The organism is Kribbella sp. NPDC051620 (genome assembly GCF_044453825.1).
GTDB lineage: Bacteria > Actinomycetota > Actinomycetes > Propionibacteriales > Kribbellaceae > Kribbella.
The window spans coordinates 1-56959 of the sequence record NZ_JBITDB010000009.1 but is presented as its reverse complement, the minus strand read 5'-3'; the positions used below and the strand labels follow the sequence as shown (position 1 = coordinate 56959).

Below are 56959 nucleotides of genomic sequence, written 5' to 3'. Positions count from 1 at the left end.
TCTCGGGCCGTGTTGAGGCCGGTACCCCTCAATGTGGGCGGTATCCGTTGGTCACCGTGATTCGCGGCTGCCATCTCCGCGGCGAACGGCCCTATCGAGGCGCGTCGGAGCCGGCCAGCAACGGCGAGTGACGTCCAAGTGATTTCACGTCACCAACGCCAAGCAGAACAGCCACCTCCAATACATCGAGCCGTCGGGCTGCGGCATGAAGCCGGAGTCGACTACCAGCCGGTGATGCGGCCGGATGTGCTCGCCGGTCGGCACGTGCGGATTGCCGGTGGCCGAGACCACGATGTCGGCGTCCCGGGTCCGCCGCAGGTCGTCGCCCGCGTCGAGGCTCTCCACCCGGAGCCCCTCCTGCTGCAGCAGCCGGACCACACCGCTGCCGACGAGTCCCTGGCCGCCAACCACGGCGATCCGCGGGTTGTCCTGCGTGAACGGCCGGACCACCCGGGTGATGCCGTCCGCGGTCGCACAGGCCTGCTGAAGCGACCGATCGCCGAGCAGGCCGTCGATGTCCTTGTCCGGCGCGAGCCGCTGCACCAGCGGAGCCAGATGCTGGGGCGGTGGGTACTGCACGATGACGGCCGACGTACTCGGGTCCGCGCTGTGCCGGTCAATCAGGGCAGCGAAGTCGGCCGCGCTGGTCCGCCCGGACAGGACCTGATGATCGACCCGGTAACCCAGCTGCGAGAACGCCTTCTCCTTCTGCACGGCCGAGACTCGGGACGCCTCCATCCGGCGCTGCCATTGCCCCGGTCCGTGGGTTCCGCGGCGAATCTGATCACCGCGACCTGCTTGTTCAGCGGCGCGATCTGGTCCCGGTACGGCGCCAGCTCGGCCCGGATTGAAGTCAGCAGCTTCCCGCCGGACAGCTGCTGGGTGGGTCGAACGCTCACCGGGCCGGAAGATCGAGCGTGGCCAGCACCGCCCGGACGGATTCCAGCTCCAGCGACCGGCTCAACGCTTCTGTTTCGGCGGCCGGGAGCAGACATTGATCGGTCAGTTCGCTGTGCAACCGACTGCCATCGAATCGCACCTGTACTTCGGTGAGCGTCTCCGGCGCACCGGCTGCGTCGTACGACGAGAAGTCGCCGTGGTGGGCAAGCCAGTGGACGGAGGTCGGCTCGACGCCGAACAGGGCAGCGGCCGCCATCGCGGCACCGGCGAAGTCGCTGACCAAGCCGACGGCGTCCGGGTTCCCGGCCAGCTCCGAGAGCACGATCACCGGGCGTTCGGAGGCCGGCGCAACGACGAGGCGGCCGAGACAGTACGCGGAACCGCCCGAGCTGTGCTGCCAGCGGATCACCGCCGGCCCACCCTGTCGTACCCCACCCGGTTGTGGACTGTCGTTACTCATGCGGAGATCCTATTTCGACGGTGGGGCCTTCCACCTCTCAAGCAGGTCACTTCACCTCGTAGGCCTGGTCACCCGCTGCTCCAGTTTGTTGCCATTGGCATCGACTGCGGTCAGGCGCAGGGACAGGCCGAACTCACGTACGGCCGCCGAGCGCACCCTCACAACGGCTTCCGGACTGCAGCCAACCAGTGCGAATCCTTGCCAAGTACCTTCACTGATAACTGGCGCTCATTTTTCAATCCGACGGGACAAGAAACGAGCAATCTGGCCGCACTGCGCTCCGGTCCGAGTTCTTCGTAGAACCTCGGCAGCGCTCCGGCGAGATACCCGGTGCGGTTGGAGCACGGCCGTCCACGTCAGTCGCGTCCTGCGATCACCAGGGCGCGGGCGAGCTCTTCGGGGTGGGTCAGCATGGCCTCGTGTGGTCCGTCGCATTCCACGATGCGCGGCTCTCCCAGCCGGGCCGCCATCTCTTCGTAGAGCTCGCGTGGCACAGCGTTGTCGTCGCGCAGGAAGACGTAGCTGGACGGGAGGCCGGCACTCCAGAAGCGCGGGAGGCTGATCGGCTCGGAGAGCCAGCCGAACGGGGTGGCGACCAGCCGGTCGGTAACCGCGGCAAGTGCTTCCGGCGTGGCGCCGTTCATCAGGCGCTCGGTCCACACGTTCAGGTCCATCGGCAGGGTACGGTCCGCGCTGTGTGTGACAGCCTCCCGGTCGTGTTCGACCAAGTGCTTCGGCAGCACGTCGTGGATGGCTTCCCCGTCGCGCAGGACCCAGGCGTCTACAAAGACGACCCTTCGCGTCTTCTCGGCGAGCCGGTCCGCCGCGTACTGCACGGCGGGGCCGCCCCCGCTGTGCCCGACCAGCACCATCTCTTCGAGGTCTTGCTGCTTGATCTCGTCGATCAGCCCCTCGCCGATGGCGGTGAGGTCCACCCCGGACCGGTCGACGTCCCCCTCCTCCAAACCGCGCAGCGTGGGTGCGAACACCTGGTGACCCCCGGCGCGCAGGTGCTCCGCCACACCGTCCCAGCACCATCCGCCTTGCCATCCGCCGTGCACCAACACGAAATCCACAGGAAACTCCTTAAGCAGTAGGGATTGCGTGTTCAGGACAGGACGGCGAGGGCGTCCATCTCGACCAGCATGTGCTCCAGCGGTAGGCCGGTGAAGACCGTGGTCCGCGACGGCAGCACGCCGCTCGGGGTGCGCGGTCCGACGAACTCGGCGTAGGCCTCGTTCATCGGGGCGAAGTCGTCGCGGGTGGTGAGGTAGACGCGGAGCATCACGACGTCGTCGAAGGTGGCGCCGCCGGCCTTGAGGATCGCCTCGATGTTCTGCAGGACGCGGGTGGTCTGCGCCTTCACATCGCCCTCATGGACGAACGCGCCGGTCGCCGGGTCGAGCGAGCCTTGGCCGGACACCTGCAGGAGGTTGCCCTTGCGGACTCCCTGGGGGAACACGGGCATCGGCGCGGGGGCGTCGGTGGTGGAGATGACGGTCTTGTCGGACATCAGGTGAAGGCCTTTCCAGTGATAGTCAGTACCGTGCGTCCTCCGGATCACTGCGGGGAAGTCGGAACTCCTCCGCGGTTACCCAGATTCTCGACGTGATCGGCCGGCGCCGGCGTCTGTCGGATGTCCATCGCTGTCGCGAGCCGGGCGGCAGTGCGGGCAGACATTCGACTTATGCGGCCGGGACGGTTGTCGTCGATACCGCTCGGACAGCCACACCACCTCTGCACCGGCCTTGCGCACAGCCGTCCCTTCGAGCACAGCTGAACCAACGCAGGCATGTACCCGGCCAGGTACACCATGTGCGGAACGAGCCCGGGCTGCCGTTGCGCTGCTCTGGTCAGCACCGCTCCCCCGTGCTGTGCGCCACCACGCAGACCCCAACCTGTCGAACGACTGTCCGAAGCGACGCGACGGCGCCGAGTCCCTGTGGTCATTTGACGGAAGCGGGCGGGCCGAGCCGCACAGGACCCTGGGAGCCTGCCGCGGATGTGTGCCCGACCGGTGTCGAGGCGAGGTGGGCCGGGCCGGTGAGGCCCGCTCCAGTGAATAGAGCGTCCTATTTCAAGGGAAGATCCACATGAATGATTCCTCCGCCGGCGAGGCCGGCACGATCGTGCTCGTTCACGGCCTCTGGGTGAACTCACGCAGCTGGGAGGGGTGGAAGCAGCATTACGAGGCTCGGGGATATCGGGTGCTCACGCCGGCCTGGCCGGGGCTCGACCGCGAGGTGGAGGAGCTTCGGCGCGACCCCGCGGGGATCGCGGGAGTCGGCCTTGGTGAGGTGGTCGACCACTACGAGAACATCATCCGTACGCTGGATCGGCCGCCGATCATCATGGGCCACTCGTTCGGCGGCACCATCGTCCAGATCCTGCTCGACCGCGGGCTGGGCAGCGTCGGCGTCGCCATCGACTCCGCGGCCGTCAAGGGCGTCCTCCCGCTGCCGCTGTCGACCCTCAAGTCGACCTTCCCGGTCCTCGGGAACCCGGCCAACAAGAACAAAGCGGTCTCGCTGACGCCGGCGCAGTTCCACTACGCCTTCACCAACACGCTCACCGAGAGCCAGTCCGCCGCCCACTACGAGCGGTATGCCGTCCCTGGCTCGGCCCGCGTACTTTTCCAGGGCGCCCTCGCCAACTTCAACCCACGCGCCGCGTCCCGGATCGACTTCGGCAAGCGTCAGGCCCCGCTGCTGTTCATCGCAGGGGAGGCCGACCACCTCGTACCGCCCAAGGTCAACAAGGCCAACTGGCGGCTCGCCAGCAAGTCCGCGGCCGTCACCGACTACCAGGAATTCCCCGGACGCTCGCACTTCATCATCGGCCAGGACGGCTGGCAAGAAGTCGCCGACTACGCGCTGAACTGGGCCGAGGAGCACCTCTCCGCCCGGGTGTGACACCGACCCCTGCGCCCGCGGCTCGCGAGTACGGAGGACTACGCCGTGATCCAGATTGTTGACTCGCGCACGATTGAGGCCGGCGTGCGAGCCGAGACCATGCATGCAGTGGCCGCCAGGATCATTCCGGTGGAGCTGGATTTCCCGGAGCCGGGCCCTGTCGTACGAGGGAGGCTGGCCGACCTTGGTGAGCTGCGGATTTCCTCGATCCGATCCAATGGCCCCAAAGTTGAGCGCACCCCGATCCTGGCGCGCGACGATCTGGCACCCAGCCTGATGCTCGGTCTGCAGGTCAGCGGGTCCAGCCTCGTCGTTCAAGATGGCCGCGAAGCCGTTGTGCGCCCCGGAGACATTGTGGTGTACAGCTCGACATCTCCATACACACTGGCCGATTCCGAGGGTTACCGACAACACCAGTTCCGCATGCCGTTGGAGAGGCTGGCCCTGCCGAGGGATGTCGTGCGGCAGGTGACGGCGACGCGGCTCAGTCCCGGGCATCCGGTTGCAAGCCTGGCCGCAGGCTACTTCCGGCAGCTCGCCGGTCGGCCGGAAGCGTTCGCCGGCGCCGCGGCCGACGCGGTCAGCCGGTCGTCCATGGAACTCATCCGGGCAGTGATCAGCACGCATCTCGACGTCACCTCGGCAGCGACCAAGGCAGCATCGGAGGCCACGTTGCAGCTGCGGATCTTGGAGTACGTGCGTGCGCACCTGGGTGATCCGAGCCTCAACGCCGCTCGAATCGCTGCCGAACACCACATCTCCCGCCGCCAGCTGTACAACGTCCTCGCCGAGGGCGGCATCTCGCTCGGCGACTGGATCCGCAGCCACCGCTTGAAGGCGTGCCGAGACGAACTCGGCAGTGGCCTGTCACAGCGCGTCGCCATCGCCTCCGTGGCCCAACGCTGGGGGTTTCGCGACCCATCGAGCTTCGGGCGCCTCTTCCGCGCTGAGTACGGACTGTCACCACGCCAGTGGCGTCAAACCGCGACCAAGGCGCAACCCGACTCCGCACCAGGCAGTCATTCCTCATTTCAGTGCTCAAAGCCGGAGCGATGATCCGTAGTCTCGCTGACATCGAGGAGCCCATGTCTCAGATCGTCCTTGTCACCGGGGCTTCCAGCGACCTCGGAGTTGCCACCGCCAACGCGCTGGCACAGTCAGGCCACACCGTGTACGCCGGGCTCAACCCGGCCGACGCCCACCCGGCCGACCGGCTCACCGAGCCGAACAGCCACGACCTACGCCCCATTCCGCTGGACGTGGCCGACCAGCGCTCAGTCTCGACCGCGGTCGCCAACATCTTGACGCAGAGCGGAAGAATCGACGCGGTCGTCCACACCGTCGGCCCCGTACCCCGCGGACCACTCGAATCCTTCACCCCCTACCAACTGGCCCAGATCTACGACGCCCATGTGCTCTCCACCCAGCGCATCAACCGCTCCGTACTACCGCAGATGCGCGAACGACACGAAGGCCTCCTGGTCTGGGTGATACCGACCAATCACCAAGCCGACGGCGCGCCCTACCTCGCCCTGCACACCGAAGCAATCACGATGATCGACCACCTCGCAGCGACCTACGCCCAGGAGCTGACCGAGTTCGGCATCGAAACCACGATCATCGTCCCCGGTTTCCTGGTCCCCGAGACCGGCCCGCACGTTCGCACCATCCACCCCGACGACGCCGAGACGGTGCAAGCCTACGAAGACCGATACCCCGGCCTGATCCACCGGGTCGACACGAAACTGGCCGAACACGACCTCACAGACGCGGAGGTCGCACTCGCGGCCCAGGCCATCGCGGCCGCCGTCAGCAGCCCCAAAGGCACCCGCCCACTGAGGTACGCTCCCGGCCGATCCAGCACCGCATCCGGGTAGCGCGCCGGGTGGTAGTACGGTCCGGCCCACTGGGCCGGGTCGACGAGCCGGTGTCCGGTGTCACGGCTCGTCGTTCATCACTGTGGCGGTGCCATCTCTCCAGCGCCGCGAGCGCATCGCGAAGCAGACGTCATGGGGCTTGCCTCCTCAGTCGGGACCGCTCGGTCCGCTCGCGCGGCAACCACTGGCGCGTCAGCCCTTGAGAAGGAGGTTTGAGCAACAACATGGCTCAAGATCCGGAAGACTTTGCCGATTCTCCACAGCCGCCGGCGTATGGCGAGCACGACGCGCTCTCGGACGTGCTGCAGGCAATTCACCTGCAGGGTGGCGATGTGCGACGCCGGTCGAGCCCGGGTGAGCGGCACCCGGCCGGGGCCAGGGTGTTGCACATTGTCGATGAGGGCGGGATCAGCGTCGAGGTCGCGGGCGAAAGCAGCGTGGAACTGGGCACCGGCGACCTGGTGCTGCTCGCGCGGGGTGATGCGCACCTCGTCCGAGCGACGCCGCGAGCCAGCTGGGTGACCGGGGAGTTCCTCGTCGAGACGGTCGTCGCCGCGCCGCTGCTCGGTGTTCTGCCGCCCGCCATCGTGATCCGCGGCGGCCCGGGATCCGCAGCGTGGCTCCCGACGATCAAGGAGCTGCTCATGTCCGAGGTGACTCACCCGGCACCCGGCGCGCGCGTGATGGTGTCCCGAGCCCTCGATCTGCTCTTCATCTGGACACTGCGGTCGTGGACCGCGTCCGGCGAGGTAGGCCGGGCCGGCTGGCTGACGGCGGCGATGGACCCGGTGCTCGCACCGGTCCTGACCGCGATCCACCGAGACCCCGGTCGTGACTGGCCCGTCGACGAGCTGGCGCGGCTCACGTCGCTGTCGCGTTCTGCGTTCGCGACGCGCTTCGCCGAGTCGGTCGGGGAAACGCCTGGTTCGTACGTTCAGCGGTGCCGGCTTGGCCACGCGGCGCACCTCCTGCGCGGCACCGCCGACCCGGTCGGCCGGATCGCGGCCCGCGTGGGCTACACCTCCGAAGCCGCCTTCAGCCGGGCCTTTTCGCGCGCCTACGGCTGTTCGCCGCGGGCGTGGCGCGGAGGGACGGGTGCCGAAACGCCGGAATGAATCGGCCGGAACCGCAACGACACCGCCGGATCGGCCGACCCCGGGCCTTGCGCGCTCGCAGAGATCGATCACTGGAGTGCCTACCGCGCAGGGGTCTGACCGTAGGTCGACCATTCGTGCACAGGTATCTGCACGGTGTGCAGGATAACGAGCGCAACGGCGCCAGCGGCTGCACAGGACCCTACCGTCGATTCTGACACCACCAACGGTGTCCTCGACGGGCGGGCCACACGCCCCCTTCCGGACGACGCCGAGCTGTTCACGGCGCGCTGCCGAAGGTCGTCTCCAAGCTCGGCGCCGCTGTCGAAACCCGAACCCCTGCAAAGGATCTGTCATGACATCGAAGAAAGTACTGCCCCTGGCCGTCGCGGCTCTCACCGTCGGCGCGCTTGCGCTGGGCGTCGGTAGCGCCAGCGCCAGTAGCGCGGAAACCACGCAGAGCGACGCGAAGGTCAAACCGACGATCGTGCTCGTGCACGGCGCGTGGGCCGACGGTTCGAGCTGGTCTGCCGTGACAGCAAAGCTGCAGAGCGCCGGGTACACCGTCGATGTCGAGGCAAATCCGTTGCGCGGCCTCACAACCGACGCGCAGTACCTGCGTGATCTGCTGGCCACAATCCCTGGCCCGGTCGTGCTCGTCGGGCACTCCTACGGCGGCATGGTGACTACCAGCGCTGCCACCGGCAACCCCAACGTCAAGGCCCTCGTCTACGTGGATGCCTTCATCCCCGACCAAGGCGACAGCGTGGGCTCGCTCGCCGCCGCAGTGCCCGGCTCCGAACTGGACCCGAACAGCTCGATCGTCACGGTGCCGATCCACGACGCTGCCGGAAAGGTCGTCAACGCCGACGTCTACATCAAGCCGAATCTGTTCGCGGGCCTCTTCGCCGGTGGTATCCCTGCCAAGCAGGCCGCCGGCCTGGCTGCCACCCAGCGGCCGCTGACCGCCAGCACGCTCAGTGAGACCCTCGATGGTGTTCCGGCGTGGCAGACCATTCCGTCCTGGGACCTCATCGGTACGGCGGACAAGGTGATCCCGGCGGCGGGGCAGCAATTCATGGCGAAGCGCGCCGGTGCGCACGTCACCACGGTCGATGCGCCGCACCTGTCGATGATCTCCGACCCGGACGCGGTCACCGGCGTGATCGTCGCCGCGGCCCGCGCCACCTGCTGACCGGCCAACCGAATCGTCACTGATGTCCTGACACATCGAGTGCCACCGATGTGTCAGGACATCACACCGAGCATGTCCCCCACGGCAGCTGATGTTCGAAGGATTCCGAGACAGCTACGAGCGCGCTGTACCGGCTCTTCAGGCAGACCGATACGAGCAGTTCAAAAAGGAACAGGCCAGTTGGGACCTCGTTCGGCAGGCCACTGAAGACAACGCACCTGGTTCACGGTCGACCAGCCCAGCACCCAATTCGACAGCTTCAACGACCCACGCATCGCGCAGGTCGGGCAAGAACTCGACACCAAACTGGCCGACCTCCTCAATCACCTCGGCCTCCAGGTACCGGCCGAACTGACGCAGTACAACCTGGCAGCCCGGCTACTGGTCCTCCGACCCGGCGTCGCAAGGTGAAGCGCGGCGTCGACCAGTACAACCGCGAGGTACGCGCGTACAACGCCCGCGTGCGCGCCGACCAGCAGCGCCTCAACGCCGAGATCGCACGGGTCAATCGGCCGCGCTCTACGACCCGCTATGTCACGGTGCAGACCTCCACCATTGCGCTGTACACCGCGTACTCCCACGTCGACGAACAGTCCGAGGGGCTGGAACGCGCGCGGGCAGGAACTGGCCGACCTGGCGGAAGCCGAGACGGCCAACAGCGCCCAGCTCGCCAACACGCTTCTGGACGGCACGGCCGCCGACGCTGAGCAGATCGAGGAAACCTCCCTCACCGACGAGCTGTCGTCTCTGTCGCTTGACCTGCACAATCGTTGGGAGAGCGCCCGGTTCCCGCGCCGGCGCAGACAAGCCCGGCCCGCAGGTAGCCCAGCTTCCGGATCGACGTAGCGGCGATTGCTGATGACTACGAACATCTGTGCAGACGACTTCGGGACGCGACTTTGTCCGACTTCCCGCCCCACCGGCCGGTTCCGATATCGTCCGGCCACGGATGCCCAGGTCCAGCAGGCCGCAGGACCGCCCCCAGAGCCGCCGATGATCCAGCCGCGGCCGGCGGTATACCGGCTCGCGGCACCTTTGACCACCAGGCCTTCAACCCGTTTGGACAGCCCGGCCGGGGTGAGGGCGCAGGCCGTAGGTCTCACCCGGACACCCGCGCCGCTTGCGACGCGGGTTGATTTTCATGAGGTCAACTCCGTACCCGTGGCACGGGTCCTTTGGGTTTTCGGTCTTGTGGCGCTCCTTACGGGGTCGCGGCGGTCGGGTCGTTGGAGAGTCTGCGTAGGCCACCGCGCGACCGGCTGGCCATCAGGGCGAAGGCGAAGACCCAGGCACCGAACGCCAGGCTTGTGGTTGCCGGACCGAACCGGTCGAGCAGCACCCCGGCGATGCCGGCTCCCACTGGGAAACTGCTCCAGGCAATCAGTTTGAACGCGGTGCCCACACGACTCTGGAGGTTGTCGGGGGTGACGGACAGCTGATAGCCCAAGGACGTGATGCCGAAGACTTGTGCGGTCGCAACGAACACCGCCAGCAGTACGGCGACGATGGGCAGGACGTGGGAGAACAAGCCGATCAGAACCCACAGAACGGCCTGGGACCACATCACGCCGATGAGGATCCGGCCGAACCCGAACCTGGCTCTGAGCCGCGCAGCGATGACTGAGCCGGCAATTCCTCCGATCCCGATGCTGGAGAGTACGACGCCGATGACTGCCGCCGACGCATGTGCTCGTTGGGCGGCGATGATGACGACCAACTCCGCGCCGGCCATGGCCAGTTGCAGCCCTGCCGCAGCCGTCGCGACCGTACGGATGATCGGGTGGGACCACAGCCACCGCAAGCCGACCGCAATGTCTGAGCGCAGCTTCGTGCGGGCCTTCTCCCGCGACTGCTGGAAGTCGAGCCGAACCGCGGACAGTGCGATCGCCGAGACCAGGTAGGAGACGGCGTCGGCGATGAACGGCAAGCCACGAAAGAGCTGGAAGAGGGTTCCGCCCAATGGTGGGGCCAGCACGGCCGCCGCCGAACTGGTCGTCTGTAGCGCCGCCACCGCGGAGGTGAGCTGATTCTTCTCCACGACGTTCGGCAGGGCGCCTGCGTCCGCGGCGCTGAAGAGCACGTACAACACGCCGCCGACGAACCCCGAGACGTACAGCTGGATCGGGCTGACATGCCACAACCACAGGGCGAGTGGAATCGACAGCATGTTCAGCGCGCGGCAGCTATCGCAGATGACCATGACGCGCTTCCTGTTCCAGCGATCTGCGAGCGCGCCCGCGACGAGGCCGAACAGGAGGTACGGCAGCGTGCACACCGCCGAGACCGCTCCGGCCTGCGCCGGAGACTGAGTCAGGGCCAACATCAACAGTGGGTAGGCCAGCGTGGTGATGCCAGAACCCAGGTCGGACAACGTCTGCGCGCCCCAGATCAGTCTGAAGGCCCGATTACGCCAGATGGACGTCGGAGGCCGTGCCTCGTTGCCGGGAGTCTCGCCGGTCCGCATCGCCTTCTTTTCCATGACTTTGCGCGCCGTGAGCTAGTGCGAGTTCGGGTGTTCGGCCCGATCGAGGCGCGCCTGGAGGGACTCGACGTCCATCCCTGCCGCAGCCGCGATCGCGGTCCAGTCGGTCCCTTGTTCGCGAAGGCGACTCACCGAACTGACCAGTTGAGTGTCGACACGCTTCGCACTACGGACGAGTCCACCGAGCCTCGCCAACGCGACCTCGGCCGAAGGATCGAAGTAGGCGGCGCGACTTCGAGCGGAGTCCTCTGCGCCCGTCTCGGCGATGATCTTGGCAGACAGGTTGACGCATTCATCACAGATGAACACGCCGCCAGGACCCGCGACGAGTCGTCGCACGGTGGGCTCGGGCGTGCTGCAGAACGAGCACGACGCATCCGTGGCTGGGGTCGGGTTGAGAATCGATGACATGCGAGTCTCCTGTTGTGAGCGGATTGCCCGCAGAGCCGTCGCATAGGGCTGACCGGTCGACGCAGCCAGGGACCTGGCTCGCCGCTTGAGGTGCTTGTTCTTGGTCATGACCGTCCCTGCACTCCGACCTGCGCCCCAGCGCGCCTGCGGAATCAGAAGCGGACATCGACCCGAGGACACCTATCCCCTTTGCCCCAGATGCCGGCCTGCTGGGAACGCCGACGGGGGAGGCGCGGAACTCGCCTAGGGGAATGTTCCCCAACTGGTCAGCCATAGTCAAGGAAGGTCACCGCGAGCCAGACCAAGCAACGACTTCGGACCAAGAGAGTCGAGCGGCAAGGCAGGCTCGTGCTTGACGAGCTCAGTGAAGATGGCGGTCGGTTCCCCGTCTTCACCCGCCCAGTATCAAAGCCGCCGGCCGGGCAGCCGGAACTCCGTCCACATGCTGGCATCAGTTGAACAGCGCCGTCTGCGACACCCGTCGCGCACGACGGGCAGACCTCACGCAGCCCGCTGACCAGGCACGACACCCGCATCGCGGAGGAACCGGACACACCGCAACCCAACAGAATTCACCTTCGACCAGTCGCGCCGGCCGGGCGAGTAACGGGTCGTCGCGCCCTTGATCACCGGCCCCTCCACGCCGGTGGTCCTGAACGCGTCCAGCCATTCCCGCGCCTCGGCCTCGGCGGCTGTCACCGGTGAGAGTTGCAGCGGTGGCTGCCAGCCTGTCGCGAGGGCTTCCAGGCGGGTGCGCGCTGTCCAGCGCATCGGCCGTACGTCGACGTTGTCGACCGAGAGCAGGTCGAAAACCATGAAAGCGGCGGGTTGTGCGGGAACCAGCCGGCGCCGGGTCCCCCAGCGAGGAACGCCTGCGCCTGCTGGCGAGCTGGGCCGCAACAGTGACCACTCAGGCTCCAGCACACCAGCCGGCCGGCCAGGCCGAGAAGGAAACCCGACCATGAAGATCCTCCCCGGGCCGCGACCGCGAAGAACCCGCCCGCCCAGTTCACCGACGTCCCAATCCCGGCGACCGCGACGAGATGATCGCCGTCCTGCGCTCGGCCGTCGACCACGGCGTCACCTTCTACGACACCGCCGAGGTGTACGGCCCGTACGACAACGAAGAGTTGGTCGGCGAGGCCCTCGCACCGATCCGCGACCAGGTCACCATCGCCACCAAGTTCGGCTGGGACATCCAGGGCGGGCAGAGCATCGGGCTCAACAGCAGACCCGAGCAAATCCGCCGCGTCGCCGAAGAGTCGCTCACCAGGCTCCGCACCGATCGGATCGACCTGTTCTACCAGCACCGCGTTGATCCCGACGTGCCGATCGAGGACGTCGCCGGCACCGTGGGCGAACTCATCACCGCAGGCAAGGTCCGCCACTTCGGACTCTCCGAGCCAGCCGCAGCCACGATCCGTGCCGCGCACGCCGTCCAGCCCCTCACAGCCGTGCAGAGCGAGTACTCCCTGTGGACCCGCGACCCCGAAGACGAGGTCTTGCCCACCCTGGCCGAACTCGGTATCGGGTTCGTACCCTTCAGTCCGCTCGGTAAGGGCTTCCTCACCGGCACCGTCGACACCTCCACTACCTTCACCGACGCCGACATCCGCAACCGCGTCCCACGCTTCGAGGCCGGCAACCTCGCCGCCAACCAAGCCCTCGCCGACCACGTCAAGACCGTCGGTCTGTCCGCCGACGAGCACGCCGACCTCGACACCCTCGCCCAACGTATCGGTGTGCACGGCGATCGCTACAACTCCACCCACATGAGCTACGTCAACCGCTGAGCCGCGCCGCACCCCGAAGGGGGCAGCTCCAAAGCGAGAGCCTCACGAACGCGCTGGACCCGGCTTCAGACCGTTGTCACGCGGACTCCGGTGCGGCGGAGGGCGGCCAGCTGGTCGGGGTGGGCGCCTCGGTCGGTGAGGATGTCCGTGACGCCGGAGAGCAGGCTGATGCGGGCGAAGGTCACCCGGCCGATCTTCGAGCTGTCGGCGATCACGACGCTGCGGTGCGCCCGGCGCAGGAACGCCAGGTCGGTCTGCGCCTCCATCTCGTCGTACGTCGTGCAGCCTTCTTCCGGGGTCAGGCCGTCGACGCCGATGAAGGCGATGTCGAGGTGGTAGTTGGCGAGCATCGCCTCCGCGGCCGGCCCGACCAGCTCGTACGTCGAGCGTGCGATCCCGCCGATCAGGACCAGCCGGATCCCGGGGTGGCCGACGAGTTCGGACGCGATGTTGATCGCGTTCGTGACGACGGTGATCCCACGCCGCTGGGCCAGCGCGCGGGCCAGCTCGAGGGCGGTGGTGCCGCCGGTCATGCCGACCACCGCGCCGTCCTCGACCAGCGCCGCGGCGGCTCGGCCGATGCTGCGCTTCTCCAGCTGCCGCATCGCCGCCTTGACCCGGGTCGGCTTCTCGTCGCCTGCTTCGTTGGACACTGCTCCGCCGTGGGTGCGGACCAGTAGCTGGTTGCGGCTGAGCGTCTGCAGATCGCGGCGGATGGTCGCGCCCGAGACACCGAGCGCCGTGGCCAGCGCGGTCACGTCCACCGTGCCGTGCCGGCCGACCTGATCGAGGATCTCGCTGAACCGCTCGGACTTCCGCACAGCGGCACTGTACAACTGCGCACCAACTGCGCATTCGCTCAAGTTCCTGCGCATGTATACGAAATACTTGACCGTTAGTTTTCTTTGAAACTAACTTCGATCACATTCGCGCATGGAGTGATGCGCAACTGCGCACCACGTAAGACCTTTGGAGCAACCATGCTGAGGAGCACAAGCCACCGCACCGGCCGCACCCGGTGGAGCGCCGGACTGCTGGCCGCAATCGCGAGTCTGACCCTGGTCGCCGCCTGCGGCTCAACGGGGAACAAGCAGAGCAGCGGCGGATCGACCCAGACCAGCGGCGTCACGATCACCGTCGCGCTCGCCTCGGACGCCCCGCCCAAAGCGGCGATGGACGCCTTCACCAAACAGACCGGCATCACCGTCAACTGGGTGAACCTCGACTGGGACAGCCTGCAGAACAAGATCTCGGCGGCGGCCACGGCGAAGACGTACTTCGCCGACGCCACCAACGTCGACTGGTCCCGGGTCGGCCAGCTCGGCAAGCTCGGCTGGTTCTATCCGGTGGATTCCTACGTGGACACGAAGGCGATGCAGTCCGACGTACCGCAGCTCGCCTCGTTCACCGTCGACGGGCATGTCGTCGGCATCCCGTACGACGCCTCGTTCATGGTGACGACGGTCAACACCGACATGTTCCAGAGAGCAGGCGTCAACCCGGCTCCGCGGACCATGGACGAGTACACGACCGCGCTGAAGACGATCAAGGCGAAGGGCGTCGCCGAGCACCCGCTGAACATCCCCTTCGCGGCGGCAGAAGGACTCTCGACCTACTGGTACGAGACGACCGGCGCCTTCGGCGGCACGGTTCTCGACAAGGACGGCAAGCCGCAGTTCACCAGCCCCGACTCGGCCGGCTACAAGGCCGCCGACTGGATGGTCAACGCGCTGAAGACCGGCCTCGTGCCACCCGGCAACATCAACGTCACCGACTCACAGGGCATGCAGAACCTGATGGCCAGAGGCCAGGTCGCCAGCACCTTCTCCGACTACTCCGGCAACGTCGGCACGCTGTACAACATCAAGAAGTCGTCGTCGGTCGTCGGCAAGGTGACGTACATTCCCACGCCGGGCGCGGCAGGCCCGGCCGCGAACCTCAGCAATCCCGACGGCATCGGCATCCCGAAGCAGGCCAAGTACCCGAACGCGGCGGCGAAGTTCATCGAGTGGTTCACCGCCACCGAGCAGCAGGCCGACTTCGCCGGCGTGAACGGCCCGGAGAAGACATTCGCGACGTACCCGATCCCGTCGCACCTCTCGGCGGTCAAGCAGATGACCGCGAAGGGCAGCCTGATCGGCGGCGCGGAACTGGTACCGATGCTGCAGGGCTCCAAGCCGGTCTTCGAGGGCGGCGCTCCGTCCTGGTACCCGAAGTTCTCCAACGCGGTCTACACCAACCTGCACGCCGCGGCCACCGGGTCGATGTCGGTCGAGCAGGCGATGAAGGCGATCGCCGACACCGCCGACCAGCTGGCGTCGGGGTCGTGACCGTGACGGCGACCACGGCCGAAGTCAGGACCACCGGACCGGCGCCAGGCCTCAAGCCGGTACGGCGGTCCCGTGTCGATCTGCTGCCCTACCTCCTGGTCGCGCCGGTGATGATCTTCATCGCCTGCCTGGCGCTGGTACCGGCCGTGTTCACGATCGTGCAGTCCTTCTACAAGGTCGACGCCCTGGACCCGCCGACCAGGTTCGACGGACTGGGCAACTTCGTCCGGCTGGCCAAGGATCACGCCGTCGTCGGCAGCATCGGCAACACCGCGTTGTACGTCGTGATCGGCGTGACCCTGTCCACGCTGATCGGCATCGGGGCCGCAGTGGTCCTGCAGCGACCGTTCCGTGGCCGGAGCCTGGTGATCGCCGTCCTGATCCTGCCCTGGGCGATGCCCGGCGTGGTCGAGGGCATCCTGTGGAGCGGCATCTTCGATCCGAACGCGGGCCTGATCAACAGCGTGCTGTCGTCGTTGCACCTCAGCGACGGCAACGCCGTACTGCTCGGCCAGAACCGGTTCCTCACGATCGCACTGATCGAGCTGGTACAGGTCTGGCAGATCGCACCGTTGTCCGTCCTGCTGATCCTCGCCGTCCTGCAGCTCATCCCGAGCGAACTCTATGAGGCCGCCCAGATCGACGGCTGTTCGGCATGGGGAGCGTTCCGCCGGATCACGCTCCCGCTGGCCAGGCCCGGGATCGCGGTGACCATGGTGCAGGCGGTGATCGCCACCCTCAACGTCTTCGACCAGCCCTACGTGCTGAACGGCGCGGCCAACACCGGCTCGTCGGTCACCATGCAGACCTACTTCATCAGCTTCCAGGACCTCGACTTCGGCAAGGGGTACGCGTTGTCCCTGCTGATCACCATCGTCACCCTGGTCGTCTCGCTGGTCGTCGTCCGCCTCGTCTACCGAAAGGTCGAGCTATGACGAAGCGTCGTACCGGCCTGCGCGGCTTCGGGGTCGCGCTGCTGCTGATCTGGTCGCTCGGACCGGTGTACTGGGCGCTCAAGACCAGCCTGCAGACCGAGACCGACGCCCGCGCGCGGCCCGCGCACTACCTCCCGACGAACGCCACGCTGCAGAACTACAAGACCCTGCTTTCCGGAGACAGCGACATCCCGGCGCAGGTCCGGCGGTCAGCGGTGAACATCGTCGTCGAGTGCGGGGCAGCGACCATCGTGACCGTGGTGCTCGCCACCCTCGCGGCCTACGCCTTCGCCCGGATGCGGTTCCGCGGCCGCAACGTCCTCTTCTACGCCGTACTGGCCACGATGGCGTTCCCGGCGTACACGACCCTGATCCCGCTGTACCGGATCATGAGCACGTTCAGCTTGGTGAACACCTACACCGGCATCGTCCTGGTCTACGTGTCCGGATTCTTGCCGTTGGCAACGTGGATCCTGCACAACTACTTCGCCAGCCTGCCCGACGGGATCGAGGAGGCCGGGCTGATCGACGGCGCCCGGCGCCTCCAAGTGCTCTGGTACCTGCTGCTGCCGCTGGCCCGGCCGGGCATCATCTCCACCGCGCTGATCACGTTCCTGTTCGCGTGGGGACAGTTCCTGTTCCCGCTGGTGCTGTCCAGCGACCTGTCCACCCAGCCGCTGACGGTCGTCATCGCTGCCCTGCAAGGCAGGCACGTGGTGCCGTCCACCCTGCTGAACGCCGCGGGCATCGTCGCGATCGTCGTCCCCGCGGCCCTGGCCCTGGCGTTCAACCGCTACATCGTCAACGGCCTGCTGGCCGGCAGCACCAAATAGACATCCACTGAAGGGGAAATTCGTGAGCGACAACTCCATCGTCCTGATCGGCGCCGGCAGCACCGTGTTCACGCCCGGCCTGATGACCGACCTCGCGGCCTCTCGGACGTTCGACGGCTGGACGGTTCACCTCGTCGACCTGAACGGCGAGGCCGCGGAGACCATGGCGAAGGTCGGCCGCCGGATCGCGACCGAGCGCGGCGCCGACCTCACCTTCGTTCCGCACGTCGACCGGCGGGAGGCCTTGCCACGCGCACGGTTCGTCACCACGACGATCGCGGTCGGCGCCGCGGCCGGCTGGCGTGCCGACGTCGAAGTACCGGCGAAGTACGGCATCGCCCAGACCGTCGGCGACAGCGTAGGGCCTGGCGGCGTACTGCGGGCATTGCGGCACGTGCCCGAACTCGTGGCGATCGCCCGCGACGTCGCCGATCTCGCGCCCGAGGCTCAGCTGATCAACTACTCCAACCCGCTGACGGCCAACGTCCGCGCGATCACCGCCGAGACAGGCCTGAACGCGGTCGGCCTGTGTCACGGCACCATGCACACCCTCGCCAAGCTGACCGCCGACCTGGGCTACGACCGCGGCGAGCTCAGCGCGATCTTCGCCGGACTGAACCATCTCTGCTGGCTGCTCGACCTGCGCCATGGCACCGAGGACATGTATCCGCGGTTGCGCCGCCTGGTCGCCGAGCGGGCCGGCGGCATCGACGCTGAGTCGACTGGCGAGGAAGGCGTCCACCTCGCGGTCTCGGCAGATCTGATGCGCACCTTCGGCAAGTACCCCGCGCCGGGTGACCGGCACGTCGCCGAGTTCTTCGCCGGCTACCTGCGGGCCGCCGACGGCAGCCCGGCCGACGAGACCAACCTGCCGTGGGGCCTGCAGGGTGGCCGCGATGCAACCATGCGGTACATCGGTCAGAAAGACGACCTGTGGGAGCAGTTGCACGCCCAGGCCGACGGCAAAGCCCCACTCCCCCGGACCGACAACCAAGAAGCAGAACGCCTGGTCGGGATCGCCGAGGCGATCATCACCGGCAAGGATCACGTCGAGCTCGCGGTCAACCTGCCGAACGAGGGCAAGATCCCGAATCTCCCGCCGACAGCCGTCGTCGAGGTACCGGCGGTGGTTGGCGCCGCAGGCATCATCGGCCTGGGCGTCGGGCCGTTGCCGGGCGGAATCGCCGCTGTCTTGTCCGCGCGGGCACAGCAGCAGGAGATCACCGTCCAGGCAGCTCTGACCGGTGATCGCGCGCTCGCTCTGCAGGCCCTGGCCCTCGACCCGCTGGTCAACGGTCTGACCGTTGCCACCGGCATCCTCGACGACGCGATCGACGCGCACGGGCCGCTGCTCGATCGCTTCGCCCTGGCAGAGATGCCGGCATGACCGATACAGATCAGGAAGTTCACCAGCAGCCCGCGGTGTGGCGCGAGGCGGCCGCGATGATGGCGGCGAGATCGACGCAGGTCGAGAAGTTCCTCGGGCCGGTGCTCGAGCAGCCCGACCTGCGCATCGTCCTGACCGGTGCCGGCACGTCGGCGTTCGCCGGCGAGATCCTGGCTCCGGCGCTGTCGAGAAGCCTGCGCCGCCGGGTCGAGGCGATCGCCACCACCGACATCGTGTCCAGCCCGCGGGAGATCTTCGCCGAGGACGTACCGACCCTGCTGGTCTCGTTCGCCAGATCGGGTGACAGCCCGGAGAGTGTCGCCGCCACGGAGCTGGCGGTGAGCTGCCTGCGATCGGTCCATCAGCTGGTCATCACCTGCAACGCCGACGGGCAGCTGGCCCGCACGCACGCGGACGATCCGTCGTCCCTTGTGCTGTTGATGCCTCCGGCAACCAATGACCGGGGCTTCGCGATGACGTCGAGTTTCACCTCGATGCTGTTGACAGCCTGGCTGGTGCTGACTCCCGAGCACGACCTCCAGCTCGCCGAACAGCTCGCCTCCGCCGCCGAGCAGATCCTCGCCCGGGCTGACGAACTGGCGGACTACGCCACCCGCCGCTACGAGCGCATCGTCTACCTCGGCAGCGGCCCGCTGGCCGGTCTCGCCCGGGAGTCGGCGCTGAAACTTCTCGAGCTCACCGCCGGGATGGTCGTCAGCTACTACGACACCCCTCTCGGTTTCCGGCACGGGCCGAAGGCGGTGCTGGAGGAACGTACGCTGGCGGTCGTCTACCTGTCGAACGATCCCTACACGCGGCAGTACGACCAGGACATCGCGACCGAGCTCCGCGCCGCGATCGGCCCGGACAACGTGCTGGTCGTCGACGCCCAGCCGGGCGACCGGGACAGCGTCCTGCAGGTGGCCGGTGTTGCCGACGTGAGCGATGCGCTGCTCGCCTTGCCGTTCGTCGTGATCGCCCAACTGCTCGCGCTGAGCTTCTCCGTGGCGCTTGGCCGGACGCCCGACAACCCGTTCCCTGACGGCGAGGTGAACCGCGTCGTCCAGGGCGTGACCATCCACCCGCTGCAACCGTAATTGTCATGGGTACGGCCACGCCCCCTGCCGTGCGCTCTTGGCAACCGTCGCCGCGCCGCACCCAGCGGCTGGTCAAGATTCTCAACCTGCTGGGTGAGCGGGGCCTGATGTCGGTCGATTGCTTGTGCCGTGAGCTTTGCGTGTCCGCCGCCACGCTGCGCCGCGACATGACGCACCTCGAGGAGCAGGGCCTGATCAGCAGGACGCACGGCGGTGCCCGGCCGGCCACCGGCCCGGAGCTTCCGGTCCGCCTGCGGGACATCCGCAGACCACGCGCCAAGCACGCGATCGGCGTCGTGGCCGCCGCGCTGCTCCCGTCCAACAGGCCGCTCGCAGTGGCGATCGGCGGCGGCTCGACCGCCGCCGAGGTGGCTCGTGAGCTCGGCACCCGGCGGCGGCTGACGATCGTGACGAACGCGTTGACGACCGCGGCGGCCGTCGCGGCCCGGCCGAACCTCCAGGTGATCATGACCGGTGGTGTGCTCCGGGCCAACTCGTTCGAACTGGTCGGCAGCCTGGCGGAGAGCGCCTTCAACGGGATCAGTGTTCACGTCGCGATCCTCGGCGCCGACGGGGTGAGCGTGGCGCACGGTGTGACCACCCACGACCCGACCGAGGCGCGGACCAACTACGCGATGGTGTCGCACGCCCACCGGCTGATGGTGGTCGCGGACGGCTCGAAGATCGGCCGGGCGACCGTGGCGAAGGTCGCCGACGCATCGGCCATCGACGTACTGGTGACCGATGCGTCGGCGGATCCGGACGAGCTCGCGGGGCTGAGGGCCCTCGGGGTCACCGTGCGGCTCGCCCGGATCAGCCCTTGACGCCGGAGAACGCGATACCGCTCATCAACTGTCGCTGGAAGACGACGAACACGACGATGACGGGCAGGCTCGCGACCAGGGAGCCGGCCATCAGTACCGGGAAGTTCGTCGTGTACTGACCCTGCAGGCTGGCCAGTCCGGCCGACACCGGCATCTGCCGGGGATCCGAGTTCACCACCAACGGCCAGAGCAGGTCGTTCCAGGACCAGATGACGACCAGTACGCCGAGCGCGATCATCCCGGGCGCCGCCATCGGCAGCATGATCCGCCAGAAGATCTGCCCGATGTTCGCACCGTCGATCCTGGCCGCCTCCTCGATCTCGATCGGCAACTGCCGGAAGAACTGCCGCATCAGAAAGGTGCCGAAGGCACTGAACATGCCGGGCAGGAAAAGCGCGACCACCGTGTTCAGCAGCCCCAGCTTCTGCATGATCTGGTACTGCGGCAGCAGGAACACCTGGTACGGAACCATCGTCACCGAGAGGAAGATCGCGAACAGCACACCGCGCCCGCGGAACTGCATCCGGGCGAAGGCGAAACCGGCCAGCGCGCTGAACAGCACCTGGCCGACGGTTCGCGCGATCGTCATCACGGTGGTGTTGAGCAGCTCCCGGCCGAACGGCAACGCGGTGAAGACGGTCGACAGGTTCGACCACTGCGGCGAGTCGGGCACGAACGTCGGCGGCACGCTGACCGACTCACCGAAGGTCTGCAGCGAGGTCGAGAGCTGCCAGAGGAACGGTCCCACCATGAAGATCGCTCCGATGCACAGGACCAGGTGCGCGACCGGATGCCGCAGGCGCCGCCTTTGCCTCCTGGGCCGGACGAGCTCAGCCATAGTGCACCCACCTCCGTTGCAGCCTGAACTGGGCCGCGGTCAGGATCAGCGTCGCCAGCAGCAGCAGTACGCCGATGGCGGCCGCGTAGCCGCCGTCGTGCTCAGCGAACCCGCGCTGGTAGAAGAGGTAGACCAGCGTCTCGGTCCTGGTGATCGCCGGACTCGTCTGACCGACCATCAGGTACACCAGATCGAAAGCCTGCAACGAGTTGATCACCGTGATCACGGTGACGAAGAAGATCGACGGCGTCAGCAGTGGGACCGTGATGTGGAAGAACTGCGCCACCCGTCCCGCACCGTCCAGCTCGGCCGCCTCGTAGTAGTCGGTCGGGATGCCGCGGATGCCGGACAGGAAGATCACCATGTTGTAGCCGATCGATCCCCAGACGCCGACGATGCTGATCGCGAAGATCGCGGTGGCCGGGTCGGACAGCCAGTGCGGGCCGTCGACTCCGACCTTCGACAGCAGCCAGTTGATCAGCCCGTAGTCGCCGTTGAACAGGTACTTCCAGGTCAGCGCGACCGCCGCCGGAAGGGTGACGACGGGGAGGAAGTACAGGGTTCGGTAGATCGTCACTCCGCGCATCCCGGGCAGGCTCAGCAACGCCGCCACGACGGTGGACAGCGGGACCGCGAGCAGCGAGATCGCGCTGATGATCGTCGTGTTGACGATGGCGTGGAAGACATCGGAGTCCGCGATCAGCGACCGGTAGTTCTCCAGCCCCGACCAGGCGTGCCCGCCGAACGCTCCCCAACTGGTGAAGGAGTAGTAGACGGTCTGGAAGGTCGGCCAGATCTCGAAGACCAACAGCCCCGCGGCGGCGGGCAGCAACAGCATCGCTGCCCACCAGCCGCTGTCCCGGGTCGGCGGTCGCGGCCGGACGCTCACTTCTTCTCCTTCGCCAAGGCCCGGTTCATCGTCTCCGCGACTCGCCGGGACACGTCGGCGACCGGAGCCTTGCCGGTCCACGCGTCGGCGAACTGCTTCGTCGCCGCGTCGCGCCAGGCCGCGGTGTCAGTGGACGCGGGGAACGGCTGCGCATACTTCAGGTGGTCGACGAAAACCTGCAGGTCGAACTCCGGCATCGCCTTGGCGTAGGCGTCGGCGTGGCCCTGGTACGCCGGGATCACGGTGCCGGTCTTCGCCTGGATCTCGGCGGCGCGGTCCGACCCGAGGAACTGCAGGAACTCCCACGCCTGGTCAGGGTGCTTCGTCTTGGCGGACAGGCTGTTCGCGAGGCCGTTGCTGTAGTAGTTCCGGTTCCCGTCAGGTCCGGCCGGCAAGGGAGCAATGGCGATGTTGGCCTTGCCGTACGGTACGGCGGCGATCTCCTCGGGCTCCCAGGACCCGCAGTACCGCATCGCGACCTTCCCCGAGGTGAGCATCGCCAGCGGATCGGTGTCGGTCGTCTGCTGCAGGGTCGGTGAGACGTGGTACTTGGTGATCATGTCGGTCCAGAACTGGATGCCCTTGATCGTGGCCTCCTTGTCGTACCCGGAGCTGGTTCCGTCGGGTGAGATCACCTGGCCGCCGACCTGGGGAACGGTGAGGTACCAGCTCAGCTCGTCCGCCTCGGGCGCGACGAAACCGTAGACGCCCTTCTGCGGGTTGGTCAGCTTCTGCGCCGCGGCGACCACGTCGTCCCAGGTCCAGGAATCGTCCGGGTGCTTCACCTTCGCGGCGTCGAAGAGCGTCTTGTTGTAGCAGAGCCCGAACCCGTTGACGTCCTTCGGTACGCCGTACACCTTGCCGCCGAACGTGTATGCCTCGGTGACCGCGGGCACGTACGCGCCCAGGTCGAGCTTCGACTTCTTGATCTGGTCGTCGAGCGGTGCGATGCCGCCGCCGCTGGCGTAGTACTTCGCGTAGACCATCGTCATCCAGAACAGGTCCGGTCCGGTGCCGGCCGTGACGCTGGTCTGGAGTTTCGTCCAGTAGCTCTCCCAAGGCGTCACCTGGACCTGTACGTCGATGTTCGGGTGCGTGCCGTGGAACTCCTGGATGATCTGCTTCATCGCGGCGGCCTGGGCCTGGTCCCAGATGGCGTAGGTGAGCGTGACGTGCTCGTCGCCGCCGCCCGATCCGGAGCTACCCGAGCAGGCCGCCGCAGCGACCAAAGGTGCCGCCAGCAACAAGGGCAGCAGGCGCCGGCGAATTCGTCGTACCGTGTTCATGCGGACTCCTTCGTGAGGGGACGGCCTGGGCTGAGGAAGTCGAGACGTTCGGGTAGTCGTTCCCCGAGCGCGTGCCGCGCCGCTAGCTCGCCGAGCAGGGGGCCGAGGGTCAGCCCCCAGGCGCCGAGCCCGGTCGCGACGTGGACTGACGGCGCCACTGCCCCGATCAACGGCAGGCCGTCGCTGGTGGCGGGCCGGAGACCGACCCTGGTCTCCAGAACGGTGGCCGCGGACAGGCCCGGTGCGAGGTCGAGAGCGGCTCGCAGTACGGCGTACTGCCCACCCGCGGTGACGCGCGCATCGAATCCGACGTCCTCGTGCGTCGCCCCCGCAACGACCCTGTCGTCGAATCCGAGCAAGTAGCCGGCACCCGGGGTGTTCACCACGGGTCGCATGCCGGTTTGCTGTCCGTCAAGACGCAGGTGCACAAGCTGGCCGCGGATCGGCCGGACCTGGACCTGGACGCCGTACGGGACGAGGTCTGCGGTCGCCCAGGCGCCGGTCGCGAACAGAACGGCTCCGCCCTCCAGCACGCGGTGCCCGACGCGGACCCGCGGGGAGTCCGGGTCCAGGATCCCCGCACCGGGAATGATCTCCAGTACTGCGCCCTCGGACTGCGCTTGCGCTCGCCGGCGGGCCGCGGTCAGCAACCGGTCGTGCAAGCGGGAACCTACGACTCGCCCGACCTCGGTGATGAACAGGCCGCGCAGGTCGCGCCGCAGTTCGGGCCAGTACGTGCGAACGTCCTCGACGATCTCCACCGGTTTGGTGATCCCGTGGGCTCGGCGGCCCTCCGGGGTGGACAGGCGCTCGGCCACTGCGTCGAGCGCTGCCTGCTCATGTGGGTCGTCGCCGGCTACGACCAGTTCGCCGACCTGCTCGTACGTGGCCGATCCAGCACCCGCCGGGTCGACCGCGTCCAGCTCGGCCAGGAGGCTCTCGTAGTACCCGACGCATTCGGTGATGTGAGCCGTCCACTCGGGACGTTGCTCGCCGCGGTCGAGGGCGACCGGTGACACGATGCCCGCTCCCGCGTCGGTCGCGCGACCGGCCAGTCCGGCATCGATCAGCGCGACCCGGGCGCCCTTCCGTACGCCGGCCAGCGCGGCACTCGCGCCGACGATGCCGCCGCCGATGATGATGAGGTCGTAGTCACCCATTTCACGTCCTGAGTGCCGGGACGAAGGCGCGGGCGTTGTCTCCTTCGACCTTGGCGGCGAGGTCGTCCGGGAGCCCGAGGCCCGAGATCGTCCAACGGCCGGTCGGCGGTGGCTGCTCGGTCGAATAGGCAAAGGCCTCGTCGGAGCTCGCCAGGAAACGCAGGTACAGCTGGTAGTCGGCGGCTTCGGGTGGCGAGCAGTCCGTGCCGAGGAGAACCCGGTCGGGGTGGTGCTCGATCAATGCCCTGGTACGCCGCGGTTGCCGGCCGAGCTCGGCGAGCCGCGCGGCGATGTCGACGCGGTAGTTCGGGTAGCGGTCGAGCATCTGCTCGACCCAGTCGAGGTTCTCCGCCAGACACCCCACGTGGGCGCCGATGAACCGTACCCGCGGGTGTGCGGCGACGACCGCCTCGAACGCGTCCAGCAGGCGCTGCAACGGCGGGAACTCGGGTCCGTGGAAGTGCCAGTCGGGATGCCGCAGCAACTCCTCGAGCCTTTCGTTGCGAGCATCCAGCGGCTGGAAGAACGCGGCCGGATCGGCTGTGTGGATGAGCGCTGGGACGCCGCTGTCGGCGAGCGCGTCCCACAACGGCTCCAGCCGCTCGTCGTCGAGGAAGATCAGCTCGTCCCGCTCGTCGCGTACGCGCAGGCCGATGTCCTTCCAGAGCTTGAGGCCGGCGGCGCCGCGGCGTACCGAGTCGGTCAGCGAGGCAGCCATCCGGTCACCCCAGCCGGGCGTCGACGTGTCGTTCCAGTCCACCCGGGCGAAGGTGACGAACCGCCCGGGGTACTTACGGTCGTAGCGATCCAGGTTCGCCTCGAGCTCGTCGGTCCACTCACCGTCGAGGTTCACGATGGTCGCGACGCCGGCCGCGTCCATCATCGCGATCAACGCGTCCGGGTCCGGCACCTGCCAGACTCCGGTCAGCCGGCGGCCGAGGTGGTTGTGCACGTCGACGATCGGAGCGGCGGGCTCGGTCACGTACGTGGTCTGGGCGGTCATCATCGACACCGGCGCAAAGTCGCGCAGGCGCACGTCGGCGAGTGGCTCGGACATACATCCCTCGTTTCGCGAGTGCGAGATTTCGGGACGACGCTAGGCCCGGCGCCTCACCGCCAACAGAAAACGCTCACTCCAACTGAGCGGGTGACCACAACCGGTCGTCTTCATTGCTCCGGTCCGGGCCACCCCGCAGGATCAGGGTTCATGACTGATCAGACCTCCGGTGGCATCCAGTTGTCCCGGCGCGCTGTGCTCGCGGCGGCCGGGGCCGTCGCGGCTGTCGCTTCGATGCCCTCAGTGGCCGGGGCCACCGCGGCCGGGCACGGCTTCGATCCGGGCCGCTTCATCAACCCGCCGGCGGACAGCCTGCCGATGGTCCTGTGGTTCTGGAACGGCACGGTCACCACGGCCTTGGTCGACCAGCAACTGGCCGACCTGCGCGACAAAGGCGTCGTGGAGGTGCTGGTTTTCCCGTTCGAGACCGACGCGCTGCGGCCGGTGTTCTTCAGCGAGGAGTGGTTCACGCTGATCGAGCACACCCTGCGCGAAGCCGAGCGGCACGGCATGCACCTCTGGCTGTTCAACGACGACTTCTTCCCCAGCGGCCGCGGCGGCGGGTTCGTGGTGAAGGGCGGCAAGGTAGGCGATCGCGTCTACCAACCCCGGCCAGAGCTTCGGCTGCAGGGCATCGTCCGCGGTGGCGCGACGGTGGACGGCGGCAGCGCGATCCCCCTCGATCGACTCAGCCGCGGTCTCGAAGTACGCGACGGCCGGCTCGTGGTCGACGCCAGCCGTCGTGACGGCATCACCTTGCTCCGCGAGGGTGCTGACTGGCAGGACTACGCCGTCACGGCAACGGTCCGGATCGAGCGGGCCACGGCAGGCCTGATGTTCCGTTGCCCGGACGAGGCCAGCGGCTACCTGGCCGACCTCCGCAGCGACGGTGGCCTCGACATCTGGCGACAGTCCAACGGGTCGTTCAACCTGCTGAGTGGTGGCGCGGCGCTGCCGGGATTCGATCCCGCCGCCGACCACACGCTGGCTGTTCAGGTACAGGGTAATCGGATCAGCGCCTCGGTCGACGGGACGCAGCGGCCGGATGTCGTGGACGGTACCTGGCCTCGTGGCCGAGTCGGAGTCCGCGCAACAGCGACCCAGCTGTCCAGTTGGGATCGACTGACCGTTGCCGGCCTGTACGACGAGGACTTCACCAGCCTGGCAGCCCTTGACGCGTTCGATCTACCGATCGGGTTCCCCGGCCCGCTGGTCGCGGTCGCGGCCCGGCCGGCGGGATCGTCCGACGTCACCGCCATCCGTGACCTGACCGCCATCGCAAAGGCAGGCGAGCCCTGGACCGCGCCGCCCGGCCGGTGGCAAGTCGACGTCTTCACCAGCAGGGCCTTGATCGACGACGGCGGCTTCCGTCAGTACTACCTCGATCTCCTCGACGACGAGGCGGTCGCGTTGTTCCTCGACATCGTCCCCGGCGAGTACCTCCGCCGGTTCCCCTGGGCGGTCGGTGGGGTGTTGCGCGGATTCGCCGACGACGAACCGTTCCTGGCGTCGGCAAGCGCGCACTTCCGCGCCATCCCCTGGTCGCCATCCCTGGCCGGCGAGCTGATCCGGCTCGGCGCCGGCTCGGTGGCCGCGGCCCTGTCCGCCGTACACGACGACCTTGGTCCGGCCGGGCAACGGTTGAGCGCGACGTACTGGCGCGCGGTCTCCAACCGATTCGCGGCGGCGTACTACAAGCAGCAAGGCCGCTGGATGGCGGACCGAGGGACCGCCTTCATCTCCAATCCGCTGTGGGACGAGTTCGGCCCAGCCGAACAGCTGAAGAGCAGCGGCAATCTGAACAGCACCAACCAATGGGCGCAGATCCCCGGTACCGACCTGATCGCCGATCACTATCAACAGGGCTACTACCGCACGCTGTCCCGCTACCCAGCCAGCACCGCCCACCAGGTAGGTCAGGAGCGGGTGTACCTGGAGGCGATGGGAGCAGCCGGCTGGACCATCACGCCGGGCCAGGTCCGGCAGGCCATCGGCTCCTTCGCCGTCCGCGGCGTCAACAAAACCTTGCTGCACGCAGCTTTCAGCGACGAACGGACGATCTTCTACCCACCACCGTTCCAGCCGGTCAACCCGTGGTGGTCGGTCTCCGAACCCCTGTACCAGTGGATCGGCCGCGTCATGGAAGCCGGCCGCGCCCAGGCCGCCGCCGAGACCGGCCTGCTCCAGCCGCAACGCGGGGTCGAAGCGGTCCAGGGAACACCCCAGGCCGCCGCGCTCGACTCCGCCTTCGTCGCCGCGATCCATGCGCTGGAAGATGCCCAGATCGACTTCGATCTGGTCGACGAAGGAGCACTCGACCAGGATCCCGCGCTGATCGTGCATGCCGTACCGCGCGACGGTGTGCTGAAGGTTGGCCGGCAGAGCTACCGGACCGTGGTGATCCCACCGACGCCGGTGATCGCTCTGGGCTCGGTCAAAACGCTGCTTCAGTTTGTCCGCTGCGGCGGTTCCGTCGTACTGATCGGCCCGCCGGCCACGTCGGAGGCCCGTGGCGCGGACAAGGCACTGGCTACCGCTTGGGCTGAACTCCGTGCTGCCGGCCGGGTCAAGCAGGTCACGACCTCGGACGAGGCAGCGGCAGCGGCTGTGCGCGATGGACGGGCTGCGGTGAGTCTCACTCCGCCGACTCCTGAGGTCCGGGTACTTCGGTTCCGCAAGGCGGGCGAACTCGCCTTCCTGGTGGTCAATGAGCGCCCCACGCCCGTCACCCTGACGGCTGCCTTCCCGGCTGTCGGCGTACCGGAGATCTGGGATGCCGACACCGGGCGGGCCGCTCCCGCGCCGATCTGGCAGCGAAAGGCGAAGACCACCGAACTGCCGTTGGCACTCGATCCGAGCGCGGCCGTCCTGATCGTCTTCAAGCCAGGCAAGCAACCGGCCCACGTGCTCTCGTCGACCGCTCCGGTCGAATCACTGGACCTGGCCGGTCGCTCGCGGAAGGCGGTCGTCCGAGTGGCCACGCCGGGAGTCGCCACAGTGACCGCGACGGACGGCCATCGCGTGTATCGAGGTTCCGCCACCGCGACCGATCCCCTGCAGGCGTTGCCGCTGGAGGGACCTTGGGAATTCCGGTTCGACCGTGCCGGTGCAGAGACTCTGCAACGCCCGCTGGGCTCCTGGACCGACCTCGACTCCGGCTTCGCGGGAGCAGGCGTCTACCAGAAGGACTTTGTCCTGGACGCCGGCGTCCTGGCCGGCCGGAGCTGGACCCTCGACCTCGGCACGGTCCACGAGGTGGCCGAAGTGTCGATCAACGGGACGGCGCTGCCCGCACGGCTGTGGGCGCCATACCGGGTCGAAGTCACTGCGGCGCTACGGCCAGGCCGCAACGTCGTTGCCGTACGGGTCACCAATACCGGCGCCAACAGCCACGGCCAATCCATACCGTCCGGCCTGCTCGGCCCGGTCTCACTCCAGCCCCAGCGGCTTTTGACGATTCCCCTGGAGAGCTCATGAAATCGCGCGCAGCCGTGGTCTCCGCTTTGGTAGCGACCTTGGCCATGCCGTTGTTGGTGACAGCTCCGAACGCGGCAGCCGAGAGCAGCAACCGCCTCGTCCAGCCCGCGCTGGAGATCGGGCAACTGACCGTCGAGCATCAGGACAATCCGCTCGGCATCGACGTGGCCCGGCCCAGGTTGAGCTGGACCCTGAACTCGGACGTGCTCGGTAGCCGGCAGTCGGCGTACCAGGTGCAGGTCTTCTCGGCGCCGAACGGCACGGGCAAGGTGTGGGACAGCGGCAAGGTGTCGTCGGCGAAGTCGTTCGACGTCGAGTACGGCGGACCTGACCTGCGGTCGCGTACCAGGTACTACTGGCGTGTCCGCGTCTGGAACGCCACCCACCAGGCATCGGCGTGGAGCGACACGAAGTGGTTCGAGACGGCGTTCCTCAAGCAGGCCGACTTCCACGGCAACTGGATCGGTGCGCGCGCCGAGTCGCCTACTGCCTCGCTCCAAGGGGCGAGCTGGATCTGGTACCCCGAGGGCAACCCGGCGGACTCCGCACCAGTCGGCACCCGGTACTTCCGGCGAACGCTCGACCTGTCCGCCGAGGTGTCGGCAGCCCACTTCCAGCTCACCGCCGACGACAACTTCGTCCTGTACGTCAACGGCAAACAGCTCGCTCGATCGCCCCAGATCAACGACTCCTGGCGGTCAGCCGTGGATGTCGACCTGACCGCCGCCCTGCACGTCGGCCGCAACGTCATCGCGGTCCAGGCCGCCAACGCCCAGCCCGGACCGTCAGGCCTGGTCGGCAAGCTGCAGCTCTCCGGCGCGGACCCGATCGATCTCGTCACCGACGCCTCGTGGAAGTCGTCCAACGTCGAGCTCACCGGCTGGCAAGCGCCGGACTTCGACGACTCGGCCTGGCCGGCAGCACTGGTGGCCGCGGCCTACGGCTCAAGCCCGTGGGGAAACTCGGTCACGCCGACGACGCCGCCGGAACCCCTGCTGCGCAAGGACTTCGCGGCACAGCAGAAGCGGATCCGGTCCGCTCGGGCCTACGTGGCCGGTCTCGGCTACTACAAGCTCTACCTCAACGGCCAGCGGGTCGGCGATCACGAGCTCGACCCCGGGTTCACGGTCTACGACAAGACTGTTCTCTACGCGACGTATGACGTGACCGAGCAACTGCGGTCCGGCGCCAACGCGATCGGAGTGAGCCTGGGCCGCGGCTACTACGCCATGACGAACCCGGACGAATGGGTGACGTCGCCGTGGCACGGTGAGCCGAAGCTGAAGCTGCAACTCGACGTGACCTACGTCGATGGCACAACCGAACAGATCCTCAGCGACGGAAGCTGGACGCTGGCCGACGGGCCCACCACCTCCGAGTCGCTGTGGTTCGGCGAGACCTACGACGCCCGGCTTGAGCAGCCGGGCTGGAACAACACCGGATTCGACGACTCCGGCTGGCGTCCCGCAAGCGTGGTCCCGGCACCGACCGGCAAGCTGACCGCGCAGTCGTTCCCGCCGATCAAGGTCACCGGTCAACTGCCGGCCGGCAAGGTCTCCGAGCCGGCCGCCGGAACGACGGTTCACGACTACGGCTCCCCCACGGCCGGCTGGGCGACAGTCGCCCTGCGCGGACCGGCCGGCGCCCAGGTGACGATCACCTACGGCGAGAAGCTCAAGAGCGACGGTACCGTCGACAACATCGGTGGCTTCGGCATGCAGCTGCAGAAGTACACCTATGTTCTCAAGGGATCCGGGCTGGAGACCTACACACCCAGCTACTCCTACGCAGGCTTCCAGTACGTCCAGGTCACCGCGCCCGAGGGCGTCACCGTCGAGTCGGTGAGCGCGAAACGAGTCCACACGGCCGCCGCCCAGACCGGGAACTTCACCAGCTCGAGCGATCTCCTCAACCGGTACCACGCCGCAGAGGCGAACACCATCCTCAACAACCTCCACTCGGTACCGACCGACACCCCGATGTACGAGAAGCGGCCGTACACCGCCGACGGCTTCCTGTCCGCCGACTCCGCCATCGCCAGCTTCGACCTGCGGAACTTCTACGAGAACTGGATGCGCTCCCACCGCGACGACCAGACCCCGGAAGGCAACATCGGCCAGACCGTGCCGGGCACCGCCGGTGCGAAACAGGTGGTCGACCCCGTCTGGACCGCGAGCTTCGTACTGATCAACTGGGACCTCTACTGGTACTACGGCGATCTCCGCCCGCTCCAGGACAACTACGAGCCGATGAAGGCCTGGCTCAAGTTCTTCGAGACCAAGATCGCGCAAACCGGATACATCTACACAGGCGGCAGCTACGCCGACTGGCTCGCTCCCGGATTCGCCCAGCCGCCGGAGGGCGCGCGGCTCGCAGGAACCGCTTATCTGCTCAAGACCACCACGGCGATGGCCGAGATCGCCCGCGCACTCGGCCACACTGACGATGCGGCACACTTCGACCGGCTGGCGGCCACCATCACCGACGCCTTCAACGCCACCTTCCTCGATTCCTCGACCGGCGCGTACTACGACGATCGCGCGGCCGGCTACCGCCAGACCTCCAACCTGCTGCCGTTGAGCCTCGGCATCGTACCGGCCGCCAAGCGCGCCGCGGTCGTCGCCAAGCTCGTTGCCGACATCAACGATCGCGGCGTCCACCTGAACACCGGCGCGCTGGGCACGAAGCTGATCCTGCCGGTGCTCAGCGACACCGGGAACGCCGAGCTCGCGTACCGGGTCGCGACCAATCCGACGTACCCGGGCTGGGGCTACTGGTTCCAGTCCCTGGGTGCCACCACCATGTGGGAGGAGTGGGCCGCCACGTCCCGGTCCCGGCAGCACGCATTCATGGGCACTGTCGACGACTGGCTGTACCAACGAGTCGCCGGGATCGAGCCCGCCGCACCGGGCTACACCAAGGTGAAGGTCCAGCCCTACCCGGTCGGCGATCTGCGGCAGGCGTCCGCCGAGGTCGCGTCGCCGCTCGGCCAGGTGCGCTCTGCGTGGACTCGTGACGAAGGCCGTTTCACCGTGCGGGTCAGCGTTCCGGTCGGCGCGACCGGCGAGATCTTCGTGCCGGTACGACCTGGCGACCAGGTGGTCGCGCCGGCTGGTGCGACGTTCGAGAGCAGGCAGGACGGTTACGCCAAGTACCAGGTCGGCTCCGGATCCTACGAGTTCCAAGCGGTGCCAGTGCCTGCGGTCTCGACGATCGTGAACGGAGACGCCGGCGGCCCGACGGTCCGGTTCGCCACCGGCGGCGACGCGGTCGACGCGCACGACGGGGAGATCCAGAAGTTCGGGGCCCGGTACTACTTGTACGGGACCAGCTACGGCTGTGGCTTCGAGTGGCAGAAGCCGGGCAGCCCGTTCTGCGGGTTCAAGTCGTACAGCTCGACCGATCTGGTGCACTGGACCGACGAGGGGTTCCTGTTCGACGCGACCACGAGTAGCTGGCAACAACGCTGCGACGGCGGGACGTACGGGTGTTATCGCCCGCACGTGGTCTACAACAAGGCCACCCGGAAGTACGTGCTGTGGATCAACTCGTACGACGTCGGCGTCGGTTACCACGTCTTCACCGCGGATCGGCCGAACGGGCCGTTCACCGAGCAGGCGATCCCGAAGCTTGCCGTCAACAACGACATTCCGCCCGGCGTCAACAACGGCGACCACGACGTGTTCCGCGACACCGACGGTACGGCGTACCTGGCCTACACCGACTGGCGCAGAGGTGGCGACATCGTCGTCGAGAAGCTCGACGCGTCGTACCGGACCGGCACCGGCGAGCACGTGCGACTCGGTGTGCAGTCGACTGAGGCGCCCTCGATGTTCAAACGCAACGGCACCTACTACCTGACCCTGTCCGACCCGAACTGTGGCTACTGCACGACCGGTACCTCCTACTTCCGTGCCCCGACACCGTTGGGTCCATGGCAGGGCAGTACCTCCGACGCCGCCTGGCAGATTCAGGACCAAGCGCTGCAGGTCAACGGCGGTGGGGTGGGACTGTCCAAGGGCGGCGCGCAGTGGGCTGACTACGACCTGTCGTTCCGCACAGTGCCGCAGCAGACGGGTGGCGGCGGCAGCTATGCCCAAGCCGGCTGGACCTTCCGCGCCACCGACACCGGGACCGGGTACGTCTGGATGCTCGGCAACTATCCGCATCCCGGCGCCGAGGGTGGAAGTCTCACCAAGGCGGTCTTCCGCAACGGGGCGGTGCAGAAACTGGAGATCGTGAAGACTCCGATGCCGATCGTCGGCGGGCAGCCGTACGCCGTGCGGACCCAGGTCGAGGGCTCGACCATCCGTACCTGGGTGAACGGCACGCTCGTCGACACCACCACCGACACCTCGTACGCGACCGGGCGGATCGGATTCCGGGAGAGCGGCGGCAACGACGGTGAGAGCGCGCGCTTCGACGACGTCCGGGTGACGGCGCCGGACGGTACCCAACTGCTGGCCGACGACTTCACCGGCGACCTGTCATCCTGGTTGCCGCCGGCAACGACCACGCATGGGGTGAAGATCAGTACGGACTCCTGCGGTGGCCAGCCGGCCGATGTCGCCGAGCTGCCGGGTCGCGATGGGCCGGTGTACCTCTATCAGAGTGACCGATGGAACGATCGCGCCCCCAACGAGGCGCTGGCCAAACATCAGTGGGAGCCGCTGCGCTTCCGGGCAGACGGATCCATCGAACCACTCCAGTGCGGCGACAGCTACGACCTCAACCTCACCGACACCAGCTACTCCCCGCCGACGGTTCACGGCGTCTCGGCCGGGGACGATGGCTTCCACACGTACTGCGATCTCGCCGCCGGGATCTCCCGGGCACAGACCTTCACCATGGCCGGCCCCGGAAAGCTGAGGTCGGTCGCCTTCACCACCTTCCAGTCCGGCCGGCCGAACGCGCCCCTGACGCTGGAGCTCGCCCGGCTCGACGCCGACGGAAAGCCGGGTGCGGTCATCGCGACTCGTACGATCGCGCCGACCGACGTGAGCTGGTCACCGTCCCGCGTCATCCTGCCCGCCCGGGTGAAGGACGCCGACGGTGAACGCTTCGCGCTCATCGCCCGCACCACCACAACAACTGGCTGCTACGGCCACGCCTACAACGACTCCGACCCATTGCCGAACGGCATCGCCCTGTACAGCAACAACAACGGAACCACCTGGCAACAAGAACCTTCCCGCGACCTTCGCATCAACGCGTCATGAGCCAATGGCCGGTGGCAGTTGGGCTGCTTGGGTGCGGATGGTTTCCAGCTCGGCTTCGAACAAGGCGGCGGCACCGATGCCTGTGGCGGCGAGGTGGCCGCCGATCTCGAGGCTGATGATTCCGTGCAGCCTGGTCCAGGTGAGGAACGCCAGCATGAGTACGTCCCCGGCAAGGGCATTGATGATGACGGACATGCTGCGGGATGACGCCGGGATGGTCCGTTCCACGGCGAAGTCCGAGAACTCCTGAATCATGCCGGCCCGCCCGGCCGGCGACGTACCGGTGTCCCACAGATGCGCGCTCAGCCAGTTCCCGTCGACCAGCAGATGCCGCAGCTCCCAGTGGAAATCCGGCACCGCCTCAGTGAAGTCACGCAGGTCGGCGCCGTACTGCGCCACACCACGCGGCTCGCCGTTGACCTCGACGTCGTCGGCGACGAACTCGGCGAGATCGTCGAACCTGCGCTCGTTGCAAGCCTGCAGATAGCTCCGGTAGAAGGCCTTCAAATCCATACCCACACCTGTACCCAAGCGGGAGCGTTGATGCTCTCAGCTGGCGGGGAAGTAGTGGCCGTTGTCCAGGTCGGCGAGCAGGCGGGGCTGAGCGGGTTCCCAGCCGAGGGTCTGGCGGGTGATGAGGTTGGACGCCGGGAAGTCCAGCGTGACCACAGCCGCGAGGAATCCGAAGTATCCCGGCAGCATCAATTCGTCCAGGGGGATGCTCACGGCGGGCAGCCCCAGGCGGCGGCCGATGGCCTCGGCGAGCTCGCGGAACGGGACGCCTTCGTCCTCTACCGCGTGCCAGTATCTGCCGGCCGGTCCCTTCTCCAGCGCCAGGCGGAACACGGCGGCGAGATCGCGGACGTGCACCGCGTTCCACCGGTTCGTGCCGTCCCCCGGATAGCCGACGAAGCCGTTCTCCTTCGCGATCGCGATCAGCCTGGGGAGGAAGCCGGCAGTATCGGTCGTGCTGTGCGCGATGTTGGCGATCCGTACGATCGAAGACCGCACCCCCCGCTCGGCGAGTCCGATGATGGTGGTTTCCACGACGTTACGAGCCCGCAGCGTGCCCTTGTGCTCATCCCCGCTGGGAAGGGCGGGATCTTCCTCGGTGGCCGGCCGGCCCAAGTGCAGCCCGTGGCCAGGCGAGCCGATGCTCCCTGCCGCGACCAGCGGCTTCTGAGTCCCCGCGAGTGCCTCGCCGTACGCGAGCATGACCGGGAGCTCCGCGGCGGCGACGGCAGCGATCCCGCCGGACGGAAGCAGATCCTGCCTGTGCGCGACGTGAATGACGCCATCGGAGTCCGCTGCCGCCTCCTTGAGCCCGTCGAGATCCTGGAGCTCGCCTCGACGTACCTTGGCGCCGAGCGCGGACAGTACCGCCGCGGCGTTGTCCGACCGGGCCAGGCCGGTGACCTCGTGGCCGGCGGCGATGAGCTCGGGAATGATGTACGAACCGGAATGGCCGGTCCCACCGGTGACGAAAACGCGCACGCTACTGCTCCTCGAGAATGTCGACCCTGAGGGCGATGTTGAAATTCCCCACGCCGTTGCGTGCCAGGCCCATCAGAAGCGGGCCCACGCTTTCCAGCCAGCGGGACATTTCCAGGCCGCCGACATCGAGCGGCCGCAGTCCGAGGCTCTCGATGAACTCCGAGACAGCGGCCTTGGCCCGCGCGTCGTCTCCGGCAAAGAAAACGTCCAGCCGACCACCCTGGGCCAGGACATGACCGAAGATGGTGTTGAACGCCTTCACGACGTGCGCGCTCGCCGGGGCGGCTTTGGCGATCTGCTGCGCTCCGGCAATGCCATCAGGAGTGACCAGCCCGCTGGCGTCGGCGTTGAAGGTATTGGAGATGTCGATGATGACCTTGCCTGCCAGTGCATCCCCGTATTCGCCGACCACCGCCGCCGCGCTGGCGTACGGCACGGCGAGGATGACGATGTCCCCGGCCGGAACGGCGCCGGCCGTCCCGGCAGTGGCGCCGCCGAGTGCCGCAGCCGATTCCTCGGCTTTGGCCTGGTCGCGCCCGATCAGCTCGACGGCGTTGCCACCGGCAAGCGCCCGGGCGGCGATGGCGGTGGCCATGTTCCCCAGACCGATAATGCTGACGTTACTCATAGGTGTATTCGCTTTCTGGCGCTGAATAGAACTGTCAGATCCGAGATCGAATTCTTTGACCGAATTCGTTCGGCCCTATTGACGATGCCATTGGCCCGATTCGATGTCCAAGACCTCTTTCAGCCGTTGCGATACCCTGAAGGCATCGCCGGACCGGGAGGCGTCATGGATCTGGACCTGCGCAAATTGCGCTACTTCGTCGCCGTCGCCGGCAAGCTGCACTTCGGTCGCGCCGCCGACGACCTGCACATCGCGCAGCCGGTCCTCAGCCGGCAGATCCGCGCGCTGGAAAAGGAGCTCGGCGCCCCGCTGTTCACCAGGGACAGCCACGGCGTGGCTCTGACCGACGCCGGCCGGCAGCTACTGGACGACGCCGCTCCCCTGCTCGCCTCCGCGCACGCCGTCCGGCGCCGGGTGGCCCTGGCAGCCCGCGGCAGCCAGCGGCTGGTGGTCGGCTTTCGGGCCGGCATCCCGGTCATACCGGCGGCACGTGCGTTCGAGGGCCGGCATCCGGACGTGGTCGTGGACGTACAGCGAATGGAATGGGACGACCAAGCCCAGATGCTGCTCGACGGCCGCGTCGACGTCGGCTTTGTGCGGCTGCCGATCGATGAGACCGGCCTGCGCCTGACGCCGCTGTACAGCGAGCCGCTGATGGTGGTGTTGCCCACCGGTCACCGGTTGGCGGGCAAGGAGGAGGTCACCGAGGCCGACCTGGCCGGTGAGCCGCTGGTCTGGCATGCAGACGCGAGCACTCAGCCCACCAGGCGACCGCACCCCGACTCCGGGCTCCGGGTGCGCGGGGTCGAAGAGAAGCTCGAGCACGTCGGGGCCGGACGCGGTATCTCGTTCGCGGGGCGTTCGGAGACCGTGTTCTACTCACGTCCGGACATCACCTACGTGCCGGTCACGGATCTGGCACCCGACCAGGTGTGCCTCGCAGTAGCGGCCTCGCGTACCTCGCCACTGGTCGACGACTTCTTCACCGCGGCTCTGGCGACGGCCGAGATCACCGCGGAGTGCGGAAACAACGAAACGTGGCAGCGCGAGAACTAGCCGGGAGGTGTGATGGAGGGCGAGCGGACCCCTGTGGTCTGGTGGCTGTTCGTGGCCGCGGCGGGCATCCTGGCAATCGGTTTGGTTGTCCAGATCGTCCTGCGTGACAGCGAGCCTTCGGCTGATTCCGGCGGCTCGTCAGGTGTCGCGAGCCCGTCGGTCGCGGTGAGCACGCCCAGCCCGCAGTTGCCGGGAATCGCCTGTCTCGAGTATCCGCCGATGCCTAATCCGGCTGCTCCCGCGTATCAGGGCCGTGGACCGCATCTCATCATCCCAGGCAGTCCGGGCCCGGCATTTGCGACGGAGCTCCATCCCTTCCAGATCGATGAGGGATTTCTGCCGCGCGACTGGCTGCCGGCGAACCACAGCGACTTCACCGCTCACTGGTGGACCTCGTCGCAGGCCGCGCTCATCTTCTGCCCGACGGAGATCCGGCAAGTCGGTAAGAAGCCAGTTGGTACCTGCGACTGGATCGGGGAGCCGTCGACGAAGGTCTATCCGGCGAGGTGGACGTTCGCCGTTTACGAGATCAGGACCGGGCGTCAGGTCTCGACCTTCACTCTCGCGAGCGACGGCTCGGCCGGCGGCATCTGTCCGCCGAGCATGCAGTCGCCGCCCTCCGACAGCGCACAGCCACCTGCATCAGCCGCCCTCAAGGCCGCGCTGACCCCGCTGGTCACGCGGGATGTGCCCTGAACCGCACACTGATCGTCACTTGGAGACGCGGTCCAGTAGTTCGATGGTTGTGTTCCACAGCTGTTGTTCGCGATTGAGGTTGTGCGCTGTTGCCTGTACTTCGGTCAGCTTGGTCTTCAGGACGAAGGCGCCGTCGCGTAGGTGTGCCCATTTGCCGTCCAGGGCCATTGCGGCCAGTAAAGGACCTGAGCGTTGTGGCGTCGATACGCCTGGGATGCGAGCCAAAGCACGGCTGATTGACTGGAGGGCCTTCGGGGCGCCGCGGCCGAGGGCTGTGCCGGGCATCCAGCCGGGTTCGAACACCGAGACGTTGATCCCGGAGCCGGCCTGGCGTTGCAGTTCGTGGGCGTAGTACAGGATCGCCAGCTTGGCGTTGGAGTAGGCGATGCCGGAGGCGGTCATGCCCGGCGGCTGGTCGCCGGCGGCCGGGCGGGCGAGCTCGACGGGGTCGGCCCACTTGGCTTCCGGCACACGCAGCAGCTTGCGCCAGAAGTTGGCGGAGTAGGTGTTCGAGCCGAGCAGTACGACGCGCGCCGGGGCAATGAACGAGCCGAGGAGGTCGCCGATGAGCTGGGCGTGGGCGAGGTAGTTGACGGCGAAAGTCAGCTCGTAGCCGTCAAGCGACGCCCGCCGGGTGTCGGGCGACATGGTGCCGGCATTCGCGACCAGCGCCCGCAGTGGCCGTACGGCGCTCGCGGCTAGCAGATCGCGCACGGTGGCCGCCGCGGCACGCACATCGGCGAGGCTCGCGAGGTCGCAGCCGATCTCGTGAACGCGTGCCCCCAGGGCACGGGCCTCGTCGCCGACCGCCGTCAGATCGCGCCCGGCACGGCCGACCAGCAGCAGGTCGGGGCGCCGCCCCTCCGGTCGGCCAGCCATGGCGAGCGCGGCGTAACGGCCCAGGTTCCGGGTCGGGCCGGTGATCAGAACAGTTCCAGGTTCGGTCATACCCGCAGACTGTGCGAACTGCCCGGCGGCAACCAGTCGTCCGGTTTTCGTGGGACTGACAGGACCAGGACAACCCAGTGCCGGCTCACGCACACTGGAGCCTGTGGAAACGTGGGAGTTCGGCCGGACCGTACGCCGCTGGCGCGACCGGCTCGCACCCGAGGCCATCGGCGTTCCGGCAGGCCGTCGACGGCGGGCCACCGGGCTGCGCCGCGAGGAGCTGGCCGCGCTCGCCGGCATCTCAGCCGACTATCTGACCCGCCTCGAGCAGGGACGCGCAACCGCGCCGTCCACGCAGGTCGTGGAGTCACTGGCCCGCGCACTGCGCCTCGCCGACACCGAACGCGACCTGCTCTACCGACTGGCCGGGCACGCCGCACCCGGCCCCGAAATCGTGCCGTCCCGGGTCACCCGGAGCGTGCAACGGTTACTCGACCGGCTCTCGCCCACCCCGGTGATCGTGTACGACGCCAGCTGGACACTCGTACTGGCCAACGCGCCCTATGACGCGCTCATGGGCGACACGACCGCCTGGCGTGGCCCGCACCGCAACGCCATCTGGCGCAACGTCACCGGGATGCCCTCACGGGTGGTGCATACCCCGCAAGAGCAAGCAGAGCACGAGGCCCGACTGGTGGCCGACCTGCGCCTGACCGCGTCGCGCTACCCGGCCGACCGCGCCCTACGGCAACTGATCACTGACTTCAGCTCCGGCAGCCCGCGTTTCGCCGAGCTCTGGGACGCCGATGCACCGCCGCCCTTGGCCGAACCGTCCCGACGCAAGACCATCGACCATCCGGCTGTCGGCCCGATCGCCCTGGACTGCGACACGCTCCTCGTCGCTCTGGACGACCTCCGCATCACCATCTACACCGCCGAGCCCGGCACCGAAGACGCCGCCCGCCTCGATCTCGCCACCGTCCTGGGCACCCAGTCGCTGTAGGACTGCCCGGTACCGCGGTGCGGGAATTAGAACAAACCACTGTGCATGAGGTCTGCTGATTTCTTCATTCTTTGATTAATGGCTCAATGATTTCTGTGTTCTGCGTCACGGTGATTTTGTATACCGCCAGGTGGCGCGCTGAGACGCGGCCCGGGGCTGCCGGAATTCGGTGATACTCGGGTTATGGAGCTGGGGAAGCATTATCGGTGCGAGTACTGATTGCCGGGGTGGACCAGGAGTTCGTGGCCACCTCCGCTCGTGAGCTGCGCCGGCTGTCGATGGCGGTCGACGTCTGTCACGAGGGCGGCGGCGCGCTCGAACGGATCGGGCTGCACGACTACGACGTTGTAGTCCTCGACGCCGAGCTTCCTTCCGTTCCCGCCGACGAGTTGGTCCGCAAGGTGGTCGCGTCCGGAGAAGGGCCGCGGCTGCTCCTGCTGACCCGGTCGACCGATGTGGCGGACCGGGTCGAAGGGCTCGCGATCGGTGCCGATGACGTGCTGTCCTGGCCGTTCGCGACGGTGGAACTCGTGGCCAGGATCCAGGCCCTCGGCCGCCGGTCGGTCCGTGCGCTTCCGCCGGTACGGAGGTGGCAGGACGTGGTCCTCGACCTGCCCAGGCACCAGGCCAGCCGGCAGGGCCGCTTCCTGCACCTGTCGCCGAAGGAGTTCGCCGTACTCGATGTCCTGATGCGTGCCGCGGGGGCCGTGGTCAGCGCCGAGGAACTGCTCGAGAAGGCCTGGGACGAGAATGCCGATCCGTTCACGAATGCCGTCCGCGTCACGATGATGACGCTGCGCCGAAAACTCGGCCCACCCGGTCTGATCGAGACCGTTCCCGGCGTCGGATATCGATTGCGCTAATGCGGACCGGAGCTCGAACCTTCCGCCCCCGGAGGTCGATCCCCGGCCCGCTCGTGTAGCGACGTCACTACTCCACAGATTCAACCCGACCGGGCCTATTGCGAGCATCAAGGATTTCCCTTACGCCACCCTTATCCCCGCCCTGAGCCGCAATCGCGACGACGTTGGCAGTGATGATCGCCGTGACCGCCAGCCACTCGAGCAGGCCGAGCGTCTGACGCAACCAGATCCAGCCGACCAATACCGCGAGCAGCGGGTTGATGCTCATGAAGAGGCCGTAGAAGCCGGTGGGGATCCGGCGGAGCGCGACCAGGTCGACCAGGAAGGGGACGGCCGAGGAGAGGACGCCAGCGGTGACCGCGTAGGCGAGGTACCGGAGGGCCGGCTGGTGGTGGAGGAAGATCCAGAGGCCGATGGGGAGGTACACCAGAGCGGAGACCGTGGACGCGGCGGCGGCGCCCTGAGCTGATGGGAGGCGGGTGCCGAGGGTGCGGTTGAGGAGGATGTACGCCGCCCAGCAGGCCGCCGCGACGAGGCCGAGGGACAGGCCTAGGTAGTCGGTGGTCGGTTGGGGCCTCATGAGGACGACCACCGCAGTACCGGCGACCAGCGCGCAGAGGAGATCGAGCTTGCGGCGGGACGCAGTCAGCGCGACCGCGAGGGGGCCGAGGAACTCCAGGGTCACCGCCAGGCCGAGGCCGATCCGGTCGATTGCCGTGTAGAGGGTGAGGTTCATGACCGCGTAGACGGCGGCGAGCGCCAGTACGGGCAGCCACTCGCGACGGGTGAAGGAGCGGAAGCGTGGGCGGGTGATGCCCACGAGCAGGATGGCGGCCACCCATTGACGCACGGCGACCACGCCGGCCGGTCCCAAGGCGGGGAAGGCAAGTGATCCGGTGGCTGCGCCAACCTGGTTGGACAGGGCGCTGCCCAGCATCATCCCCACCCGCGACGGCGTCATACCGGCAGGATGTGCCTGAGCCGGCAATACGCAAAATGCATGAACCGGTTATCTATACGATCAGCGTATGGACGTGGAGCTTCGGCAGTTGCGGGTGCTGGTCGCGATCGTCGACGCCGGCAGCTTCACCGACGCGGCACTCGATCTCGGCGTCTCGCAGGCGGCGGTCTCAAGGACCCTGGCGGCGCTCGAACAGAGCCTGAAGGTCCGGTTGCTCCACCGGACCAGTCGCACGATCGCGCTCACCCCGACCGGTGCTCAGCTCGTACCGAGGGCCCGCCGGCTGCTGGCGGAGATGGACGAGCTGGTCCGCGAGGCCACCTCCGGACACGCCCGCCTCCGGGTCGGCCATGCGTGGTCGGCGCTCGGCCGGCATACCGCGACCTTCCAGCGCCGCTGGGCCGAGCTCCACCCCGACGTCGACCTCCTGCTGGTCCGCACCAACACCCCGAGCGGCGGTTTGGCGGAGGGCGTCTGCGACCTCGCCGTCGTCCGGACCCCGCCCGACGAGAAGCATTTCGCCGTCACCGAGGTCGGCCTCGAGCGCCGGTTCATCGTGATGGCCGCCGACGATCCGTGGGCTCGCCGCCGCTCGATCAAGCTCGACGAGGTCCGCACCCGCACGGTGATGTCCGACCGCAGAACCGGTACTACGACAGCCGACCTCTGGCCGCTCGGCGACCGGCCGGAGCTCGAGGACACCGCCGACGTGGACGACTGGCTTGCGCGGATCGCGGCCGGCGGCGTCGTCGGCATCACCCCGGAAAGCACCGCCACGCAGTACGGCCGGGCAGGAGTCGTCTTCCGGCCGCTGAAGGACGCGCCGCCCGTCGCGGTACGGGTGATCTGGCCGCGGCACGACCCGCACCCGGCGACCCAGGACGCGGTCGCGCTGATCGCGAACCTTTACCAGGCTTAGCCGACCTGCTCGACCGACGCCGCGTGCCGCTTGGCGAGGTCGTGGTAGATGGCCGCGTTGTGGTCGACGAAGACCCTGGCGTTGCCCTTGAGCGGAATGATCTTCTTCGCCGGGCTGCCGAGCGCGACGGACTCGCCGGGGATGACCATGCCCGGAGTGACGGTCGCGCCGGCGGCGATCAGTGTCCGGGCGCCGACGACGGCGCCGTCCAGAACGATCGCTCCGTTGCCGATCAGGGCCTGTTCGCCGATCGTGCAGTCGTGGACCAGGCACTGGTGGCCGATCGTCACGTTCTTGCCGATCTCGCAGATCCCGGCGTTGTTGTGCAGCACCGAGTTGTCCTGGATGTTGGCGCCCTCGCGGATGATGATCTGGCCGAGGTCGGCGCGGATCACCACGCCGTACCAGATCGACGCGTCCTTCTCGACGATCACGTTGCCGACCAGGGTGGCGGTCGGCGCGATCCAGGCTTCCGGGTGCACGGTCGGGCTGACGCCCTCAAAGGAATACAGCGGCATGATCAGCAGCCTAGGCGACCGCGCGAACCTTCTTCACCAGTACCGCGCCCGCGAGCGTGACGCCCGCGGCCAGGCTGTAGAGGACCGGGTAGCCACCGAGCACCTTGACGACGGGCGCCGCGATGGCGGGCGCGATCACCTGGGGCAGCGAATTGGCGATGTTGATGACACCGAGGTCCTTCGCGCGATCGCGGGCGCTCGGCAGGACCTCGGTCAGCAGCGCGAAGTCGACGGACAGGTAGACCCCGAAGCCGATCCCGAGCACCACCGCACCGACGATGGCGGCGATCCAGGTCGGCCAGATCGCGAGTACCAGCGCGCCGGCGGCCATCACGACTCCGGCCCAGGTGACGAAGATCTTGCGCTTGCCCGTCTTGTCCGACCAACTGCCCGACCAGACGGCGGTGACGATCGTGCACACGCTGTAGATGGCGGTGAGCACGAGTACGCCGGTGTCCGGGTCGCCGTACTCAACAGCATCCTGGAGATAGAAGAACAGGTAGAGCGTGCCGAGCGCGTTGCCCACGTTGAGCAAGAAGCGGGTCAGCCAGGCCCAGCCGAAGTCCGGGTACTTCCGTGGGCTGACCCAGAAGCTCTTCCAGAACTCCCGCCAGACGAGCGGCTCCTTCGACGGCAACCGCTCGTCACCGCTCGCCACCACGTACGGGATGACCGACAGCAGCAGGAACGCAGCGCAAGCGACGTAGCCGACGCCGACCCCGCCGACGACGGTGGCAAGCCCCACCCCGACCAGTGCGCCAAGCGTCTGCGCCAGCGCGACCCAGCCGCCGACGACTCCACGCTGAACCTTCGGCACCCGGTCCGGTACCGCGGCGGTGATGGCCGCCAGCAACGCGTTGCAGAACAGTTGCACCAGGCACCAACCGACCACCATCACAGCGACGGCCGACGCCCCAGCAAGCACCAGCAACCCGGCCGCGCCACCCAGGGCGCCACCGAGCACCCATGGCACCCGCCGCCCAAACCTCGATCCCGTCCGATCCGAGACCGCGCCGGCGATCGGGTTGGCCACCACGGAGACCGCCGCCCCGATCCCGGTCACCAGCCCGAACACGAACTCCTTGTTGCCAGGAGCAATCACATCCGACTGCTTGGCCAGCAGCACCTGGATGGGCCCGAGGAACGCCGCGAACACACCGACGTTGACGAGAACCACCGCTGCAGTCCAGCGTCCCCGAACGAGAACGGTTGGTTCGCCGAGCGCCAGCGTCATGCGCGGTTCTTGGCGATCAGGTCGCGGTACCAGTGGTACGAGGCCTTGGGGGTGCGTTCGAGGGTTTTGTAGTCGACGTGCACGAGGCCGAAGCGCTGGGAGTAGCCGACCGACCATTCGAAGTTGTCCAGCAGGGACCATTGGAAGTACCCCCGGACGTCCACGCCGTCGTCCATCGCCGACTTCAGGGAGTGCAGATAGCTGTCCAGGTAGGCGATCCGGCGCTGGTCGTCCACCATTCCGTCGACCGGCCCGTCGTTGATCGCGCAGCCGTTCTCCGTGATGTAGATGGGTGGCAGCCGATCGCCGTACCGGGCCTTCAGCGTGCGGAGGATCTCGCCGAACGCCTCCGGCACGATCGGCCAGCCGAAGTCCGTCTTCTCGACGCCGTCGATCGTGCGTGGCTCGAACGGCAGACCCTCGGGCATCGGGATGCCGTCGGTAGCCGCCAGATCAGCCTCGCCGCTCGGCGCGCCGACCCGCGTCGGCGCGTAGTGGTTGAGCCCGAACCAGTCGATCGGCGTCGAGATGATCTTCAGATCCTCGGCCACCGGCCCCGGCATCCCGTCGCCGATCCCGTTCGGGTACTCCCCCAGCAGGATCGGGTCGACGAACATCCAGTTGATCAGGTTGTCGTACAGCCCGGCCGCCTCGACATCCTCGGCACTCGAGCTGGCCGGCCAGGTCGGCGCATGGTTCGACGCGATCCCGATGTTCGACGCGCCACCGGCCCGCAGCGCCTGTACTGCGCGCCCATGCGCCAGCAGTTGATGATGCGCCACCGGCAACGCCTCGAACCCGAGTTGCTTACCAGGCGCATGCCCGCCCACCGCGTACCCGATCAGCGTCAGCACCATCGGCTCGTTGATCGTCATCCAGATCGGCACCCGATCGGAGAACCGCTCCGCCACGATCGTCGCGTAGTCGGCGAACCGATGGGCGATGTCCCGGTTCAGCCACCCACCCGCATCCTCCAGCTCCTGCGGCGTATCCCAGTGGAACAAGGTCGGAGCGGGTTTGATGCCAGCGGCAAGGAGTGAGTCGATCAGCCGGTCGTAGAAGTCCAGCCCGGCCCCGTTGGCCAGTCCCTTGCCGGTCGGCTGCACCCGCGGCCAGGAGAACGAGAACCGGTAGACATCGATCCCGAGCTCCTTCATCAGCCCGACGTCCTCGGCGTACCGGTGGTAGTGGTCGCAGGCGACCTCCCCGGTGTCACCGTCCTTGATCCGCCCCGGCTCCGCGCAGAAGGTGTCCCAGGTCGAGGCCCCGCGACCGCCCTCGGTCACGGCTCCTTCGATCTGGTACGCCGAAGTCGAGACGCCCCAGAGGAAGTCGGGGCCGAAGTCAGCTGGCATTGGCATCATCCCTTGTCTGGTCCACCGGCCGGACGATGACGGCCGTCCCATAGGCCGCCACCTCGCTCATGGTCTGAGCGATCTCGTTGCAGTCGAACCGCATCGCCAGGATCGCGTTGGCGCCCATCTGGTGCGCCATCTGGCACATCCGCATCACCGCGACGTGCCGCGACTCGGCCAGCATCTGGGTGTACTCCGGTACTTCACCGCCACCCAGCGAACGGAAGCTGGCGGTGAAGTTCGACCCGAAGTCGCGGCTCCGCACGGTCAGTCCGAACACCTCGCCGAAGACCATGTCCGCCCGGAATCCGGGCAGATCGTTCATGGTCGAGACGAGCACGGGGTACGGCGAACCCGGCGGAGCCACGTGCGGCGGGGGAATGTATTGAGTCATGCGGTCATCATTGCCTGAAGACTTGCAGCTCATACAGCGAGTACCCGTACGACGTCGCCCGGCGTGTCCCGGTCATCCGCACATACCGTGTCGTCACCGGGCTGAACCTCGCGACGTCCTCGCCACCGTTGCCCGACGCAGTCGCATAGACCTGCTGCCAGTTCACGTTGTCCCGCGACACCTCGACCTTGTACGCCGCCCCATACGCGGCCTCCCACTGCAGCACCACCCGACCGACCTGCTGATCAGCCCCGAGATCGACCTTCAACCACTGCGGATCCGACCAGTCACTGGCCCATCTCGTGGAGGCATTGCCATCCACAGCATTGGCCGGCGGCGAGTTGAAGAGCCCACGTTCGTAGCTGCTGGCAGTCGCCGTCTTCCCCACCGCTTGGTTGCTGACGTCGTCCCCACGCCGCGCAGGGAACTCGATCACCTGCTGGTACGTCGGCCGGTTGACCCACGCCATCCGATCCTGCGTGATGCCACCCATCGGCTGGTGCACGATCTGATCCGCGCAGAACTGATCCCCTGCCGCACAATCGCCACTCGCCGGGTACGTCGTCGCCGCCGGTACCTTCGTTGCTGCTAGCAAGGAATCCGACAGCACCGACCGGCAGGCCGCCAGCGAACCGCCACCACAGAAGGTCACCGGCTGCGCCGTCTTCACCTGATCACCGAGCACCTTGCGCAGATCCCGCTGAACGAAGCCCCACCATCCGGTCTGGAAGGCGGAGCCCTGCGCACTCGGCCGCTCGTCGATCTTCTGCGTGTGCACCAGCGCGTTGTAGAGGTCAGGCCCGAGCCCCTGGAACTCCGCCGGCACCAGGATCGGCCACCAGGCGTCGAGGATCCGGATCGCGTCGGCGTGGTCATAGACCTTGGACGCCTCGTTCGGTGTCTTGCGATGCGCCCCGGCCGCCTTCCACGCCTCCAGCTTCGCCACCGCGTCGGCCACCGCCGGATCCGTGATCGGAGCGCTCTTCAGCACCCTGAGCAGATACGGCAGGACCTGATCGCCCCGCAGGTCGACCGTTGCGGCGTCCTCCATCGCCTCGACCAGCTTGCCCCGGGTGAACTTCTGCCCGGCCCCGATCACGGCCTTGATCCGATCATCGAGCGGCTGGCTCCGGTACACGGAGTTGTAGCCGAAGTTCCCGTCGGAGGCCGAGAATCCGGGCGCCTGCTTGTTGTTCCAGCTCGTCAGGTAGTCCTGGTTGACGACCTGCGGATGCTCCGCGGCCGGTGTGTACGTCGCCCGGTTGGTGTCCGGGTTCCAGCCCTGCCACTCGTACGAACTCCAGGTCGGCAGGTTCGGGTCGGCACCGGCCGCGCGGACCGGGTTGTCGCCGGAGTTGAAGTACGCGATGTCGGTCTTGTCCGTGTAGAACCAGTTGAAGGTGTAGCCGATGTTCGCGGCCGCCTTCTTGAAGTCCGAGGACGAGTGGATCTGGTCCGGGTCGTTGAGCAACATGAACCCGAGCGCCGACCCCGCCTCGTTCCCGTACGTCGACCGGTTGCTGGTGAACAGGACGGGCTTGCCCGCCACGGTCCCCCGATGCGTCACGATCCCGTACTTCGTCCGCTGCGCCACCAGCGTGTACGACCCGGCCGGCTCCGACGAGCCCAGACTCGAGTACCACGCGTTGTGCCGTTCGAGCTTCTCGATCGGCGTGCACTGGTTGCGGAACAGGTAGTGGGTCGAGGTCTTGCTCGGTGTACTCCCATCGGGTTCACAGAGCGGTACGGCGTACGTGTCGGTGATGTCCTGGCCGGCGGACGTTGCACTCCACGAGTAGTCGGCGCCGCGGCCGATCAGCGTGTAGAAGTTGATGCCGGCGAACGCGACGCCACGCGAGCTGATGCCGGGGCCCTGGAGCTCCTGGCGCATCAGGAGTTGCGGGGCGAAGTACGAGGTCTGCGGTCCGTAGACGGCGACCGGGTTGCCGCTCTGGGTGTGCTGGCCGGAGACCATCAGCGCGTTCGACATGCCCTTCGGACCGAAGCCGTCCGGGAACACCCCACCATCGAAGATGCCCTTCAACGCTTGCTTGCCCTGCGCCTTGTTAGGCGGCTTGATGCCCGTGCTGCTCCTGGGTTTTGCGAGCGCTTTGGACGCCGACCCGGTCTGATCCACGACCTCCGGCTCCGGCGTCACCGACCCGCGATCCGGCATCGCGCGCCCGGCCGGGTTCGCGCCCACAACCCCATAGGGGAAGGTGGTTCCGTTGTGCACGGTCGTGTTCGCCTCGGGGTCGTTCTGCGACCGGAAGGACTCCCAGACTTTGGTGCCCTGGACAACGCCGTACTTCGCTTGCGCCTCCAGCAACGCCAGCGCCGACGCCATCTCACCGCCACCACCGGTGCCGAAGATGCCGGCCACGACGGCGGCCGTGGCGACCACGTCGGTCACCTTCCACGGCTGCGGCGTCGGCAGTCCGAGCGCGACGTACTCGCCCGGATAGGCGATCCCGACCGTGTTGATGTAGTAGTTGACGCCGTCCACCCAGGCCTGGATGTCCTTCTGCATCTTGAGTCCATCGGCACCGTACAGATCGTCGGCGTCGTCGAACTGCTTCTGCAGATCGGCCTCGTTGTACGGCGCGGTCCGCCAGAACTCCTGCTCGAACGCCCGGTTCGCCGCCGCGCCGCCCGCGAACGGGGTCAGCTGGCCGCGACCGAGATGACGGAAGACGTCCATCACGAAGAGCCGGTCCTGCGCACCGGCGTACCCGGCGCCGAACATCGTGCCCTCGCGGGTGGTACCGGTGATGTGCGGGATGCCGCGGGACTTGTCGCGCACGATCGTGACGTCGGCCCGCGGTTTGAAGGTGGACGCGACGTCACCAGGCGCCACGCCGAAGGAGGAGTCGTCGTAGTACGGGTCGAGGCCGTCGTCGGTGATGCCCTGGGAGTTCCAGACCAGCCGCTCGTAGGGTTTGACGGTGTCGCTGAAATGTGGCGGCCTGGTCCCGAAACCCTTGAACAGCAGGAGATCCGTGAAGGTCGCGTTACCGTTCTGGCCCGGCGGCACGATGTCGGCGCACTGGCCGGCGCAGTAGTCGACGGGCGCGGCGACGGCCGCGGCGGCTGGTTTCGCCTGACTGGTACTGGACAGGCCTGCGGCGAGTACTGCGCTGACGGCGAGCGCGGCGGTCGTCCTGCGAACAACACGGGTGAGCGGAGTGGGGCGGGGGCGCGTCACTGGTCCTCCCTGGGGTGGTCGTCAAAAACTGAGAATGACTCACCAGTAACATCAAGTCAAGGGCGCCTGATGGGTTTAGGAGACGGCTGCCTGCTTGGCGGTGAAGGTGTTGCAGGCGGCCGGGTCGGCGGCGTCGAAACCGGCCCGGGACCAGCGGCTGTGGTTGATCTTGTTGCCGTGCGTGCGCTTCGGGTTCCACTCGTCGCCGCGGTTGCGGACGGTCCACTTCCACTTGATCAGCCAGGAACCACGCGCGGGGAAGAACTGCTTGTCGGCGCCCAGGTACACGCCGCTCAGGCAGGACGCCTGCAGCTCGCGCCGACGACTCTCGAGCAGCTGCATGGAAGTGCTGCTGAGGATCATCTCGCGGTTGTGCGACGCCTGCAGGATGCCGGTCATCGCCTGCACGTGGTGTCCGTACTCATGGGCGATCAGGAACGCCATCGTCGTCCGGGTCCACAGCGGGTCGTACGTGGTCTGGTTCTTCAGGTCGTAGTCGGCGCTCATGTAGATCATGCCGTCGCAGTAGACAGCAGTGCTGGTCAGATCGCAGAAGGTGTTGGTCGAGCGGCCCGAGTAGACAACCAGCTTTGGCGCCCAGAACCGGTAGCCCGCTTCGCGGACCGCCGGCGCCCAGGCCTTGTTGAGGCAGCCGAGGAACTGCGTGTAGTACTGCTTGACCTTGGCCAGCGAGGTCGCCCTGGCTGTCGGCTCCTTGCATCTGGAAGGCGGGATCCGGCCGATCTTGTACAGCCTGTTCTGCAGGACGATGAGGTTGTCCTGGTTCGGCGGCGGCGAGGCGGTCGGCCCCGTTGGCTCCGGCTCGGTCGGCTCAGCAGTCTCCGGTACGCCGGACGGCGCGGCCGGCGCCAGCGGCGTACCGATCGTGGCCAGCACCCGGTCCGGCCGGTCGTCGCCGTCGCCGGACATCCGCACCGCCGTCACCCCGGCCGCCGCGACGAGCCCCAGTGCGGCACAGACCAGTACCGAGTTCCCCCACCGGTTGTCCCCCATCGCTACACCATAACCCGCAACTTTCAGTGACGAACCCATGGCAGATCGATGCTGTCAGCCACTATGGTGATTCGCACCATGGGCACACATGAGCGGCATCGGTTGACCGAGGTCATCAACGCCAAGGGAACTTTCACTCCGCTCGGGGTCTCCCGCAGCTCGGCCGGCGTGGCCGCTGCCGTCGCGGAGGCGCTCCCCGAGTTCTTCGTGATGGACGAGCTCGCCGACCGGGCCAGCGAAGCCCTCGCCCACGCGACCGGCGCCCAGGCCGGAGCCGTCACGCACTGCACGTCGGCCGCGATCACGCTCTGCGTCGCGGCCGCGATGGCCGGGACGGATCCCGAGCGGATCGCCACACTGCCCGATACCAGCGACATGCACAACCGCGTCGTACTACCGGCCGGGCACGTGGTCAGCTACGGCCAATCGATCACCCAGGCTGTGCGCTTGGCGGGGGCCAGCGTCACGGTCGCAGGGGACGAAAACCGTTGCAGCATTGACGATCTGGACGAGGAACTCGCCGGAGAGGACATCGCCTGCCTGCTGCTGGTGTCGTCCCGTCTCGTCACCGGTGAGCCGATCGATCTGACCGCCGCGGTGCGAGCCGCGCATCGTCGCGGCGTGCCCGCGATCATCGACGGGGCAGCGCAGTTCCCCCGGACCGCGGATCTGCTCGCGACGGGAGCGGACGCGGTGCTGGTCAGCGCGCAGAAGTATCTGGCCGCGCCGACCGCCGGCCTGGTGGTGGGGACGCATCGGCTGGTACGGGCGGTTCGCGCACAGGAGAGAGGGATCGGGCGCGGGATGAAGCCGACGAAGGAAGCGACCGTCGGGGTGCTTGCCGCGCTGGAGGAGTGGCAGGCGATGGATCGGGCCAAGTGGGAGGCCGATCAGGCGGCCAAGGTGCTCGCGTTTGTCAGTGCGGCCAACGAGCTGCCCGGGTTGGCTGCCGAAGTACTGGCTGATCCCACCGGTCTGCCCTTGTCACGCGTGCTTCTGACCGTCTCCGGGGGAATCGATGCCACAACCTTGGCCGACGAACTGGAGCACGGAAGGCCGGCGATCTACGTCAGCAGGGCGCAGAGTCCGGAAGGCCGGCTCATCCTGGAACTGGTTCCGCTCGACTCCGATGAGCTCGAGATCATCCTGACCCGGCTGGCGATGGAGCTGCAGGCAACAGAAACCCCGGCGACCTTTCGGCCACCGGGGTCTGTTGTCTGAACGTCAGCGCTGGAAGGAGCGACCGCTGCCGGAGCGCTCGGGACGACGGCTTCCGCCACCGCTACCGCCGCGACCCTGGTAACCGCCACCGCCACCACCGAAGCGCTTGCCACCCTTGTTGAAGCCACCGCTTCCGCGGGTCGGCTTCGGAGCGGGAAGCTTGACCGGGTAGCCCGACGGCTTGGTGCCACCGGTCAGCTCGGTCATCAGGCCATCACCCGGACGGGCGCGGACCGGCTCGGCCTGGACACCGGCCGACTCGGCCATCCGCATCATGCCCCGACGCTGGTGCGGCAGGAGCAGTGTGACGACGGCGCCCTTGCCACCGGCGCGCGCCGTACGGCCCGCGCGGTGCAGGTAGTCCTTGTGCTCGGCCGGCGGGTCAGCCTGGACGACCAGGCCGACGTCGTCGACGTGGATACCGCGAGCGGCGACATCCGTTGCCACCAGCACCGGTACCGAACCGTCCTTGAACTGGTCCAGGGTGCGGTTGCGCGCGCCCTGGGTCAGGCCGCCGTGCAGCGCCGCGGCCATCACGCCACGGTCGCGCAGCTGGGTGGCGACGCGGTCGGCGCCCAGCTTGGTCCGGACGAAGACGATGGTACGGCCGTCGCGACTGGCCAGCTCGGCCGTCAGCGACTGCTTGTGGCCCGGCTCGATGACGAGCAGGTGGTGCTCCATCGTGGAGACGGTGGCCTGGCCGGACTCGGTCGAGTGCGTGACCGGGTCCTTCAGGTAGGTCTTCACGATCTTGTCGACGTCGTTGTCCAGCGTCGCCGAGAACAGCAGCCGCTGTCCTTCCTTCGGCGTCATGTCCAGCAGCGTCGTGACAGCGGGCATGAAGCCCATGTCGCACATGTGGTCGGCCTCGTCGAGGACCGCGACCTCCACCGCACCGAGGTCGGCAGCGCCCTGCTCACACAGGTCGATCAGCCGGCCGGGGGTGGCGATCAGCAGGTCGACGCCGCGACGCAGCGACTCGATCTGCTTCGGGTAGGGCAGACCGCCCGCGATCAGCTTGATCGTCACGCCCATCACGTGGGCGAGCGGCTCGAGCGCGTCGTGTACCTGCATGGCGAGCTCGCGGGTCGGCACCAGCACCATGCCGCGCGGACGGCGCGACTCGGTGTGGCCACCGGCCAGCCGCATCAGCGTCGGCAGGCCGAACCCGAGGGTCTTGCCGGAGCCGGTCTGACCGCGACCGAGCACGTCCTTGCCGGCCATCGCGTCCGGGATGGTCGCTTCCTGGATCGGGAACGGCTGGGTGATGCCGTCCTTCGCCATCCGCTGCACCAGCCGCGGCGCGAGCCCGAGGGCCGCGAAGCCATTGCCCTCGGCAACCTCGCCGAGGTCCTCCATCGGGTCGAACTTGCGCTCGGGACGGTCGTACGCCCGGTCGCCGCGGTCGTAGCTGCGGGCCGGACGCTCGCGGTCGAAACCACGGTTGTCCCGCTCGCCACGGTCGAAGCTGCGGGCCGGACGCTCGTCGGTGTTGTACGTCCGCGCGGGGCGGTCGTCGTTGCTGCGCGCCGGACGGTCGTCACGGTCGAAGCTGCGGGCCGGACGGTCGTCGCGGTTGAACGTGCGCGCCGGCCGGTCGTCGTTGCTCCGCGCGGGGCGGTCGTCGCGGTTGAACGTGCGGGCCGGACGGTCGTCGGTGCGGGCCGGACGGTCGCGGTCGAAACCACGGCTGTCGCGGTCGTTGCTGCGGAAGGCCGGCTTCTCCGAGGAGCCCTGGTAGCTGCTCTTCGGGTACGACGACGCCGGCTGGGTGCTCTTCGGGTAGGAAGAGCGGCTGTCGGTGCTCCGGTTCGGGGTGCGCTCGGCGGCGCGGTAGCCCTTCACCGGCGCGTCGCGACGCTCGCCGCGGCTGCCGCGGTCGGAGTACTGGGAGGGGCCGCCGCGACGCTCGGGAGCGGGGGCAACCTTCTCGACCCGGGCTGAGCTGCGCTCGGTACCGGGGGTGGTCGGTGCGTCCAGCTCAGCGGCCATCCGCTCGCCGTACGACTGGGTCTGGAACTTCTTGTGCCGCGGCTTCTTGGCGCCATCGGCGGGTACGAACTGGTCCTGGTCGTGCTGGGACACGCAATCTCTCTCTCAACGTCACGGACTGATGCCGGATCGGACCCGCACGCGAGCGCCGGCCAAAATCTTTTGGCCGGACTGAACCGTGCTGGGCAGGAGATAGGCATCGACCTGCGGGTGCTATCGCGAATTGCACCCATGTCGTCGGGGGTCCATCAGCGGGATGCTGAAACCGACGGGTCGGAGCGCCTGGGAAATGCTCTGGTGACGCGACTCGCGCACCGACGCCTCCAAGCATACCCGAAACCAGCTCAGCCCTTGACCACGGCCGGTGACCGCCGCCTCAGTGAGACCAAGGCAACTACCACCGCGACCGCCGCGACGGAGATCACGGGGACGAAAGCCGGGTGCATGTCCTTCGACAGACTCGGCGCGCGATCCGGGCCGATCGCCCACAGGGCAAGCGGAATCGCATAGACGGCAGCGAGAAGAGCAGCCCACGGCCGAACCGATCGGAGGGCGGTATTCCGCAGTGCGCCGCTGAGGACGATCGCGACGGGGACGATGGCGAGCATCGCGAACTGCCCGATGACCAGGACGGGGACGGCGCAGGCGGAGATGAGGACGGACTTCGTCTTGCGGGCGGCGGTCATGGCTTTGCTCCTTGGGTTAACTTCCGTAACTTTACATTCGTAACCTTACGGGTTGAGTAAACGGGTGTAAAGTGATCGGCATGACTTCTTCGAAGGGGCGGGAGCGGAACAAGCGCGGCGAGGGCGCTCAGTTGCGGGAGGAGATCGTGCGGGCGGCGACGCGGTTGCTGGACGCAGGTACGGAGCAGAGCGTGACGTTGCGGGCGGTGGCCCGGGAGGCGGGCATCACGGCGCCGTCGATCTACTCGCACTTCGCGGATCGGGAGTCGATTCTGCTGGCGGTCGCTCAGGACGGATTCGCCGAGTTGGAACGCTTGCTGCGTGACGCGTCGTTGGGCCTTGAGGATCCGGTCGAGCGGCTACGGGCGGTCTGTGCGGCGTACCTGGACTTCGCTGTGCGGTTGCCCGGGCGGTACCGGATCTTGTTCGGGGCTGCTTGGGATGCGCCCAAGTCGGTCGAGCGGGTGCCGGAGCTGGCGGCGGAGGTCGACGTGCTGGGGATGGGGGCGTTCGGCGTACTGGTCGAGGCTGTTGCCGACTGCGCCGCTGCCGGTCGGTCTGCCAGTAAGGACGCGACGGCGGATGCGGCGGCTCTCTGGGTCGGGCTGCACGGTTTCGCCCAGCTGCGGACGGCGGCGTCGTTGTTCCCCTGGCCGGCGGGGATGTTGGAGACGATCGTCGATCGGCTGACACTGTTGCAGGACTGAGGCTCAAGCGTCCTTCAGCTCTTGTGTGGGCGATCTACTGTGAAGGTATGGCGGAGGAGACCATTCCCAGCAAGGACCACTGGCTGTCGATCGGCGAGATCGCCCATCGCTCCGGTGTCGCCGCGTCGGCCTTGCGGTTCTACGAGGACCAGGGACTGATCACCTCCCGACGGACCGCGGGGAACCAGCGACAGTACTTACGCAGTACCTTGCGCCGGATCGCCTTCGTCCAGGCCGCCCAACGGGTCGGCCTCGCACTGGCCGAGATCAAGTCCGCACTGGATTCGTTGCCCGACGACCGTACTCCGACCCGCGCCGACTGGAGCCGGTTGTCGAAGTCCTGGCGCAGCCGGCTGGACGATCGGATCGCCGAGCTCGAGCGGCTGCGCGACGACCTCGACGGGTGCATCGGCTGTGGCTGCCTGAGCCTGCAGCGCTGCAACCTCTACAACAAAGCCGACCGGTTGGCCGAGCGCGGACCGGGCGCCCGCATTCTGAACGTCGGCATACCCGGCGAGTTATGACAGTCATACCGCCGACCCCGGCGAACGAGGGTTAACCCGAGGCTTTGTCCCGATCCGGTGTGGAATTCCTGGATGCTTGGCAAGCTGCCGATCTGTAGCGATCAGTAATCCGCCGGTCGCTTTCCGCCACAGATCACGGAGTGAGGCCCTCCCATGTCGCATCGCCGTATCCTGACTTCCCTGGCCGGGCTGGCAGCAGCCGCCCTGGCCGTCCCTGCCTACGCCGCAGCTGCACCAGCCCCAGAGCCGGCCCAGGCAAGCCACGTTTCGACGTACACCGGATCACCGCAGGACCAGGCCGCCACCAAGGCCTTCTACGACGCGGTGATGAAGTCCGTGAAGGCCAAGCAGGCCAAGTCCGGCAACAAGCTCGCCGCCGTCACCGTCACCTACGCGGTCGACGCCCCGACCTTCGCCTCCCAGATCGCTTCCAGCACGTCGATCTGGAACTCCTCGGTCAGCAACGTCACCTTGGTTGAAGGCAGCAACTACGACTTCTACTACACCGAAGGCAACGACTCCCGCGGCTCCTACGCCTCAACAGACGGCCACGGCAGCGGCTACATCTTCCTCGACTACACCCAGGCCCAGCAGTACGACCCCACCCGAATCACCGCCCACGAAACCGGCCACGTCCTAGGCCTCCCCGACCACTACTCCGGCCCCTGCTCCGAACTAATGTCCGGCGGCGGCCCCGGCCCCTCCTGCACCAACCCCTACCCCGACACCACAGAACGCTCCAAGGTCAACAACCTCTGGTCCAACGGCCTAACCACCCTCGGCAACCAGGCCGCCTTCCACACCTCCAAGTGAAGTAGCCCTCCGACCTCCGGCCCGGAACCGCCCGTCAGGGGACGGCTCCGGGCCGGAGTCAATCCCTTTCTCTCTTCTGTACTTGCTCTTGTTGTCGCTTGCCCTGCGCTTCGTGCACTCGCGGCTCACCCGAGGCTCTCGGCGCGGCAGCGTCTCTTCTACGCCGTTCCTGCTTGTCACTGCTCACCGGCGGCGCGGCACTCTCCCGACCACAGGCCGAGGTGCGCACTATTTATCCTTGTTCTTTGCTCTTGTTCTTTGCTCTTGTTCTTTGCTCTTGTTCTTTGCTCTTGTTCTTTGCTCTTGTTCTTTGCTCTTGTTCTTTGCTCTTG

49 protein-coding genes are annotated in these 56959 nt (G+C 67.6%); 23 read left to right on the top strand and 26 right to left on the bottom strand.

Annotation, left to right across the window (positions count from 1 at the left end):
• Nucleotides 1–144: 144 nt before the first annotated feature.
• The 4 genes from ACIA12_RS36825 to ACIA12_RS36810 all read right to left on the bottom strand — a co-directional run bounded on the left by ACIA12_RS36825 (nt 145) and on the right by ACIA12_RS36810 (nt 2873).
• Complete coding sequence (locus ACIA12_RS36825; RefSeq protein ID WP_396371979.1) at nt 145–738, bottom strand: tetrahydrofolate dehydrogenase/cyclohydrolase catalytic domain-containing protein; 594 nt, start codon at nt 736–738, stop codon at nt 145–147.
• A gap of 157 nt (nt 739–895) precedes the next feature.
• Nucleotides 896–1360, bottom strand: a complete 465-nt coding sequence (locus ACIA12_RS36820; protein ID WP_396371978.1) for a hypothetical protein — start codon at nt 1358–1360, stop codon at nt 896–898.
• Nucleotides 1361–1716: 356 nt separating this feature from the next.
• A complete protein-coding gene (locus ACIA12_RS36815) occupies nt 1717–2436 on the bottom strand; it encodes an alpha/beta fold hydrolase (RefSeq protein WP_396371977.1) in 720 nt (239 codons plus the stop codon).
• A 32-nt stretch (nt 2437–2468) separates the two neighbouring features.
• On the bottom strand, nt 2469–2873 hold the full coding sequence (locus ACIA12_RS36810) for a RidA family protein (protein ID WP_396371976.1): 405 nt from the start codon (nt 2871–2873) through the stop codon (nt 2469–2471).
• Between the two features lie 580 nt (nt 2874–3453).
• On the opposite strand from ACIA12_RS36810, the gene ACIA12_RS36805 reads away from it, so the two are divergent.
• From ACIA12_RS36805 to ACIA12_RS36785, 5 genes are all read left to right on the top strand, one after another.
• Nucleotides 3454–4272: an alpha/beta hydrolase gene (locus ACIA12_RS36805; protein ID WP_396371975.1), complete on the top strand. Its 819-nt coding sequence runs from the start codon at nt 3454–3456 to the stop codon at nt 4270–4272.
• Between the two features lie 45 nt (nt 4273–4317).
• Nucleotides 4318–5328, top strand: a complete 1011-nt coding sequence (locus ACIA12_RS36800; RefSeq protein ID WP_396371974.1) for a helix-turn-helix domain-containing protein — start codon at nt 4318–4320, stop codon at nt 5326–5328.
• A gap of 29 nt (nt 5329–5357) precedes the next feature.
• Nucleotides 5358–6149, top strand: a complete 792-nt coding sequence (locus ACIA12_RS36795) for an SDR family NAD(P)-dependent oxidoreductase (RefSeq protein WP_396371973.1) — start codon at nt 5358–5360, stop codon at nt 6147–6149.
• 212 nt (nt 6150–6361) lie between these two features.
• On the top strand, nt 6362–7264 hold the full coding sequence (locus ACIA12_RS36790) for a cupin domain-containing protein (protein ID WP_396371972.1): 903 nt from the start codon (nt 6362–6364) through the stop codon (nt 7262–7264).
• A gap of 334 nt (nt 7265–7598) precedes the next feature.
• Entirely contained in the window at nt 7599–8438 is an 840-nt protein-coding gene (locus ACIA12_RS36785) for an alpha/beta fold hydrolase (RefSeq protein WP_396371971.1), read from the top strand.
• 1201 nt (nt 8439–9639) lie between these two features.
• Here the strand turns inward: ACIA12_RS36785 and ACIA12_RS36780 are convergent.
• The 3 genes from ACIA12_RS36780 to ACIA12_RS36770 all read right to left on the bottom strand — a co-directional run bounded on the left by ACIA12_RS36780 (nt 9640) and on the right by ACIA12_RS36770 (nt 12294).
• Nucleotides 9640–10917, bottom strand: coding sequence for an MFS transporter (locus ACIA12_RS36780; protein ID WP_396371970.1), 1278 nt, complete (start codon nt 10915–10917; stop codon nt 9640–9642).
• Between the two features lie 18 nt (nt 10918–10935).
• Complete coding sequence (locus tag ACIA12_RS36775) at nt 10936–11331, bottom strand: ClpX C4-type zinc finger protein (RefSeq protein WP_396371969.1); 396 nt, start codon at nt 11329–11331, stop codon at nt 10936–10938.
• Nucleotides 11332–11832: 501 nt separating this feature from the next.
• Nucleotides 11833–12294, bottom strand: a complete 462-nt coding sequence (locus ACIA12_RS36770; protein ID WP_396371968.1) for a hypothetical protein — start codon at nt 12292–12294, stop codon at nt 11833–11835.
• Between the two features lie 80 nt (nt 12295–12374).
• Here ACIA12_RS36770 and ACIA12_RS36765 point away from each other — a divergent pair, with 80 nt between their 5' ends.
• Complete coding sequence (locus ACIA12_RS36765) at nt 12375–13124, top strand: aldo/keto reductase (RefSeq protein WP_396371967.1); 750 nt, start codon at nt 12375–12377, stop codon at nt 13122–13124.
• 65 nt (nt 13125–13189) lie between these two features.
• Here the strand turns inward: ACIA12_RS36765 and ACIA12_RS36760 are convergent, their stop codons facing one another.
• A complete protein-coding gene (locus tag ACIA12_RS36760) occupies nt 13190–13945 on the bottom strand; it encodes a DeoR/GlpR family DNA-binding transcription regulator (protein ID WP_396371966.1) in 756 nt (251 codons plus the stop codon).
• A gap of 159 nt (nt 13946–14104) precedes the next feature.
• Here ACIA12_RS36760 and ACIA12_RS36755 point away from each other — a divergent pair, with 159 nt between their 5' ends.
• From ACIA12_RS36755 to ACIA12_RS36730, 6 genes are read left to right on the top strand one after another with little or no spacing between them, the layout of a single operon-like run.
• Nucleotides 14105–15454: an ABC transporter substrate-binding protein gene (locus ACIA12_RS36755; RefSeq protein ID WP_396371965.1), complete on the top strand. Its 1350-nt coding sequence runs from the start codon at nt 14105–14107 to the stop codon at nt 15452–15454.
• Nucleotides 15455–15456: 2 nt separating this feature from the next.
• Entirely contained in the window at nt 15457–16389 is a 933-nt protein-coding gene (locus ACIA12_RS36750; protein WP_396371964.1) for a carbohydrate ABC transporter permease, read from the top strand.
• Entirely contained in the window at nt 16386–17222 is an 837-nt protein-coding gene (locus tag ACIA12_RS36745; protein WP_396371963.1) for a carbohydrate ABC transporter permease, read from the top strand. Before ACIA12_RS36750 ends, ACIA12_RS36745 begins: the two co-directional genes overlap by 4 nt.
• A 22-nt stretch (nt 17223–17244) precedes the next feature.
• Nucleotides 17245–18609 (top strand): hypothetical protein, encoded by a 1365-nt coding sequence (locus ACIA12_RS36740; RefSeq protein WP_396371962.1) that lies wholly within the window; start codon nt 17245–17247, stop codon nt 18607–18609.
• Nucleotides 18606–19706, top strand: coding sequence for an SIS domain-containing protein (locus tag ACIA12_RS36735; protein WP_396371961.1), 1101 nt, complete (start codon nt 18606–18608; stop codon nt 19704–19706). The genes ACIA12_RS36740 and ACIA12_RS36735 overlap by 4 nt, the downstream gene beginning before the upstream one ends.
• A 5-nt stretch (nt 19707–19711) precedes the next feature.
• Nucleotides 19712–20530, top strand: coding sequence for a DeoR/GlpR family DNA-binding transcription regulator (locus ACIA12_RS36730; protein ID WP_396371960.1), 819 nt, complete (start codon nt 19712–19714; stop codon nt 20528–20530).
• On the opposite strand, the gene ACIA12_RS36725 is transcribed toward ACIA12_RS36730, so the two are convergent.
• The 5 genes from ACIA12_RS36725 to ACIA12_RS36705 are packed head-to-tail and all read right to left on the bottom strand — an operon-like array spanning nt 20520 to nt 25760.
• The gene (locus ACIA12_RS36725) at nt 20520–21368 is read right to left on the bottom strand and encodes a carbohydrate ABC transporter permease (protein ID WP_396371959.1); all 849 of its coding nucleotides are present in this window, start codon (nt 21366–21368) and stop codon (nt 20520–20522) included. The two genes, ACIA12_RS36730 and ACIA12_RS36725, sit on opposite strands and share 11 nt — an antisense overlap.
• Nucleotides 21361–22257 (bottom strand): carbohydrate ABC transporter permease, encoded by an 897-nt coding sequence (locus ACIA12_RS36720; protein WP_396371958.1) that lies wholly within the window; start codon nt 22255–22257, stop codon nt 21361–21363. The genes ACIA12_RS36725 and ACIA12_RS36720 overlap by 8 nt, the downstream gene beginning before the upstream one ends.
• Nucleotides 22254–23543: an ABC transporter substrate-binding protein gene (locus ACIA12_RS36715; RefSeq protein ID WP_396371957.1), complete on the bottom strand. Its 1290-nt coding sequence runs from the start codon at nt 23541–23543 to the stop codon at nt 22254–22256. Before ACIA12_RS36715 ends, ACIA12_RS36720 begins: the two co-directional genes overlap by 4 nt.
• Nucleotides 23540–24703 carry an NAD(P)/FAD-dependent oxidoreductase gene (locus ACIA12_RS36710; protein WP_396371956.1) on the bottom strand — a complete coding sequence of 388 codons (1164 nt, stop codon included), beginning with the start codon at nt 24701–24703 and terminating at the stop codon, nt 23540–23542. The genes ACIA12_RS36715 and ACIA12_RS36710 overlap by 4 nt, the downstream gene beginning before the upstream one ends.
• A 1-nt stretch (nt 24704) precedes the next feature.
• Complete coding sequence (locus ACIA12_RS36705) at nt 24705–25760, bottom strand: amidohydrolase family protein (protein WP_396371955.1); 1056 nt, start codon at nt 25758–25760, stop codon at nt 24705–24707.
• 150 nt (nt 25761–25910) lie between these two features.
• On the opposite strand from ACIA12_RS36705, the gene ACIA12_RS36700 reads away from it, so the two are divergent.
• A complete protein-coding gene (locus ACIA12_RS36700) occupies nt 25911–29237 on the top strand; it encodes a glycosylhydrolase-like jelly roll fold domain-containing protein (RefSeq protein WP_396371954.1) in 3327 nt (1108 codons plus the stop codon).
• On the top strand, nt 29234–34456 hold the full coding sequence (locus tag ACIA12_RS36695; protein WP_396371953.1) for a family 78 glycoside hydrolase catalytic domain: 5223 nt from the start codon (nt 29234–29236) through the stop codon (nt 34454–34456). Before ACIA12_RS36700 ends, ACIA12_RS36695 begins: the two co-directional genes overlap by 4 nt.
• Here the strand turns inward: ACIA12_RS36695 and ACIA12_RS36690 are convergent.
• The 3 genes from ACIA12_RS36690 to ACIA12_RS36680 are packed head-to-tail and all read right to left on the bottom strand — an operon-like array spanning nt 34451 to nt 36578.
• The gene (locus tag ACIA12_RS36690; protein ID WP_396371952.1) at nt 34451–34969 is read right to left on the bottom strand and encodes an ester cyclase; all 519 of its coding nucleotides are present in this window, start codon (nt 34967–34969) and stop codon (nt 34451–34453) included. The two genes, ACIA12_RS36695 and ACIA12_RS36690, sit on opposite strands and share 6 nt — an antisense overlap.
• Nucleotides 34970–35005: 36 nt before the next feature.
• Complete coding sequence (locus ACIA12_RS36685; protein WP_396371951.1) at nt 35006–35950, bottom strand: SDR family oxidoreductase; 945 nt, start codon at nt 35948–35950, stop codon at nt 35006–35008.
• A gap of 1 nt (nt 35951) precedes the next feature.
• Nucleotides 35952–36578, bottom strand: a complete 627-nt coding sequence (locus ACIA12_RS36680; protein ID WP_396371950.1) for an NADPH-dependent F420 reductase — start codon at nt 36576–36578, stop codon at nt 35952–35954.
• Between the two features lie 165 nt (nt 36579–36743).
• On the opposite strand from ACIA12_RS36680, the gene ACIA12_RS36675 reads away from it, so the two are divergent.
• On the top strand, nt 36744–37634 hold the full coding sequence (locus ACIA12_RS36675; RefSeq protein ID WP_396371949.1) for a LysR substrate-binding domain-containing protein: 891 nt from the start codon (nt 36744–36746) through the stop codon (nt 37632–37634).
• Between the two features lie 12 nt (nt 37635–37646).
• Nucleotides 37647–38330: a hypothetical protein gene (locus ACIA12_RS36670; protein ID WP_396371948.1), complete on the top strand. Its 684-nt coding sequence runs from the start codon at nt 37647–37649 to the stop codon at nt 38328–38330.
• 15 nt (nt 38331–38345) lie between these two features.
• On the opposite strand, the gene ACIA12_RS36665 is transcribed toward ACIA12_RS36670, so the two are convergent.
• Nucleotides 38346–39278 (bottom strand): SDR family NAD(P)-dependent oxidoreductase, encoded by a 933-nt coding sequence (locus ACIA12_RS36665; protein ID WP_396371947.1) that lies wholly within the window; start codon nt 39276–39278, stop codon nt 38346–38348.
• A gap of 103 nt (nt 39279–39381) precedes the next feature.
• On the opposite strand from ACIA12_RS36665, the gene ACIA12_RS36660 reads away from it, so the two are divergent.
• Together ACIA12_RS36660 and ACIA12_RS36655 are read left to right on the top strand one after the other, a co-directional pair.
• Entirely contained in the window at nt 39382–40221 is an 840-nt protein-coding gene (locus ACIA12_RS36660; RefSeq protein ID WP_396371946.1) for a helix-turn-helix transcriptional regulator, read from the top strand.
• A gap of 206 nt (nt 40222–40427) precedes the next feature.
• Nucleotides 40428–41084, top strand: a complete 657-nt coding sequence (locus tag ACIA12_RS36655; RefSeq protein ID WP_396371945.1) for a response regulator transcription factor — start codon at nt 40428–40430, stop codon at nt 41082–41084.
• 67 nt (nt 41085–41151) lie between these two features.
• On the opposite strand, the gene ACIA12_RS36650 is transcribed toward ACIA12_RS36655, so the two are convergent.
• Nucleotides 41152–42045 (bottom strand): EamA family transporter, encoded by an 894-nt coding sequence (locus tag ACIA12_RS36650; protein ID WP_396371944.1) that lies wholly within the window; start codon nt 42043–42045, stop codon nt 41152–41154.
• A gap of 67 nt (nt 42046–42112) precedes the next feature.
• On the opposite strand from ACIA12_RS36650, the gene ACIA12_RS36645 reads away from it, so the two are divergent.
• A complete protein-coding gene (locus ACIA12_RS36645; RefSeq protein ID WP_396371943.1) occupies nt 42113–42964 on the top strand; it encodes a LysR family transcriptional regulator in 852 nt (283 codons plus the stop codon).
• On the opposite strand, the gene ACIA12_RS36640 is transcribed toward ACIA12_RS36645, so the two are convergent.
• The 6 genes from ACIA12_RS36640 to ACIA12_RS36615 all read right to left on the bottom strand — a co-directional run bounded on the left by ACIA12_RS36640 (nt 42961) and on the right by ACIA12_RS36615 (nt 50684).
• Nucleotides 42961–43482, bottom strand: a complete 522-nt coding sequence (locus ACIA12_RS36640; protein WP_396371942.1) for a gamma carbonic anhydrase family protein — start codon at nt 43480–43482, stop codon at nt 42961–42963. The genes ACIA12_RS36645 and ACIA12_RS36640 overlap by 4 nt on opposite strands.
• Nucleotides 43483–43492: 10 nt before the next feature.
• Complete coding sequence (locus ACIA12_RS36635) at nt 43493–44716, bottom strand: MFS transporter (RefSeq protein WP_396371941.1); 1224 nt, start codon at nt 44714–44716, stop codon at nt 43493–43495.
• Entirely contained in the window at nt 44713–46071 is a 1359-nt protein-coding gene (locus ACIA12_RS36630) for a GH1 family beta-glucosidase (protein WP_396371940.1), read from the bottom strand. The genes ACIA12_RS36635 and ACIA12_RS36630 overlap by 4 nt, the downstream gene beginning before the upstream one ends.
• Entirely contained in the window at nt 46061–46465 is a 405-nt protein-coding gene (locus ACIA12_RS36625) for a YbjQ family protein (RefSeq protein ID WP_396371939.1), read from the bottom strand. The genes ACIA12_RS36630 and ACIA12_RS36625 overlap by 11 nt, the downstream gene beginning before the upstream one ends.
• A 7-nt stretch (nt 46466–46472) precedes the next feature.
• Nucleotides 46473–49670, bottom strand: a complete 3198-nt coding sequence (locus ACIA12_RS36620) for a penicillin acylase family protein (RefSeq protein WP_396371938.1) — start codon at nt 49668–49670, stop codon at nt 46473–46475.
• A gap of 75 nt (nt 49671–49745) precedes the next feature.
• Nucleotides 49746–50684 (bottom strand): neutral zinc metallopeptidase, encoded by a 939-nt coding sequence (locus ACIA12_RS36615; protein ID WP_396371937.1) that lies wholly within the window; start codon nt 50682–50684, stop codon nt 49746–49748.
• Between the two features lie 78 nt (nt 50685–50762).
• Here ACIA12_RS36615 and ACIA12_RS36610 point away from each other — a divergent pair, with 78 nt between their 5' ends.
• Nucleotides 50763–51905, top strand: coding sequence for an aminotransferase class V-fold PLP-dependent enzyme (locus ACIA12_RS36610; protein WP_396371936.1), 1143 nt, complete (start codon nt 50763–50765; stop codon nt 51903–51905).
• 3 nt (nt 51906–51908) lie between these two features.
• On the opposite strand, the gene ACIA12_RS36605 is transcribed toward ACIA12_RS36610, so the two are convergent.
• Together ACIA12_RS36605 and ACIA12_RS36600 are read right to left on the bottom strand one after the other, a co-directional pair.
• Entirely contained in the window at nt 51909–53990 is a 2082-nt protein-coding gene (locus ACIA12_RS36605; RefSeq protein WP_396371935.1) for a DEAD/DEAH box helicase, read from the bottom strand.
• 251 nt (nt 53991–54241) lie between these two features.
• Nucleotides 54242–54583: a hypothetical protein gene (locus ACIA12_RS36600; protein ID WP_396371934.1), complete on the bottom strand. Its 342-nt coding sequence runs from the start codon at nt 54581–54583 to the stop codon at nt 54242–54244.
• Nucleotides 54584–54663: 80 nt separating this feature from the next.
• On the opposite strand from ACIA12_RS36600, the gene ACIA12_RS36595 reads away from it, so the two are divergent.
• The 3 genes from ACIA12_RS36595 to snpA all read left to right on the top strand — a co-directional run bounded on the left by ACIA12_RS36595 (nt 54664) and on the right by snpA (nt 56627).
• Nucleotides 54664–55290, top strand: a complete 627-nt coding sequence (locus ACIA12_RS36595; RefSeq protein ID WP_396371933.1) for a TetR/AcrR family transcriptional regulator — start codon at nt 54664–54666, stop codon at nt 55288–55290.
• Between the two features lie 47 nt (nt 55291–55337).
• The gene (gene soxR, locus ACIA12_RS36590) at nt 55338–55814 is read left to right on the top strand and encodes a redox-sensitive transcriptional activator SoxR (RefSeq protein ID WP_396371932.1); all 477 of its coding nucleotides are present in this window, start codon (nt 55338–55340) and stop codon (nt 55812–55814) included.
• 153 nt (nt 55815–55967) lie between these two features.
• A complete protein-coding gene (snpA, locus tag ACIA12_RS36585) occupies nt 55968–56627 on the top strand; it encodes a snapalysin (RefSeq protein ID WP_396371931.1) in 660 nt (219 codons plus the stop codon).
• Nucleotides 56628–56959: the final 332 nt, after the last annotated feature.

Excerpts from the sequence above, each read along its gene's own strand:
- ACIA12_RS36730 (WP_396371960.1), top strand. The coding sequence starts at position 19,712 with ATGGGTACGGCCACGCCCCCTGCCGTGCGCTCTTGGCAACCGTCGCCG.
- ACIA12_RS36635 (WP_396371941.1), bottom strand. The coding sequence starts at position 44,716 with ATGACGCTGGCGCTCGGCGAACCAACCGTTCTCGTTCGGGGACGCTGG.
- ACIA12_RS36640 (WP_396371942.1), bottom strand. The coding sequence starts at position 43,482 with ATGCCGCTGTATTCCTTTGAGGGCGTCAGCCCGACCGTGCACCCGGAA.
- ACIA12_RS36610 (WP_396371936.1), top strand. The coding sequence starts at position 50,763 with ATGGGCACACATGAGCGGCATCGGTTGACCGAGGTCATCAACGCCAAG.
- snpA (WP_396371931.1), top strand. The coding sequence starts at position 55,968 with ATGTCGCATCGCCGTATCCTGACTTCCCTGGCCGGGCTGGCAGCAGCC.
- ACIA12_RS36745 (WP_396371963.1), top strand. The coding sequence starts at position 16,386 with ATGACGAAGCGTCGTACCGGCCTGCGCGGCTTCGGGGTCGCGCTGCTG.
- ACIA12_RS36775 (WP_396371969.1), bottom strand. The coding sequence starts at position 11,331 with ATGTCATCGATTCTCAACCCGACCCCAGCCACGGATGCGTCGTGCTCG.
- ACIA12_RS36650 (WP_396371944.1), bottom strand. The coding sequence starts at position 42,045 with ATGACGCCGTCGCGGGTGGGGATGATGCTGGGCAGCGCCCTGTCCAAC.
- ACIA12_RS36785 (WP_396371971.1), top strand. The coding sequence starts at position 7,599 with ATGACATCGAAGAAAGTACTGCCCCTGGCCGTCGCGGCTCTCACCGTC.
- ACIA12_RS36795 (WP_396371973.1), top strand. The coding sequence starts at position 5,358 with ATGTCTCAGATCGTCCTTGTCACCGGGGCTTCCAGCGACCTCGGAGTT.
- ACIA12_RS36670 (WP_396371948.1), top strand. The coding sequence starts at position 37,647 with ATGGAGGGCGAGCGGACCCCTGTGGTCTGGTGGCTGTTCGTGGCCGCG.
- ACIA12_RS36710 (WP_396371956.1), bottom strand. The coding sequence starts at position 24,703 with ATGGGTGACTACGACCTCATCATCATCGGCGGCGGCATCGTCGGCGCG.
- ACIA12_RS36820 (WP_396371978.1), bottom strand. The coding sequence starts at position 1,360 with ATGAGTAACGACAGTCCACAACCGGGTGGGGTACGACAGGGTGGGCCG.
- ACIA12_RS36630 (WP_396371940.1), bottom strand. The coding sequence starts at position 46,071 with ATGCCAGCTGACTTCGGCCCCGACTTCCTCTGGGGCGTCTCGACTTCG.
- ACIA12_RS36690 (WP_396371952.1), bottom strand. The coding sequence starts at position 34,969 with ATGGATTTGAAGGCCTTCTACCGGAGCTATCTGCAGGCTTGCAACGAG.
- ACIA12_RS36705 (WP_396371955.1), bottom strand. The coding sequence starts at position 25,760 with ATGTCCGAGCCACTCGCCGACGTGCGCCTGCGCGACTTTGCGCCGGTG.
- ACIA12_RS36665 (WP_396371947.1), bottom strand. The coding sequence starts at position 39,278 with ATGACCGAACCTGGAACTGTTCTGATCACCGGCCCGACCCGGAACCTG.
- ACIA12_RS36805 (WP_396371975.1), top strand. The coding sequence starts at position 3,454 with ATGAATGATTCCTCCGCCGGCGAGGCCGGCACGATCGTGCTCGTTCAC.
- ACIA12_RS36755 (WP_396371965.1), top strand. The coding sequence starts at position 14,105 with ATGCTGAGGAGCACAAGCCACCGCACCGGCCGCACCCGGTGGAGCGCC.
- ACIA12_RS36780 (WP_396371970.1), bottom strand. The coding sequence starts at position 10,917 with ATGGAAAAGAAGGCGATGCGGACCGGCGAGACTCCCGGCAACGAGGCA.
- ACIA12_RS36625 (WP_396371939.1), bottom strand. The coding sequence starts at position 46,465 with ATGACTCAATACATTCCCCCGCCGCACGTGGCTCCGCCGGGTTCGCCG.
- ACIA12_RS36675 (WP_396371949.1), top strand. The coding sequence starts at position 36,744 with ATGGATCTGGACCTGCGCAAATTGCGCTACTTCGTCGCCGTCGCCGGC.
- ACIA12_RS36595 (WP_396371933.1), top strand. The coding sequence starts at position 54,664 with ATGACTTCTTCGAAGGGGCGGGAGCGGAACAAGCGCGGCGAGGGCGCT.
- ACIA12_RS36765 (WP_396371967.1), top strand. The coding sequence starts at position 12,375 with ATGATCGCCGTCCTGCGCTCGGCCGTCGACCACGGCGTCACCTTCTAC.
- ACIA12_RS36725 (WP_396371959.1), bottom strand. The coding sequence starts at position 21,368 with ATGGCTGAGCTCGTCCGGCCCAGGAGGCAAAGGCGGCGCCTGCGGCAT.
- ACIA12_RS36600 (WP_396371934.1), bottom strand. The coding sequence starts at position 54,583 with ATGACCGCCGCCCGCAAGACGAAGTCCGTCCTCATCTCCGCCTGCGCC.
- ACIA12_RS36735 (WP_396371961.1), top strand. The coding sequence starts at position 18,606 with ATGACCGATACAGATCAGGAAGTTCACCAGCAGCCCGCGGTGTGGCGC.
- soxR (WP_396371932.1), top strand. The coding sequence starts at position 55,338 with ATGGCGGAGGAGACCATTCCCAGCAAGGACCACTGGCTGTCGATCGGC.
- ACIA12_RS36700 (WP_396371954.1), top strand. The coding sequence starts at position 25,911 with ATGACTGATCAGACCTCCGGTGGCATCCAGTTGTCCCGGCGCGCTGTG.
- ACIA12_RS36770 (WP_396371968.1), bottom strand. The coding sequence starts at position 12,294 with ATGGTCGGGTTTCCTTCTCGGCCTGGCCGGCCGGCTGGTGTGCTGGAG.
- ACIA12_RS36695 (WP_396371953.1), top strand. The coding sequence starts at position 29,234 with ATGAAATCGCGCGCAGCCGTGGTCTCCGCTTTGGTAGCGACCTTGGCC.
- ACIA12_RS36615 (WP_396371937.1), bottom strand. The coding sequence starts at position 50,684 with ATGGGGGACAACCGGTGGGGGAACTCGGTACTGGTCTGTGCCGCACTG.
- ACIA12_RS36825 (WP_396371979.1), bottom strand. The coding sequence starts at position 738 with ATGGAGGCGTCCCGAGTCTCGGCCGTGCAGAAGGAGAAGGCGTTCTCG.
- ACIA12_RS36645 (WP_396371943.1), top strand. The coding sequence starts at position 42,113 with ATGGACGTGGAGCTTCGGCAGTTGCGGGTGCTGGTCGCGATCGTCGAC.
- ACIA12_RS36810 (WP_396371976.1), bottom strand. The coding sequence starts at position 2,873 with ATGTCCGACAAGACCGTCATCTCCACCACCGACGCCCCCGCGCCGATG.
- ACIA12_RS36680 (WP_396371950.1), bottom strand. The coding sequence starts at position 36,578 with ATGAGTAACGTCAGCATTATCGGTCTGGGGAACATGGCCACCGCCATC.
- ACIA12_RS36715 (WP_396371957.1), bottom strand. The coding sequence starts at position 23,543 with ATGAACACGGTACGACGAATTCGCCGGCGCCTGCTGCCCTTGTTGCTG.